At 72.8% G+C, this 55,969-nt stretch carries 54 protein-coding genes, 1 rRNA gene, 2 pseudogenes and 1 riboswitch (1 of these 58 cut by a window edge); of the genes and pseudogenes, 31 read left to right on the top strand and 26 right to left on the bottom strand.

Translation table 11 applies throughout. The features are described 5' to 3' along the window. The 12 genes and pseudogenes from DQ392_RS19770 to DQ392_RS19720 all read right to left on the bottom strand — a co-directional run. Positions 1 to 1,012 carry the 5' portion of an MOSC domain-containing protein gene (locus DQ392_RS19770; RefSeq protein ID WP_114016982.1) on the bottom strand. Its footprint begins 755 nt before the window's first position, so 1,012 of the gene's 1,767 nt are visible here — the first part of the coding sequence; the start codon lies at positions 1,010 to 1,012; its stop codon lies beyond the left edge, outside the window. 146 nt (positions 1,013 to 1,158) lie between these two features. After that, a complete protein-coding gene (locus DQ392_RS19765; RefSeq protein ID WP_114016981.1) occupies positions 1,159 to 2,472 on the bottom strand; it encodes an alpha/beta fold hydrolase in 1,314 nt (437 codons plus the stop codon). Positions 2,473 to 2,565: 93 nt separating this feature from the next. Further along, positions 2,566 to 3,696, bottom strand: coding sequence for an Rv2231c family histidinol phosphate aminotransferase CobC (gene cobC / locus DQ392_RS19760; protein ID WP_114016980.1), 1,131 nt, complete (start codon positions 3,694 to 3,696; stop codon positions 2,566 to 2,568). Then, the gene (locus tag DQ392_RS19755) at positions 3,693 to 4,178 is read right to left on the bottom strand and encodes a cobalamin biosynthesis protein (protein ID WP_245981681.1); all 486 of its coding nucleotides are present in this window, start codon (positions 4,176 to 4,178) and stop codon (positions 3,693 to 3,695) included. Before DQ392_RS19755 ends, cobC begins: the two co-directional genes overlap by 4 nt. Beyond that, entirely contained in the window at positions 4,175 to 5,569 is a 1,395-nt protein-coding gene (locus tag DQ392_RS19750; RefSeq protein WP_114016979.1) for a cobyrinic acid a,c-diamide synthase CobB, read from the bottom strand. The genes DQ392_RS19755 and DQ392_RS19750 overlap by 4 nt, the downstream gene beginning before the upstream one ends. A 31-nt stretch (positions 5,570 to 5,600) precedes the next feature. Then, on the bottom strand, positions 5,601 to 6,209 hold the full coding sequence (cobO, locus tag DQ392_RS19745) for a cob(I)yrinic acid a,c-diamide adenosyltransferase (RefSeq protein ID WP_114016978.1): 609 nt from the start codon (positions 6,207 to 6,209) through the stop codon (positions 5,601 to 5,603). After that, a complete protein-coding gene (locus DQ392_RS19740) occupies positions 6,209 to 8,377 on the bottom strand; it encodes a putative cobaltochelatase (protein ID WP_114016977.1) in 2,169 nt (722 codons plus the stop codon). Before DQ392_RS19740 ends, cobO begins: the two co-directional genes overlap by 1 nt. 174 nt (positions 8,378 to 8,551) lie before the next feature. Further along, positions 8,552 to 10,126, bottom strand: coding sequence for a cobyric acid synthase (locus DQ392_RS19735; RefSeq protein ID WP_114016976.1), 1,575 nt, complete (start codon positions 10,124 to 10,126; stop codon positions 8,552 to 8,554). Continuing rightward, a complete protein-coding gene (locus DQ392_RS35340; protein WP_425470571.1) occupies positions 10,123 to 11,115 on the bottom strand; it encodes a CobD/CbiB family cobalamin biosynthesis protein in 993 nt (330 codons plus the stop codon). Before DQ392_RS35340 ends, DQ392_RS19735 begins: the two co-directional genes overlap by 4 nt. Positions 11,116 to 11,226: 111 nt before the next feature. Beyond that, positions 11,227 to 11,367 (bottom strand): annotated as a pseudogene (locus tag DQ392_RS36230) (cobalamin biosynthesis protein); the annotation flags it as partial. A 208-nt stretch (positions 11,368 to 11,575) separates the two neighbouring features. After that, a riboswitch (cobalamin riboswitch) is annotated at positions 11,576 to 11,696 on the bottom strand. Positions 11,697 to 11,947: 251 nt separating this feature from the next. Next, a complete protein-coding gene (locus tag DQ392_RS19725; protein ID WP_114016975.1) occupies positions 11,948 to 12,160 on the bottom strand; it encodes a hypothetical protein in 213 nt (70 codons plus the stop codon). 66 nt (positions 12,161 to 12,226) lie between these two features. Next, the gene (locus DQ392_RS19720) at positions 12,227 to 13,549 is read right to left on the bottom strand and encodes an inorganic phosphate transporter (RefSeq protein WP_114016974.1); all 1,323 of its coding nucleotides are present in this window, start codon (positions 13,547 to 13,549) and stop codon (positions 12,227 to 12,229) included. Positions 13,550 to 13,836: 287 nt separating this feature from the next. On the opposite strand from DQ392_RS19720, the gene DQ392_RS19715 reads away from it, so the two are divergent. The 5 genes from DQ392_RS19715 (at position 13,837) to DQ392_RS19695 (ending at position 19,857) form a co-directional block, all read left to right on the top strand. After that, positions 13,837 to 14,994 carry an alpha/beta hydrolase family protein gene (locus DQ392_RS19715; protein WP_114016973.1) on the top strand — a complete coding sequence of 386 codons (1,158 nt, stop codon included), beginning with the start codon at positions 13,837 to 13,839 and terminating at the stop codon, positions 14,992 to 14,994. A 269-nt stretch (positions 14,995 to 15,263) separates the two neighbouring features. After that, the gene (locus DQ392_RS19710; protein ID WP_114016972.1) at positions 15,264 to 16,541 is read left to right on the top strand and encodes a hypothetical protein; all 1,278 of its coding nucleotides are present in this window, start codon (positions 15,264 to 15,266) and stop codon (positions 16,539 to 16,541) included. Between the two features lie 211 nt (positions 16,542 to 16,752). Continuing rightward, a complete protein-coding gene (locus tag DQ392_RS19705) occupies positions 16,753 to 18,351 on the top strand; it encodes an ABC-F family ATP-binding cassette domain-containing protein (RefSeq protein WP_114016971.1) in 1,599 nt (532 codons plus the stop codon). A 378-nt stretch (positions 18,352 to 18,729) separates the two neighbouring features. Next, positions 18,730 to 18,957, top strand: coding sequence for a helix-turn-helix domain-containing protein (locus DQ392_RS19700; RefSeq protein WP_181856496.1), 228 nt, complete (start codon positions 18,730 to 18,732; stop codon positions 18,955 to 18,957). Between the two features lie 120 nt (positions 18,958 to 19,077). Next, positions 19,078 to 19,857, top strand: a complete 780-nt coding sequence (locus DQ392_RS19695) for an enoyl-CoA hydratase/isomerase family protein (RefSeq protein ID WP_114016969.1) — start codon at positions 19,078 to 19,080, stop codon at positions 19,855 to 19,857. A gap of 77 nt (positions 19,858 to 19,934) precedes the next feature. On the opposite strand, the gene DQ392_RS19690 is transcribed toward DQ392_RS19695, so the two are convergent. Next, a complete protein-coding gene (locus tag DQ392_RS19690) occupies positions 19,935 to 20,723 on the bottom strand; it encodes a hypothetical protein (RefSeq protein WP_114016968.1) in 789 nt (262 codons plus the stop codon). A 183-nt stretch (positions 20,724 to 20,906) separates the two neighbouring features. On the opposite strand from DQ392_RS19690, the gene DQ392_RS19685 reads away from it, so the two are divergent. Genes DQ392_RS19685 through amaP form a run of 5 tightly spaced genes read left to right on the top strand, consistent with a single transcriptional unit; the run spans position 20,907 to position 23,353 of the window. Continuing rightward, positions 20,907 to 21,425: an Asp23/Gls24 family envelope stress response protein gene (locus tag DQ392_RS19685; protein ID WP_114016967.1), complete on the top strand. Its 519-nt coding sequence runs from the start codon at positions 20,907 to 20,909 to the stop codon at positions 21,423 to 21,425. Positions 21,426 to 21,485: 60 nt separating this feature from the next. Continuing rightward, positions 21,486 to 21,674 carry a hypothetical protein gene (locus tag DQ392_RS19680; protein ID WP_114016966.1) on the top strand — a complete coding sequence of 63 codons (189 nt, stop codon included), beginning with the start codon at positions 21,486 to 21,488 and terminating at the stop codon, positions 21,672 to 21,674. Between the two features lie 4 nt (positions 21,675 to 21,678). Continuing rightward, complete coding sequence (locus DQ392_RS19675) at positions 21,679 to 22,128, top strand: Asp23/Gls24 family envelope stress response protein (protein WP_114017295.1); 450 nt, start codon at positions 21,679 to 21,681, stop codon at positions 22,126 to 22,128. Beyond that, a complete protein-coding gene (locus DQ392_RS19670; protein ID WP_114016965.1) occupies positions 22,125 to 22,739 on the top strand; it encodes a DUF6286 domain-containing protein in 615 nt (204 codons plus the stop codon). Before DQ392_RS19675 ends, DQ392_RS19670 begins: the two co-directional genes overlap by 4 nt. 17 nt (positions 22,740 to 22,756) lie before the next feature. Beyond that, complete coding sequence (gene amaP, locus DQ392_RS19665; RefSeq protein ID WP_114016964.1) at positions 22,757 to 23,353, top strand: alkaline shock response membrane anchor protein AmaP; 597 nt, start codon at positions 22,757 to 22,759, stop codon at positions 23,351 to 23,353. 125 nt (positions 23,354 to 23,478) lie between these two features. Here the strand turns inward: amaP and DQ392_RS19660 are convergent, their stop codons facing one another. The 4 genes from DQ392_RS19660 to DQ392_RS19645 all read right to left on the bottom strand — a co-directional run bounded on the left by DQ392_RS19660 (position 23,479) and on the right by DQ392_RS19645 (position 28,092). After that, on the bottom strand, positions 23,479 to 24,258 hold the full coding sequence (locus tag DQ392_RS19660; RefSeq protein WP_114016963.1) for an SDR family oxidoreductase: 780 nt from the start codon (positions 24,256 to 24,258) through the stop codon (positions 23,479 to 23,481). Between the two features lie 113 nt (positions 24,259 to 24,371). Further along, positions 24,372 to 25,193: an SURF1 family cytochrome oxidase biogenesis protein gene (locus DQ392_RS19655; RefSeq protein WP_114016962.1), complete on the bottom strand. Its 822-nt coding sequence runs from the start codon at positions 25,191 to 25,193 to the stop codon at positions 24,372 to 24,374. 51 nt (positions 25,194 to 25,244) lie between these two features. Beyond that, positions 25,245 to 26,291, bottom strand: a complete 1,047-nt coding sequence (locus tag DQ392_RS19650) for a DEDDh family exonuclease (RefSeq protein ID WP_245981677.1) — start codon at positions 26,289 to 26,291, stop codon at positions 25,245 to 25,247. 256 nt (positions 26,292 to 26,547) lie between these two features. After that, positions 26,548 to 28,092, bottom strand: coding sequence for a S8 family peptidase (locus DQ392_RS19645; protein WP_181856495.1), 1,545 nt, complete (start codon positions 28,090 to 28,092; stop codon positions 26,548 to 26,550). Positions 28,093 to 28,389: 297 nt separating this feature from the next. Between DQ392_RS19645 and DQ392_RS19640 the strand changes: the two are divergent. The 3 genes and pseudogenes from DQ392_RS19640 to moaA form a co-directional block, all read left to right on the top strand. Continuing rightward, positions 28,390 to 28,725 (top strand): annotated as a pseudogene (locus tag DQ392_RS19640) (DUF485 domain-containing protein); the annotation flags it as partial. 125 nt (positions 28,726 to 28,850) lie between these two features. Beyond that, entirely contained in the window at positions 28,851 to 30,497 is a 1,647-nt protein-coding gene (locus DQ392_RS19635) for a solute symporter family protein (RefSeq protein ID WP_181856494.1), read from the top strand. 236 nt (positions 30,498 to 30,733) lie between these two features. Then, positions 30,734 to 31,723, top strand: coding sequence for a GTP 3',8-cyclase MoaA (gene moaA, locus DQ392_RS19630; protein ID WP_114016959.1), 990 nt, complete (start codon positions 30,734 to 30,736; stop codon positions 31,721 to 31,723). 70 nt (positions 31,724 to 31,793) lie between these two features. Here the strand turns inward: moaA and DQ392_RS19625 are convergent, their stop codons facing one another. The 3 genes from DQ392_RS19625 to tyrS form a co-directional block, all read right to left on the bottom strand. Further along, positions 31,794 to 32,048 carry a hypothetical protein gene (locus DQ392_RS19625; protein ID WP_114016958.1) on the bottom strand — a complete coding sequence of 85 codons (255 nt, stop codon included), beginning with the start codon at positions 32,046 to 32,048 and terminating at the stop codon, positions 31,794 to 31,796. A gap of 192 nt (positions 32,049 to 32,240) precedes the next feature. After that, positions 32,241 to 32,621, bottom strand: a complete 381-nt coding sequence (locus DQ392_RS19620; protein ID WP_114017292.1) for a DUF3099 domain-containing protein — start codon at positions 32,619 to 32,621, stop codon at positions 32,241 to 32,243. 229 nt (positions 32,622 to 32,850) lie between these two features. Continuing rightward, a complete protein-coding gene (gene tyrS, locus DQ392_RS19615) occupies positions 32,851 to 34,269 on the bottom strand; it encodes a tyrosine--tRNA ligase (protein ID WP_114016957.1) in 1,419 nt (472 codons plus the stop codon). Between the two features lie 230 nt (positions 34,270 to 34,499). On the opposite strand from tyrS, the gene fabG reads away from it, so the two are divergent. Together fabG and fabI are read left to right on the top strand one after the other, a co-directional pair. After that, complete coding sequence (fabG, locus tag DQ392_RS19610) at positions 34,500 to 35,204, top strand: 3-oxoacyl-[acyl-carrier-protein] reductase (protein ID WP_114016956.1); 705 nt, start codon at positions 34,500 to 34,502, stop codon at positions 35,202 to 35,204. A gap of 4 nt (positions 35,205 to 35,208) precedes the next feature. After that, entirely contained in the window at positions 35,209 to 35,979 is a 771-nt protein-coding gene (fabI, locus tag DQ392_RS19605) for an enoyl-ACP reductase FabI (protein WP_114016955.1), read from the top strand. A gap of 25 nt (positions 35,980 to 36,004) precedes the next feature. On the opposite strand, the gene DQ392_RS19600 is transcribed toward fabI, so the two are convergent. Continuing rightward, positions 36,005 to 36,727, bottom strand: coding sequence for a FadR/GntR family transcriptional regulator (locus tag DQ392_RS19600; RefSeq protein WP_114016954.1), 723 nt, complete (start codon positions 36,725 to 36,727; stop codon positions 36,005 to 36,007). 29 nt (positions 36,728 to 36,756) lie between these two features. Between DQ392_RS19600 and DQ392_RS19595 the strand changes: the two genes are divergently transcribed. The 5 genes from DQ392_RS19595 to DQ392_RS19580 all read left to right on the top strand — a co-directional run bounded on the left by DQ392_RS19595 (position 36,757) and on the right by DQ392_RS19580 (position 40,205). Beyond that, a complete protein-coding gene (locus DQ392_RS19595) occupies positions 36,757 to 38,271 on the top strand; it encodes a CynX/NimT family MFS transporter (protein WP_425470570.1) in 1,515 nt (504 codons plus the stop codon). A 17-nt stretch (positions 38,272 to 38,288) separates the two neighbouring features. Next, positions 38,289 to 38,405, top strand: a complete 117-nt coding sequence (locus tag DQ392_RS35880) for an SGM_5486 family transporter-associated protein (RefSeq protein ID WP_274709432.1) — start codon at positions 38,289 to 38,291, stop codon at positions 38,403 to 38,405. Positions 38,406 to 38,700: 295 nt separating this feature from the next. Beyond that, positions 38,701 to 38,835 (top strand): hypothetical protein, encoded by a 135-nt coding sequence (locus tag DQ392_RS35995; RefSeq protein ID WP_342774962.1) that lies wholly within the window; start codon positions 38,701 to 38,703, stop codon positions 38,833 to 38,835. 147 nt (positions 38,836 to 38,982) lie between these two features. After that, the gene (locus DQ392_RS19585) at positions 38,983 to 39,498 is read left to right on the top strand and encodes a SixA phosphatase family protein (RefSeq protein ID WP_114016953.1); all 516 of its coding nucleotides are present in this window, start codon (positions 38,983 to 38,985) and stop codon (positions 39,496 to 39,498) included. A gap of 233 nt (positions 39,499 to 39,731) precedes the next feature. Next, positions 39,732 to 40,205, top strand: a complete 474-nt coding sequence (locus DQ392_RS19580; RefSeq protein WP_114017289.1) for a carboxymuconolactone decarboxylase family protein — start codon at positions 39,732 to 39,734, stop codon at positions 40,203 to 40,205. A 136-nt stretch (positions 40,206 to 40,341) separates the two neighbouring features. Here the strand turns inward: DQ392_RS19580 and serB are convergent, their stop codons facing one another. Then, positions 40,342 to 41,589: a phosphoserine phosphatase SerB gene (gene serB / locus DQ392_RS19575; protein WP_114016952.1), complete on the bottom strand. Its 1,248-nt coding sequence runs from the start codon at positions 41,587 to 41,589 to the stop codon at positions 40,342 to 40,344. A 316-nt stretch (positions 41,590 to 41,905) separates the two neighbouring features. Here serB and DQ392_RS19570 point away from each other — a divergent pair, with 316 nt between their 5' ends. The 4 genes from DQ392_RS19570 (at position 41,906) to DQ392_RS19555 (ending at position 47,140) form a co-directional block, all read left to right on the top strand. Further along, positions 41,906 to 44,620, top strand: coding sequence for an ABC transporter ATP-binding protein/permease (locus tag DQ392_RS19570; RefSeq protein WP_114016951.1), 2,715 nt, complete (start codon positions 41,906 to 41,908; stop codon positions 44,618 to 44,620). A 166-nt stretch (positions 44,621 to 44,786) separates the two neighbouring features. Then, a complete protein-coding gene (locus DQ392_RS19565; RefSeq protein ID WP_114016950.1) occupies positions 44,787 to 45,989 on the top strand; it encodes a GAF domain-containing sensor histidine kinase in 1,203 nt (400 codons plus the stop codon). Then, complete coding sequence (locus DQ392_RS19560; RefSeq protein WP_114016949.1) at positions 45,982 to 46,620, top strand: response regulator; 639 nt, start codon at positions 45,982 to 45,984, stop codon at positions 46,618 to 46,620. Before DQ392_RS19565 ends, DQ392_RS19560 begins: the two co-directional genes overlap by 8 nt. A 271-nt stretch (positions 46,621 to 46,891) precedes the next feature. Next, on the top strand, positions 46,892 to 47,140 hold the full coding sequence (locus DQ392_RS19555) for a chaplin (RefSeq protein ID WP_114017288.1): 249 nt from the start codon (positions 46,892 to 46,894) through the stop codon (positions 47,138 to 47,140). 45 nt (positions 47,141 to 47,185) lie between these two features. Here DQ392_RS19555 and DQ392_RS19550 read toward each other — a convergent pair whose 3' ends face one another. Further along, a complete protein-coding gene (locus DQ392_RS19550) occupies positions 47,186 to 48,013 on the bottom strand; it encodes a hypothetical protein (protein ID WP_114016948.1) in 828 nt (275 codons plus the stop codon). Between the two features lie 115 nt (positions 48,014 to 48,128). Between DQ392_RS19550 and DQ392_RS19545 the strand changes: the two genes are divergently transcribed. From DQ392_RS19545 to DQ392_RS19530, 4 genes are all read left to right on the top strand, one after another. Continuing rightward, positions 48,129 to 48,920, top strand: coding sequence for an ABC transporter ATP-binding protein (locus tag DQ392_RS19545; RefSeq protein ID WP_114016947.1), 792 nt, complete (start codon positions 48,129 to 48,131; stop codon positions 48,918 to 48,920). A gap of 13 nt (positions 48,921 to 48,933) precedes the next feature. Then, positions 48,934 to 49,365, top strand: a complete 432-nt coding sequence (locus tag DQ392_RS19540) for an NfeD family protein (protein ID WP_114016946.1) — start codon at positions 48,934 to 48,936, stop codon at positions 49,363 to 49,365. Between the two features lie 84 nt (positions 49,366 to 49,449). Continuing rightward, positions 49,450 to 50,427, top strand: a complete 978-nt coding sequence (locus DQ392_RS19535; RefSeq protein WP_114016945.1) for an SPFH domain-containing protein — start codon at positions 49,450 to 49,452, stop codon at positions 50,425 to 50,427. Positions 50,428 to 50,675: 248 nt separating this feature from the next. Then, positions 50,676 to 51,443 (top strand): sulfite exporter TauE/SafE family protein, encoded by a 768-nt coding sequence (locus DQ392_RS19530; RefSeq protein WP_114016944.1) that lies wholly within the window; start codon positions 50,676 to 50,678, stop codon positions 51,441 to 51,443. A 66-nt stretch (positions 51,444 to 51,509) separates the two neighbouring features. On the opposite strand, the gene DQ392_RS19525 is transcribed toward DQ392_RS19530, so the two are convergent. Beyond that, the gene (locus DQ392_RS19525) at positions 51,510 to 52,022 is read right to left on the bottom strand and encodes an HNH endonuclease (RefSeq protein WP_114016943.1); all 513 of its coding nucleotides are present in this window, start codon (positions 52,020 to 52,022) and stop codon (positions 51,510 to 51,512) included. A 612-nt stretch (positions 52,023 to 52,634) separates the two neighbouring features. After that, entirely contained in the window at positions 52,635 to 53,174 is a 540-nt protein-coding gene (locus tag DQ392_RS19520; protein WP_114016942.1) for a YbhB/YbcL family Raf kinase inhibitor-like protein, read from the bottom strand. A 177-nt stretch (positions 53,175 to 53,351) separates the two neighbouring features. Between DQ392_RS19520 and DQ392_RS19515 the strand changes: the two genes are divergently transcribed. Continuing rightward, entirely contained in the window at positions 53,352 to 53,783 is a 432-nt protein-coding gene (locus tag DQ392_RS19515) for a barstar family protein (protein ID WP_114016941.1), read from the top strand. A gap of 93 nt (positions 53,784 to 53,876) precedes the next feature. On the opposite strand, the gene DQ392_RS19510 is transcribed toward DQ392_RS19515, so the two are convergent. Continuing rightward, on the bottom strand, positions 53,877 to 54,659 hold the full coding sequence (locus DQ392_RS19510) for a sporulation protein (RefSeq protein ID WP_114016940.1): 783 nt from the start codon (positions 54,657 to 54,659) through the stop codon (positions 53,877 to 53,879). Between the two features lie 103 nt (positions 54,660 to 54,762). Here DQ392_RS19510 and DQ392_RS19505 point away from each other — a divergent pair, with 103 nt between their 5' ends. Both DQ392_RS19505 and DQ392_RS19495 read left to right on the top strand, forming a co-directional pair. After that, positions 54,763 to 55,458 carry a DNA-3-methyladenine glycosylase gene (locus DQ392_RS19505; protein WP_114016939.1) on the top strand — a complete coding sequence of 232 codons (696 nt, stop codon included), beginning with the start codon at positions 54,763 to 54,765 and terminating at the stop codon, positions 55,456 to 55,458. 421 nt (positions 55,459 to 55,879) lie between these two features. Beyond that, a 16S ribosomal RNA gene (locus DQ392_RS19495) occupies positions 55,880 to 55,969 on the top strand; the annotation flags it as partial.

The following is a 55,969-nucleotide window of genomic DNA, read 5'->3' as shown; positions in this document are numbered from 1 at the left end:
GCAGGTGGGGTGACATCCGCCCGTCCGGCTCGTGCTTGACGGTGATGCGCAGCCGCCCGGCGTCGTGCGCCGAGACGGTGTAGGCGCGCCACAGCGGTCCTTCCGCGGTGTGCGCGGTGACGAGGACGTGCTGGCCGGGCCGTGGCGCGGGACGCTCCTCGGCCAGCGGGTCGGCCAGCCACAGGCTGACCGCGCCGCTCCCGTGCCGCTCACGCTCCTCGACGCGGGCCCGCCGCGGCCACGCCGCGGGCTGCGGTCCGCCGTGCAGGGGGACGGGGCGCCCGGGGGCGAGCAGCACCACGGGGTCGTCCTCGCGTACGGTGCCGGGCTCGACCACGCGGGCGCGCAGTCCGCAGTACAGGTGGCCGAAGCGGGTGGCCAGCTGAGCGGGGACGTTGAGGTCCCGGCGGGCGCGGCCGGGGTCGACGGAGGTCGCAGCGCAGCGGTTGACGGGGTGCAGTACCTCCAGCCGGGCGCCGCCGACGGCGATGCGCGCTCCGGGCAGGTCGAGCTCCGCCCAGGCGGGAAGGTGTGCCAGCCACAGGTTGGCGCGGAACCTGCGCGGGTCCACCGCGTGTCCGCAGGCGTCGGCGAGCGCTTGGACGGAGGCCAGGTTGAGCAGTGAGACGGTGGCCTTGTCGTCCCAGTAGCCGTGCTCGGCGCGGTGCAGCTCCGCGCCGCCGAACCAGTCGGTGCGGGCGACGAGTCCGGGGGCGGGCGGGTCGAGAGGCACGGTGACGCTCTCGTACGTGGGGTGGGTGAGCGTCGCGGTGCCCGCCTCCTCGTCGATCCGCACGCGCCCGTCGGCGGGTCCCGGTGCGGCGACGAGGGCGTGGAAGTGCCGGGTGGAGGCCCAGGCGCCGCCCGCGGGAACGGGACGCCGTGCGAACGCGAACACGCGGTCGCGGGGCACGCCCCCCAGGGCGGTGAGCCGGGCCTGGGGGACGTCGTGGCCGGGGAGCCCCTTGACGGGGTGCCGGACGATACGGGCGATACGGGCGAGTTGCGACAACGGGCTGCACTCCCTGGGAGCAGATCGTGGAGGGACCGGGTGCCCAGCTTCGCCAGTCCGTGCACCCAGGATCCGCCCTCGGGCCCCCGCTCCTCGCCGCGCCCTCGGGCGTGTCGCCCTCCGCCCGTGCCGCTACCCGTACGCCGTCACACCTCGCCCCGCGCCATGCCGATCAGCCGTTCGAGGACCGTGCCCCGGCTGACGCGCAGGGCGTCGTGCTCCCACGCGCTGGTCACCCAGGTGCGGACGTGGGGGACGGCGCGGGCGGTGGCCAGCGAGTGGTCGCGGTCGACGTACATGTCGTCGTGGTAGACGGCCGCGTACACGGGCACCTCGTTGGCCGCCAGCCGCTCCGTGTCGTACAGGTCGGGCCAGTCGCCGCGTTCGGCCAGCAGGTGCGCGGCCTCGGCCAGCGGCACCAGCGCCGGGTCGAGGTCGAACATCCACGGGTAGATCATCTCTCCGGAGAACAGCACGGGCTCGCCGCCCTCCAGCGCGCGCTCCGCGTCGAAGGCGGGGAACTCGCCGCGCAGGCGCTGCGCCGCCCAGCCGGTGCCCTGCGTGCTGACGGAGCGCTGGGCGTAGGCGGCCTCGTGCACCACGGCGAACAGCGGATTCGCCGCCAGGGACACCTGCGCGTACACGCCGGCGAGGAACGCGTCGGACAGCTCTGGGCCGCTCGCGCCGCGGATCCAGGCGCCCTCCAGCAGGTAGTGCAGGACGTGCGAGCCGGAGTGCTGGCCCAGCAGCATGCCCAGGTACTGGAACCGCTGCACCGTCAGCGGGCTCCCGTCCGGCAGCCGCACCTCGTGCTCGGCCAGGTACGCGGCGATCCGCCTGACCGCCTCGACGTCCTGCGGGTAGCGGGCGTAGTGGGCGGCGTTCTTGGCCGCCACGCGCGGATAGGCGGCCCGGTAGACGTCGTCCGCGCTGACGCGCAGCCCCGGCAGTCCGCCCGTCACGAACGCCTCGCGCAGGGCGTGCGGGGCACGCGAGAGGTAGGCCAGGGTGCAAAACCCTCCGAAGCTCTGGCCGAGCGTGGACCAGCGCCCGTCCCCGCCCAGCAGCCGCTCGCGCACCACTTCGGCGTCCCGGACGATCGAGTCGGCCCGGAAGTGCGCCAGGTACGCGGCCTGCTGCTCGGGCGTGCCACGTGCCGCCAGGGACTGACGGTTGGCGGGCGTGGAGCGTCCCGTGCCGCGCTGGTCCAGCAGCAGCACCCGGTAGTGGCGCAGCGCCGCAGCCAGCCAGTCGGCCTGCCCGACAGGGCGCGGCGAACCCGATCCAGGACCGCCCTGGAGGAACAGCAGCCAGGGCAGCTCTTCGCGCTCACGCCCCGCCGCGACGACCTCGCGCGCGTACACCTCGATCTGTTCACCGTCCGGCCGGTCGTGGTCCAGCGGCACGGGAAAGACGTGGTCGGTCAGCACGGTGCCGGGGTGCCGCAGGGTGGCGGGCATTCCAGACCTCCTGGAGTGGGCGGTGGGGTGGCTGCCCCCATTCGATCAGGCGCCGGACGGTGCGGGCACAGGGCGGGTGTTCTCGCCGTCCGCTCAGCGGTCCGCGGGCAGTGACTCCAGCACCTCGCCGAGCGCCGCGGTGAAACGGTCGGTGGTCTCCCGGTCCCGTACCGCCATCCGGAACCATCCGGTGCCCAGACCCGGGAAGGTGTCACCGCGCCGTACCGCGAACCCCAGCTCCCGCAGCCGGGCCCGCACGGTCGCGGCCCGCGGGTGGCCGACCAGCAGGAACGGGCCCCGCGGGTCCGGCGTGGCCTCGCGGACGCCCGCGCTGCGCAGCGTGGCCAGCCGCTGGAGAAGGTGCGCACGGTCCCGCGTGAACCGGTGCGCCGCCGCCTCCGCCTCGGCCAGCGCCTCGGGTGCGCTGCACGCCTGCGCGGCCGTCAGCGCGGGCGCCGAGACGGGCCACAGGGGCTGGTGGTGTGCCAGTGCCCGCACGGTGTCCGGGTCGCTGAGCGCGTAGCCGACCCGCAGCCCGGCCAGCCCCCAGGTCTTGGTGAGGCTGCGCAGCACGACCGTACGGCCCGGCAACTCGTCCAGCAGCGGTACGAGCGACGCGCGCTCGCCGGGCACCGCGTCGACGAACGCCTCGTCGACGACCAGCGTGCGCCCTGTGCGGGCGAGGCGCGCCAGGCCGGCAGCGGGGTGCAGCACGGAGGTCGGGTTGGTGGGGTTGCCGACGACCACCAGGTCGGCCTCTTCGGGGACGTCCCCGGGCTCCAGCCGGAAGGCGCGCTCGGGGCGTAGCAGCACCCGCCGTACCTGGTGCCCCGCGTCCCGCAGCGCGGCCTCGGGCTCGGTGAACTGCGGGTGCACCACCACCGGGCGGAGCGCGGTCAGGGCGCGGGCCAGCAGGACGAACGCCTCTGCCGCGCCGGCCGTCAGCAGCACCTGTTCCTCCGCCAGCCCGTGCCGCGCGGCCACCGCGCGGCGTGCGGGTCCGCTGTCCGGGTAGGCGGCGAGAGAGTCCAGCGAGGCGGCCAGCCGCTCTTTCAGCCAGGCCGGGGGAGTGCCGGTACGGACGTTGACGGCGAGGTCGGTCAAAGCGGCGCCCGCGCCCCGCACTTCGGCGTCACCGTGGTGGCGCAGCGTGGCGGCGCAGGGCCCCGGGGCCTGCGCTCCGCGGCCCGGTGCGCCGTGCGCGGCGGTCCCGTGGGTGGTCATCGGCCCCTCCCCGGTACGGCGATCGCCGCGAGCGCGGCGGTGGCCCGCGCGGGGCCGCCGCCCTCAGGGCGTGCCAGCGTCTTGGGCACCAGCAGCACGGGGGCGCCGCCCCCGACGTGGGAGCCGTCGCCACCGCCCGCGGCCAGCAGCGCCGCCGCCTCGGCGACGGAGGGGGTGCCGACGGCCGCACGGGAGAAGTCCGAGGGGTGCGGCACCCGGACGCGGGCCAGGGCGAGCGCGTCGTAGGCGAGCAGCGGCAGCCCCGCCCGGCGGGCGGCGGCCAGCAGCCCGGGTTCCTCCGCGCGGGCCTGCACGGTCGCCAGCGCCGCCACGTCACTCTCCGTCAGCCCCGCGGCGGCCAGGACGCCCCGCACCAGGTCCAGCACCTCTTCGGCCGCCACGCCCGCGCAGGTGCCCACGCCGAGGGTGAGGAGCCTCGGTCCCGCGCCGTCGGCGCCCCGGGGCGGTCCCAGCGGGTTCACGCGGCGCTCCGGGCTTCCTGGTGCCGCGCGCAGGCGGCCGTGAACCGGCTCGCCGTGCCGGGCGAGGACGCCCAGTGCACGTGCAGGTAGGAGGCGTGCACGGGGCCCTGCACGAAGCCTTCGGTGCGCCGCTTCGGCCGCACCAGCCCCCAGGCGGGCACCGGCCCCGCGCCGGGCGTCAGCTCGGTGCGGTGGAACTCGTGGCCGCGTACCCGGGTGCCCGCCTGGGCGAGGGCGCTGTCGGCGACGGCGACCGCCTCGCGGTAGCCCAGCGTGAGGCGTTCCGCCATTCGTCCCCGCGCGTCGAGCACCCCGCACATGGGTGTGCCGTCCAGTTCCCGCGCCAGGTACAGCAGTCCGGCGCACTCGGCCGCGACAGGGCCCTCGAAGGCCGCGATCTGCTCGCGCAGGGGTCGATTTTCGGACAACTCAGGTGCGTACACCTCGGGGAAGCCGCCGCCGATGACGAGGCCCGCCGTCCCGTCCGGCAGCGCCTCGTCGCGCAGCGGGTCGAAGCCGACGACCTCGGCGCCCGCGGCGCGCAACAGCTCCGCGTGCTCGGCGTAGGAGAACGTGAACGCCTCGCCGCTCGCCACGGCGATCCTGGGCGCACCGGAGGCCGGCTCAGCCCCCGCTTCGCGCGCCGGCTCCGCGCCCGCTTCGCGCGCCGGGTCCCAGGCCGCTTCCGGCAGCGTCGGCGCCTGCCGTGCCAGGGCGAGCAGCGCGTCCAGGTCGCAGCCCTCGCGCACCCGCCGGGCGAGCGCCGCCACCGACTCCACGGCCTCCGTGCGCCGCTCGGCCACCGGCACCAGGCCCAGATGGCGGGAGGGCGCCCGCACCACCTTCGTGCGGCGCAGCACGCCCAGCACGGGCACCCCCGTACCCTCCAGCGCCTCTTTGAGCAGCTCCTCGTGGCGGTCGGATCCCACCTTGTTGAGCACCACGCCCGCGACCCGCACCCTCGGGTCCCAGGAGGCGAAGCCGTGCACCAGCGCGGCGACCGACCTGGACTGCGAGGAGGCGTCCACCACGAGCACGACCGGCGCCCGCAGCAGCTTGGCCACGTGTGCCGTCGAGGCCAGCTCGCCCTGCCCGGCGGCACCGTCGTAGAGGCCCATCACGCCCTCGACGACGGCCAGGTCGGCCCCCGCCGCACCGTGTGCGAACAGCGGGGCGATCCGCTCGGGGCCGCACAGGTAGGCGTCCAGGTTGCGTCCCGCCCGGCCGGTCGCCAGCGCGTGGTAGCCCGGATCGATGTAGTCGGGGCCGACCTTGTGCGGCGAGACGGTCAGGCCGCGTGCGGCGAAGGCGGCCATCAGCCCGGTCGCCACCGTCGTCTTGCCGCTGCCCGAGGACGGCGCCGCGATCACCAGCCGCGGCGTGCGGATCACGCGGCGTCCCCTGCCGCACCCTGCGCGGCGGTCACCATTCGATGCCCTTCTGGCCCTTCTGGCCGGCGTCCATCGGGTGCTTCACCTTCGAGAAGTCGGTCACCAGGTCCGCCGCGTCGACCAGCTCCCGCGGCGCGTTCCGGCCCGTGACGACGACGTGCTGGGTACCGGGGCGGTCCCGCAGGACGGACACCACCTCGTGCACGTCCACCCAGCCCCAGTGCATCGGGTAGGCGAACTCGTCCAGCACCAGCATCCTGTACGTCTCGGCGGCCAGATCGCGCTTGACCTGCTCCCAGCCCTCGCGGGCGGCGGCCTCGCTGCTCATCTCGCCGTCGGCGACGTTGCGCTGGATCCACGACCAGCCCTCGCCCATCTTGTGCCACGTCACGCTGCCGCCCTCGCCCGTCTCACCGAGCACCTTGAGCGCACGCTCCTCGCCGACCTTCCACTTGGCCGACTTCACGAACTGGAACACCCCGAGGGGCCATCCCTGGTTCCACGCCCGCAGCGCCAGCCCGAAAGCGGCCGTCGACTTGCCCTTGCCGGTCCCCGTGTGCACCGCGACCAGCGGCCGGTTGCGGCGCTGACGCGTGGTGAGACCGTCAGCGGGTACGACACTCGGCTGTCCCTTCGGCATTACGCGGCCCTCCGTGCGTTCCTGGAATCCCTGGCGTCCGTGGTGTGGCGGACGAGTTCGGCCACCGAGTCCGCGCGCAACGCGTCCAGCGTGACCGACTCGCCGCCCAGTTGGGCGGCCAGCTGGGCCGCCAGCCCCAGCCGTACGTGTCCGGCCTCGCAGTCCACGACCACCGAGGCGATGCCGTCAGCCGCCAGCGCCCCCGCCGCCTGCCGGGTGCGCACCAGCGGCTCGGGGCCGCCCGTCGCCCTCCCGTCGGTGACGGTCACCAGCAGCGGGCGCCGCGCCGGGTCCCGCAGCCGCTCCACGCGCAGCACCTCACGTGCCCGCAGGAGGCCGGCCGCCAGCGGCGTGCGGCCCCCGGTCGGCAGCGACTCGAGACGGGCGGCGGCCGCGTCCACGGACGACGTCGGCGGCAGTGCCACCTCCGCGTCCTGTCGCCGGAACGTCACCAGGCCGACCTTGTCGCGGCGCTGGTAGGCGTCCAGCAGCAGCGACAGGACCGCGCCCTTGACCGCGCTCATCCGCTGCCGCGCCGCCATCGAGCCCGACGCGTCCACCACGAACAGCACCAGGTTGCCCTCGCGGCCCTCCCGCACCGCTTCCCGCAGGTCGTCGCGGCGCACCACCAGGCCGCTTCCGCTGCGCCCCCGCGCGCGCTGGTACGGCGCCGCCGCCTGCACGGTGGCCGCCAGGTGCAGCTTGCCGAGCGCGCCGTGGGGGCGGCGCGCCCCCGTGGTGCGGCCGTGTGCCGTACGGGCACGTGAGCGCCGCCCGGCCGCGCCCTCACCGAGCCCTGGGACGGTCAAAACGCGCGCCTTGAACGGCTCACCCGTCTCAGCTGTGGGCTGCTGCGCGGCGGCCTGGGCCCGCGGATCGGGCTCCCCGCAGTCCCCGCCTGCGGGCTGTCCTGACGGCGACCCGTCGGCCTGCTGCGGGGCAGCGGCCTCCTCGGGGCCGGCCGTCCCGCGCTCGGCCCCCTCGTGCGCGTCGTCCCGTGCGTCGTCCTGCGGAGCGTCGTGGGGGTGGGACTGCGGGGGGATGCCGCCGCCGGGGCCGCCCTCGGGCCCCCCGTCGCCGCCGTCGTCCGGTGCTCCGTTCCCGGGCCCGTCGCCCTCAGGCCCTTCGGGCCCGGGACCGTCGTCCTCGGGGGCGTTCTCCTCCAGCGTCCGGTCCAGCTTCTCCTCGTCCAGCCCCGGCGCGTCGAAGGGGTTGCGCCTGCGCCGGTGCGGGAGAGCCAGCAGCGCGGCCTGCCGTACGTCCGTCTGCTCCACCTCCCCGCGCCCCGCCCACGCCGCCAGCGCGGTCGCCGTGCGGGCCATCACCAGATCGGCACGCATGCCGTCCACCTCGAACGCCGCGCAGGTCGCGGCGATCTGCCGCAGCGCGGCGTCCCCGAGGCGCACCTTCGGCAGCAGCGCGCGGGCCGCCACGATGCGCTCGCGCAGCAGCCGCTCCTCGTCGGCCCAGCGCGCCGCGAACCCCTCGGGGCCGGCGTCGTAGGCCAGCCGGCGCCGTACGACCTCCACCCGCTCGTCCGGCTCGCGCGAGGCCGCCACCTCCACCGTCAGCCCGAACCTGTCGAGAAGCTGGGGGCGCAGCTCACCCTCCTCGGGGTTCATCGTGCCCACCAGCAGGAAGCGGGACGCGTGCCGTACGGAGACGCCCTCGCGCTCCACGTAGGAGGCGCCCATCGCGGCGGCGTCGAGCAGCAGGTCGACCAGGTGGTCGTGGAGGAGGTTGACCTCGTCCACGTACAGCACGCCCCGGTGCGCGTCCGCCAGCAGCCCCGGCTCGAACGCCTTCACGCCCTCCGACAGCGCCCGCTCGATGTCGAGCGCGCCCACCAGCCGGTCCTCCGAGGCGCCGACCGGGAGCTCCACCATCCGCGCCGGGCGGGCCTCGGCCGCGTCCGGGTCGGTGCCCGCGTGCGGGCCGTCGGGGCAGTCCGGGTCGGGTGCGGCGGGGTCGCAGGAGAAGCGGCAGCCGGGCACGACCCGCACGTCGGGCAGCAGCGCCGAGACGGCCCTGACGGCCGTGCTCTTCGCCGTGCCTTTCTCGCCGCGCACCAGGACGCCGCCAATGGCAGGGGAGACGGCGTTGAGCAGGAGGGAAAGCTGCAAGTCGGCTTGGCCGACGAGGGCTGTGAAGGGATAGGGGGGCGTCACGCGGTCACTCCTTCGAGTGGCTTGGATCGAACAGGTCGGGCTCACGGGCAGGCAACCGCGAGTGTGGAGCTCCTGCTCCTCGCCGTCGCGGGGGTGATCCGGGCACCGCGAACTCGAGAGCGGTTCGGGCACTGTGCTCCCCACCGATGTGGGGGTTCCAAGACCGCGGAGCCTTCACTGCGGCGCTCCCGGCGGCACGAACGGCAGCGGTCCTTCCGGCACTCCGTCCTCGACGAGGCGCAGCAGCGCCGCCGTGTCGGCGTGCTCCTCGATCAGATCGCCCAGCCGGTCGAGCTGTTCCTCGCGCAGGGCGGCGAACCGGGTGTCGGGCGCGGGCTCGAAGGCGCGGCCCGCGTCGGCGGCGACCCGGCGCAGGAAGGCGCGGCGGAAGCCGTCCGACTCCAGCGAACCGTGCCAGTGGGTGCCCCACACGGACCCCACCCGGCACCCGTCCAGCTCCTCGCCGCCCGCCGAGCTCAGGAAGCCCTCACCGCCGTGCACGTCGGCCACCCCGTGGTGGATCTCGTAGCCCTCCACCGGCTCGCCCAGCGCCGTGCCGTGCGGACGCGCGAGGGTCTTGCCGTGGGCGAACCGCACCCGTACGGGCAGCAGTCCGAGCCCGTCGACCAGCCCTGCGCGCGACTCGACCTCGTCCTCGATCTGCTCGCCGAGCAGCTGGTAGCCGCCGCAGATGCCCAGCACAGGGCGTCCCTCGGCGGCCCGCCGCGCCACCGCGCCGGCCAGGCCGCGCTCGCGCAGCCACTCCAGCGCCCTGACCGTCCCGCGCGTGCCCGGTACGACGACCAGGTCGGCGTCGGCCAGCTCCTCGGGGCGGTCGCAGAAGCGCACCACCACACCCGGCTCGGCCGCCAGCGCGTCCACGTCGGTGAAGTTCGACATCAGCGGCACCGCGAGCACCGCGACCCGCAGCACGTCGGCACCGTGCGGAGCCGCGACGGAGGACTCGCGCACAGCGCCCCGCAGGGAGACCCGCAGGCCGTCCTCCTCGTCGATGCCCAGACCGTGCCGGAACGGCAGCACCCCGAGCGTCGGCCGTCCCGTCAGCCCGCGCAGCATCTCCAGGCCCGGCTCGAGCAGCGTCACGTCGCCGCGGAACTTGTTCACCAGGTAGCCGGCGACCAGCTCCTGGTCCTCCGGGGCCAGCAGCGCCGTCGTGCCGAACAGGGAGGCGAAGACGCCGCCCCTGTCGATGTCGCCGACCACCACGACCGGCAGCCTGCACGCCCGCGCCAGGCCCATGTTGACGATGTCGCTGCGCCGCAGGTTGATCTCCGCGGGGCTGCCCGCGCCCTCGCAGACGACCGCGTCGTGGGTGCGCCGCAGCTCCTCCAGGCAGCCCGCCACCGTCTCCAGCAGCTCCTCGCGCCGCCCGAACCGCACACCCTGGGATGTGCCGGTGTGCCGGCCGAAGTAGCCCTGCGCGGACATCTCACCCACCGGCCTGCCCAGCAGCACCACTTGACTGGTGCGGTCGCTGCCCGGCTTCAGCAGCACCGGGTTCATCAGCGCGCTCGGCTCCGTGCGGGCCGCCGCCGCCTGCATGGCCTGCGCCCGGCCGATCTCGGCGCCGTCGAGCGTGACGTAGGAGTTCAGCGACATGTTCTGCGCCTTGAACGGCGCCACGCGCAGCCCCTTGCGGGCCAGCCAGCGGCAGATGCCCGCCGTCACCACGCTCTTGCCCGCGTCCGAGGTCGTCCCCGCGACCAGCAGTCCGCCTCCGCCGCTCACCGTGCGCCTCCCGCGCTCCCGGCACCCCGAGGGCGCCGCGTCGTCCCACCCACCGCACCTCGTACCGCGCCTCGGGCCGCGCCGACCGCGCAGCAGACCGCCAGCGCCAGCACGCCGACGCGGCGGGACAACCGCACCGCCCGCTCGATGTCAGCCGTCCGCACCTGGCGGCCGGGCCCGTTCAAGGCCGGGCGGTGCTCGACGCGTCCGCCGTAGGAGAGCGTCCCGCCGAGCCGCACGCCGAGCGCCCCGGCGAACGACGCCTCGACGGGCCCCGCGTTGGGGCTCGGATGCCGGTGCGCGTCCGACCGCCACGCCCGCAGGGCGCCGCACGGGTCGGGCCCGGCCACGGCGGCCAGTACGGCGGTCAGCCGCGCCCCCGGCCAGCCCGCGGCGTCGTCCAGCCGGGCGGCGGCCCAGCCGAACCTGCGGTGGCGCGGCGAGCGGTGACCGACCATCGCGTCCAGTGTGTTGACCGCCCGGAAACCCAGCATCCCCGGCACACCTGCCAGCGCGCCCCACACCAGGGCGCCGACCACGGCGTCCGAGGTGTTCTCCGCGACGGACTCGACCACCGCACGGGCCACGCCCCGCGCGTCGAGCCCCAGCGGATCGCGGCCGCACAGCGCGGGCAGCCGCTCGCGGGCCAGCTCCAGATCACCGGCCTCCAGCGCCGCGGCCACGGCGCGCGCCTCGCGCGTGAGGGACGTACCACCGAGGACGGCCCACGTGGCGGCGGCGGTCACCGCCACCGCGGACACCTGCGAACATCCCGCCGCCCGCGCCCGCTTGCGCACGCCGCGCTTCGCGAGCGCCCGTATGCCCCGGCTCGCGAGCGTGCCCGTGCCGGGCCTGGCGAGTGCGTCCGTGCCGGGCCTGGCGAGTGCGTCCGTGCCGGGCCTGGCGAGTGCGTCCGTGCCCGGCTTCGTGAGCGGGCCTGCGCCCGGCTTCGTGAGCGCGCCTGCGCCCCGCTTGGCGAACGCCCGTATGCCCCGCGCCACGAACTCCGTGCCGGGCGCTGGGTCCTCGCCCGTGGCGGCGCGCCACGCGCCCTCGGCGCGCCGCGGGCCACCGTCGGCTGCGGTGATCCCCGCAGCCGTGCTCGCGGCGCGTCCCACCGCGATCGCGCCGCCCGCGCACAGTGCCACGTACAGCGCTCCCACGCCGCGGTCGTCGCGCCACATCCGACGCTCCAACGCGCCCGCGGCCCGGCCGAAGGCGGCGACAGGGTGGCCGCGCCGCGGATCGCCCAGCAGCGCGTCCGCGGCGAATCCGGCGACGGCGCCACCGGCCTGGACGCCCACGGTCCGCTTCACGCGACAGGCCCGGCGCACACATCCACGACGACGGAGGGGGCGGCCCCGCGGGGGGCGAATACGGCAGCGCAGCCACGCATGGCGGTGTCCTCACTCAGGGTCCTCGCCCTGGCTCGACTCGACCGGCGGCGAGAGTCTCCTGGCTCCCGGATCCGCGCCACCCCGCCTTCCAGCCCGCAAGGGGCCGTGGCGTCGCTGGGATGGCGCTCCCCGGTGACAGTGGCGGGACCGCGCCGGATTCGCACCGGCTTCCTCTCCATGCCGCCGTTTGGGCACCGGCAGTCCACCACGCCAGAATGACCCCGTCAACTCGCCCTTGACCTGCGACGGGAGAGTGTGTGATCCCCCACGCCCACGCCGTCGGCCCGCCGCTGGCGCCGGGGCGGCGCGCGCGACGAAGAGCGCCCCCGGGCGGTTCCCGGGGGCGTTCGGAGCGGGTCGGTGGGTCGGGGCTCTGAGGCGGGTCGAGGCGGATCGGCGTGGGGCGGAGGGGACCGGGCGGGAGTTACGCCGCGATCAGGTAGATGCCGTACGCCACCGCCGCCAGGCACAGCGCGTAGCAGGCGTACGCGCCGGTGCGGGCGAGCGCGGTGGGCCCGTCGCCGCTGGTGCGCGGGGAGTTGGTGACGATGCCGAGGGTGAAGACGCCGACGAGTCCGACGGTCGCCACCAGGCTGACGCCGAAGACCTGGCCGAGCGCGGCCCAGTCGATGTTCATGCGGTCACTCTTTCTGGCTGGAGGCCCGCTCCGCGGGCCCGGGAGGGGCTGCCATGGCCGAGGGGCTCAGGGGATGCTGCCCGCGGAGGCGGGGCGGCTCGGGGCGGCGGCGGGATCACCGGGGAACTGCTCGCCCGCGTCCTGCCGCGAGACGGCCGGCGCGGTGGATGCCGCGCCCACGCCCGCCGGGGCCGGGGGAGGGGAGACGGCGCGCACGGCGGTGGTGACCACCCCCGCGGGCTCCGGCTCGGGAGACGGCGCCGGCATGGCGGCCTCCCTCGCGGGCTCGACCTCGTTGACGTTGGTGTGGTCCACCGGCGTGCGCCGGGAGCGGACCCAGATGGCGCCGCAGATCGCCAGTGTGAGGACGGCGACCGCCGCCACACCCCAGTCGCCCTGGCCGGCCAGCAGCGCGGCGCCCGCCGCGACGAGCCCCGCCGCCGGGAGGGTGAGCGCCCAGCCGACGACCATGCGGCCCGCCGTGCCCCAGCGGACCACGCCGCCCTTGCGGCCGAGTCCCGAGCCCATCACGGCGCCGGAGCACACGTGGGTGGTCGAGAGGGAGAAGCCGATGTGCGAGGAGGCCAGGATGGTGGCCGCCGCGCTCGTCTGGGCGGCGAAGCCCTGCGGGGGCTGGATGTCGGTGATGCCCTTGCCCATGGTGCGGATGATGCGCCAGCCGCCCAGGTAGGTGCCCAGCGCGATGGCCATGCCCGCCGAGGTGATGACCCACACGGGCGGGTTCGCGCCGGGGGCCAGTGCGCCGCCGGTGACCAGCGCGAGGGTGATCACGCCCATGGTCTTCTGCGCGTCGTTGGTGCCGTGCGCCAGGGAGACCAGCGCGGCGGAGGTGATCTGCCCGGCGCGGTAGCCCTTGGCGGTCCGCCCCTCGTCGGCGTCGCGGGCGAGGCGGTAGGTCACCCGGGTGGCGCACACGGAGGCGACGCCGGCGACCAGCGGCGCGGCGAGCGCGGGGATGAGCACCTTCATGACGACGACGTCGCCGTTGACCGCACCCGTGCCGACCGCCGCGACCGTCGCACCGAGCAGACCGCCCATCAGCGCGTGGGAGGAGCTGGAGGGGAGTCCGGCGAGCCAGGTCAGCAGGTTCCAGATGATCGCGCCCACCAGCCCGGCGAAGATCACTTCGGGCTTGATGCCGGAACCTTCATCGATGATTCCCGAGGAGATGGTCTTGGCCACCTCGACGGACAAGAACGCGCCGAGGAGGTTGAGGACCGCGGACATGGCCACCGCCGCGCGGGGAGCCAGGGCCCCGGTGGAGATGGTGGTGGCCATGGCGTTGGCCGTGTCGTGGAAGCCGTTCGTGAAGTCGAACACCAAGGCCGTGACGATCACGATCCCGATGAGAAGCGTGATGTGTTCCATTCACCAGGCACAATCAGTTCGAGGGGCAGTAACGCCGTGAACGTAAGGACGGCGAATGAACAGAAGGTGAACTGGGGCGGGCGTCGAGGTGTCACCCCCTGACGACAATTGTGTGTTCCAGGTCACACCGTGTTCCGGGCGGGTCGGTCAGCGCAACGCGACACCCCGGCCACGGCCCTGGCAGCACCGACCGCACCCCCACGGACACCCGCCGTTACCCGCACGGACGTCACCCTCCCGGCCCGTCCCACTGGTTTGACCGCGCGCCTCGCGTCAACCTGAAGAGGATGCGTCTGCGAACCGCGGCACTGGCCGCGACCACCGTGCTCGGCACCGGCGCGGCCGCTCTGGCGGCCGGACGGTACGCCGCCGATGTCGCGCTGCGCCCCGTGCGTGCCCGCGGGGAAGCCGCCGGCAAGACCACCGCCGGGTTCGAGGGCACCAGGCTGACCGTACAGTCGCACGACGACGGCCGGATCGCCGTCACCCGCTCGCTGGCCGCCGGGCTCCCGGGAATCTACGGCCTGACCGGCCGTGGCGCCCACGCCGTCGTCGGCCCCGTCATGGAGGACGAGACGGCCGCGCGGTCCAGGCCGCACACGGTGGTACGGGAGCTGCGACGGGTCAGCCGGGGCCGGCTCAGCACCGGCGCGACCGTCCGCCTCACCCCGCAGGTGCACGTCGGCGACCCCGGGGAGGCGCTGGGCCTGGAGTACACCGACGTGCGGATCCCGGGCGAACTCGGCGAACTGCCCGCCTGGTTCGTCCCCGGCGCCCGCGGCAGCTGGGTCATCACCGTGCACGGCCTGGGCGCCACCCGTGAACACCCCATGACGCTGTTCCCCTTCTACGTGAGCCGGCGGATGCCGGTGCTCGACATCGGCTACCGCGGCGATCCCGGCGCGCCCCCCTGTCCCGACGGCATCGGCCACCTGGGCAACTCCGAATGGCGGGACCTGGACGCGGCGATCCGCTACGCCGTCGAGCACGGGGCCGGGCGGGTGATCCTGCACGGCTGGTCGAGCGGGGCCACGATGGCGCTGCACGCCGCCGCGCACTCCCCTCTGCGCGACCGTGTCGCGGGACTCGTCCTGGACTCACCCGTCCTGGACTGGCAGCACACCGTCCGCGCGCTGGCGTCCTCGCACGGCACCCCCAAGGCGCTGCTGCCACTGGTCGTGCGCGCCGTCCAGGGCCGGGCCGGGCTGCCGGAGGACCGGGAGGCGCCGCTGGTGGATCCGGCCAAGCTGACCGTGCCGACACTGCTGCTGCACGGCCCCGCCGACACCGTCGCCCCCTGGGAGGGCTCCCGCGAGCTCGCGGCCCGCCGCGAGCGGCTCGTCTCCCTGCACCGCATCCCGCACGCCCCGCACGCGGCGATGTGGAACGCCGACCCCCACGGGTACGAGGAGAAGCTGCGCCGCTTCCTGACACCCTTCATGTGAGCACTCCGACCGGGCGGGGAGACGTCTGAGAGGGCGTCACGCCGAGGCCCCCTCAAGGAGTCGCCGTGTGCGGCAAGACGGCGCCGGGCGACCGGATATGGCACCCCAGGTTTGGGTTTCCCGGGAACAGCGTGAAGACTGCTCCTGTGACGACGTCCCGTACTCCGCGAGACAACCGGCTCCGCCTCGTCCCCCGACAGCCCGTCGCAGCCGCCCGGCGCACGGTGACGACCAGGCGCGCCGCCCGGACGCCCCGGCCTCCGGACGGCATGCTCCCCCGCGACCAGCTCGCCCGGCACGCCCGTGCCTCCCTCGCCGACGCCGTCCGGGTCGCGCACTGGGCCGCCGGCGCGGGTACGTCGCCGCACGCGGGCGACGGAGGACTCCACCGGGCCGCGGACGAGCTGCGCATGACCGTCGGGCAGGTGCGCGCCCACTGGGGGAGGGCCAAGCTGGCCGGGCTGATCGAACTGCACGGGGACACCGCGCGCGCCGGTTGGCGGCTGCGCGCCTGGGACCGGGACGACAGCGCGGTACTGCGCGGCTGGGTCGCCCTCTTCGACGCCTGGTCGCTGGCCCACCCCGCGCCGCTGCCGCACGAACAGACGCTGGTGGCGGAGGTCGTCGAGGCGGTGCCCCAGTTCCTGTCCGTCATGCACCTGTCCGGCGGGCCCGTCACCTTCGCGCTGCTGCACGACCTGCTGGGGCGGCGCATCGCCGAACTGCGGGCCGAACGGGACGCCGGCACACACGCCGCGAGCCGCGCCGTCGTCGGCGTGGCACTGCCCGGCCTGCTCGACTGGGCGCTCGACGGCCTCTCCGCCGTCGGCGCCCTCACCCGCTGCGCCGACGAGGAGCCGGGCGATCAGTCCGTACTCCGCCAGGGCTCGGCCGTGCTCACCCCGCTGGGGACCTGGGCGGTATGGACCAAGCTGGAGCAGATCTGCGTCGCGGCCCAGAGCCCGGCGGGCAACATCGAGCAGTCCGCGGAGGAGATGCTCCGGGGCTGCGCGCGGATGACCCCGGGCCCCGCCCGCGACGAGTACCGCGCCTGGCTGGCCGCACGCCCCACCTCGCACGCCGTCACCGAACTGCTGGAGGCCGCGCGCGGCGAGGACGCGCTCATCAGAGGGCTCGCCTTCGAGGCGCTGCGGGTGGTGGGCGCACCGGCCGAGGAGGCCGTGCAGGAGGTCGCGGACGAGCCCACGCTGCGCCCCTACGCGCTGCTGTGGCTGGCCGAGCAGGCCGGTACCGACCCCGAGGACCTGGCGGGCGGCGCCCCCGGTGTGCTCACCCGCGAGGAGGCGACCTGGCTGTGGGTGGACACCGCTGCCGCCGTCACCGACCACGGTGAGGAACAGCTGCTGGTCGACCACCTGGGAACGGCCGTACAGGGTTCGGTGCCCGGACTGCTGGAGGAGGTGCGGGCCACGGGCCACCCGCGCACCGTGCAGGTCCTCGTGGCCCTGGCGGCCGCGCACCCCGACCCCGCCCTCGCCAAGGCCGTGCGCCGCGCCGCCTTCCAGGTGCACACCGGCGGGGAGTGAGACGCCCGGTCCGCGCGGGCCGGGCGGCCGGGCCGCACCGCCCCACGGCCGGTTCCGGCCGGGCCGGGCCGCCGGTCCCGAAACCGGTTTGCGCTCCGCCGGTAGACTGGCCTCATGCCTCATCTCCTCGTGCATTAGGCGTGCGTACGCCGTCTCCGCTTCCGCACCGCATCCGTACGCACGTCCCTTAAGCCCTGCCTTGGAGTAACCAGTGATCACCGCTACCGGTCTCGAGCTGCGCGCCGGCGCCCGCATCCTCATCGAGTCGGCCACCTTCCGCGTCGCCAAGGGCGACCGCATCGGCCTGGTGGGCCGCAACGGCGCGGGCAAGACCACGCTCACCAAGTGCCTGGCGGGTGAGGGCACCCCCGCCGCCGGCAGCGTCACCTCGTCCGGCGAGGTCGGCTACCTCCCGCAGGACCCGCGCACCGGCGACCTCGACGTGCTGGCGCGTGACCGCATCCTCTCCGCGCGCGATCTCGATCAGGTGATCCGCAAGATGCAGGAGAACGAGCAGCGCATCGCCACGGGACAGGGCGCCACCCGCGAGAAGGCGATGAAGAAGTACGAGCGTCTGGAGACGGAGTTCCTCACCAAGGGCGGCTACGCGGCCGAGGCGGAGGCCGCCACCATCGCCGCGAGCCTCGGCCTGCCCGACCGGGTGCTGGGCCAGCCGCTGCACACCCTCTCCGGCGGTCAGCGGCGCCGCGTCGAGCTGGCCAGGATTCTCTTCTCCGACGCCGACGTGCTGCTGCTCGACGAGCCGACCAACCACCTGGACGCGGACTCCATCGCGTGGCTGCGCGACTTCCTCAAGACCTACCGCGGCGGCCTCGTCGTCATCTCCCACGACGTCGACCTGATGGAGACGGTTGTCAACAAGGTGTTCTACCTGGACGCCAACCGTTCGACCATCGACATCTACAACATGAGCTGGAAGCAGTACCAGACCCAGCGCGAGGACGACGAGAAGCGGCGGCGCCGGGAGCGGGCCAACGCGGAGAAGAAGGCCTCGGCCCTCAACTCCCAGGCGGACAAGATGCGCGCCAAGGCCACCAAGGCCGTCGCGGCGAAGAACATGGCACGCCGCGCGGAGAAGCTGCTGGCGGGTCTCGAGGCGGAGCGCCAGGACGACAAGGTCGCCAAGCTGCGCTTCCCCGACCCGGCGCCGTGCGGCCGTACGCCGCTGATGGCGGAGGACCTGTCGAAGTCCTACGGCTCGCTGGAGATCTTCGCCGGCGTGGACCTGGCCATCGACAAGGGCTCCCGCGTGGTCATCCTGGGTCTCAACGGCGCGGGCAAGACGACGCTGCTGCGGCTGCTCGGGGGCATCGAGGACCCGGACACCGGCAAGGTCGTCCCCGGACACGGGCTCAAGCTGGGCTACTACGCGCAGGAGCACGAGACACTGGACCCGGACCGCACGGTCCTGGAGAACATGCGCTCGTCCGCGCCCGACATGGACCTGGTCGCCATCCGCAAGACGCTGGGCTCCTTCCTCTTCTCGGGCGACGACGTCGACAAGCCCGCCAGGGTGCTCTCCGGCGGTGAGAAGACCCGGCTGGCGCTGGCCACGCTGGTGGTCTCCTCGGCCAATGTGCTGCTGCTCGACGAGCCGACCAACAACCTCGACCCGGCCAGCCGGGAGGAGATCCTCGGCGCGCTGCACACCTTCACCGGCGCCGTCGTGCTGGTCACCCACGACGAGGGCGCCGTCGCGGCTCTCCAGCCGGAGCGGATCATCATGCTCCCGGACGGCGTGGAGGACCTGTGGAACGAGGAGTACGCCGACCTCGTCGCCCTCGCCTGATCCCTCCCGGCACCCACCCCTCTCCTTGATCCAGCCCCTTATGGATCATTCGGCCGACGGTTGATCCTTCATCTGAGTGAGGGCGGCTCGTACCCCCGGCGCGGCCTCGCACCGGGAGCGCGCCTCCGTGGCAGGGGCGGCCCTGGTGTGTGCGCTCCCCGCCCCGAGCGCCGCTGACCTGCCGGTTCCCGGTGACGGACGGCTCCGCAACGCGGTTGCACGTGCATCTGCATGGGGCCGGAATCTCCTCCTCCCGGACATTCGTGCCGTGCACAAGCTCCCTGGCACTCGACGAAGACCTTGCCGAATGGGTGGCCAGATGTGGGAGGAGGGGTGATCATGAGAGTCACAGAGCGCACTTCCCATGAGGAGGCACGGGTGGCCGAGACTCTGAAGAAGGGCAGCCGGGTGACCGGCGCCGCGCGCGAAAAGCTCGCGGCAGACCTCAAGAGAAAGTACGACGCCGGGGCCAGCATCAGGTCGCTGGCGGAGGAGACGGGCCGTTCCTACGGGTTCGTGCACCGGATGCTCAGCGAGTCCGGCGTGACCCTGCGTGGCCGCGGCGGTGCGACACGGGGCAAGAAGGCCTCCTCGTCCTCGTCCTGAGCGGTCCGGTGAGAGGGACCTCGTCCGCCGGCGGATGCCCGCCGGCGAGGCTTTCGAGCGTCCACTCCGGTGGTTACTCTTCGGTTGACCAAACTGCCGAGTAACCACCGGAGGACCTCGATGACCCTGCTCGACAAGGACGGCGTGCACGTCACCGCCGACGGCGAGGTGGCCACGGTCACCCTCGCCAACCCGGCCAAGCGCAACGCGCAGACGCCCGCGACCTGGCGGGCACTGGCCGAGGCGGGCCGCATACTGCCCGGAGCGGTCAGGGTCGTCGTCCTGCGCGGCGAGGGCCCGTCGTTCTCCGCCGGGCTCGACCGCGCCGCGTTCGAGCCCGAGGGCATCGAGGGCGAACTCTCCTTCCTGCGACTGGCACGCGGTTCCGACGAGGAGCTGGATGCGGCCGTCGCCGAGTTCCAGCACGCCTTCACCTGGTGGCGCCGCCCCGACGTGGTGAGCATCGCCGCCGTCCAGGGGCACGCCATCGGCGCGGGCTTCCAGCTGGCGCTCGCCTGCGACCTGCGGGTGTGCGCGGACGACGTGCGGTTCGCGATGCGCGAGACCAGCCTCGGCCTGGTCCCCGACCTGGCCGGCACCCACCCGCTGGTGGGCCTGGTCGGCTACGCCCGCGCTCTGGAGATCTGCGCCACGGGACGCTTCGTGCAGGCCGACGAGGCCGAACGGGTGGGTCTGGCCAACCTCGTCGTCGGCCAGGGGCAGTTGGAGGACGCCGTCGCCGACCTGACCGCGGCGCTGCTCGCCGCCCCGCGCGACGCCGTGGTGGAGACCAAGGCGCTCCTCGCCGGTGCCTCCGCACGCACGTACGACGAGCAGCGCGCCGCCGAGCGCGCCGCGCAGTCGCGCCGCCTGCGCGACCTGGCCGGGCTGGGCGACTGAACGGAGCCCGGCCCGGCGCGGCACACCTGGCCGACGGGCTCACACCCGGCCGTCCGACTCGCACCCGGCCGTCCGGCTCACACCCGGTCGATGGCGGTGATCAGCACCGCGACGGTCGCCTGCCCACCGCCGCCACCGTCGTCGGCGAGCGCGGCGCGCGCCGCGTCCCGCGCGGCACGGGCCGTATCCAGGGCCCGGCGGGTGGGGGAGAGGGCGAGCTGGAGCAGGACGTGACGGCCCCCGCCCCGGTCCCCGCCCGTCTCCGTGACGTCGACGGCGTGGGGCGCCGGTCCCGCGGCAACCCGGGAGAGGGCCGGGCCGACGACCGGCGCGAGCCGGGTGACGCCGTCCACCGCGAGCACGGCCCGCGCGAGGTGTCCCGCGTCGTCGTGCGCGCCCCCTTCCCTGCCGTGTGAGTCCCCACGCGGCCCGGCCGTGCGGGAGGAGTCCCCGGCGGTATCCGCCTCGTCTTCCGCGGCGCTGCCCAGCAGCTCCGTCACCCGCAGGTCCACCGTCTCCAGCAGGAGCCCCAGGTCCCGTTCGGCGGCGCTCAGCAGCGCGTCCCGTACGGCGTCGGCGGCGTCCTGCACCGGGCGGCTCCCCGTGACGGCCAGGTCGGCGGTGAGCGCGAGCGGACCGGGACGCAGCGCACTGGGCGGCGGCGGTACGGCGGGCTCGGACGTCCTGGCCGGGTCGGCGAGCTCGATCCGTGCCCCGCTCAGCCGGCCTCCCCGCACCGGGCGCAGCAGCACCCCGACTGCCGCCTCCTCCGCCACCCAGGCCCCGTCCTCGGCGCGGCCCAGCGGCAGGAGCCGCCCCAGACCGAGCTGTTGCCTGACCACCTGGGTGAGTTTCTCCGTCGCCATGTCCTCACGTCCTCTCTCCGCGCCAAGAGCGTTCCGCCCGCGGGCCCGCCGGGCGGGCTTCGAGCGCGTCAGTCACCCGGTCGGCCGGGTGGGGCCCGGCGTGCCGAGCGGAGGGGGGCTCCCGCGCTTACCGTGAGGTGCGGAGCGGCAGGCCGCTCCGAACCTCCGAAAGGGGCGCAGGAGATGTCCGAGAGCAGCACGTCCAACCGCTCCGAGAACCGCACGTCCGGCGGGGCCTCCGGCGAGCAGGGCGGCGGCGGGAGCGACCCGGCACGGCGCGGCCCCGGCGGCGGCCCCGCGGGGTCCAGGGGCCGCACGACCATCGCCGACGGGGTGGTCCAGAAGATCGCGGGCATGGCGGCGCGCGACGTCGTCGGCGTGCACGCCATGGGCGGCGGCGTGGCCCGCACGTTCGGAGCCGTCCGCGACCGGGTGCCCGGAGGCGGGCAGTCGTCGTCCGTCACGCGCGGCGTCAAGGCCGAGGTCGGCGAGGTGCAGACCGCCCTCGATCTGGAGATCGTCATCGAGTACGGCGTCTCGATCTCCGACGTGGCGCGCTCCGTCCGTGAGAACGTCGTCTCAGCGGTCGAGCGCATGACGGGCCTCGAGGTCGTCGAGGTCAACATCGCGGTCAGCGACGTCAAGCTGCCCGACGAGGAGGACGACGACGACAACGACCAGGACCGGCCCCGGTTGCAGTAGACCCGTGTCGGGTGATGGCGCGCCGCGCGCTTGGCCGCGGTGCCGAGCGAAGGAGCGCAGATGAGCATGGCCCTTGTCGGCCTGATCGCCGGCCTGGCGCTGGGCTTCGCCGGATACTTCGGCGGATTCGGGGCTTTCCTGCTGGTGGCGGCGCTTGGCGCCGTGGGTTTCCTGGTGGGCAGGTTCGTCGACGGAGACCTGGACGCGGGGGACTTCTTCCGCGGCCGTGACGACGAACGCCGCAGGTGACCTCATGACCGACGGGCAGGTTCCCGTGGCCGGGCGGCTCCCGCGCAGCGAGCGCGTCGGTGCGGCGGAGCGGGGCGCGACCCGGATCGCCGACCGGGTCGTCGCCAAGGTCGCGGCACAGGCGGCGCGGGAGGCGCTGCGCGCCCACACGGACAACAAGACGCCGGGCCGGAACTCGGGCGGAGGACCGGCCGCGGACCCCGGTCGGCTGCCGGTGGTCGGGCGGCCGGTCCGCCGTACCTCGGTCACGGTCCGCGAGCGGACGGCGAGGGTGCGGATGGCGCTGGAGCTGCGCTACCCCTCCGACCTGGGGGCCCAGTGCGGCGCGGTCAGGCGCCGCGTCGTCGCGCGCGTACGGGAACTGGTCGGCATGGAGGTGCCGGACGTGGCGCTGGAGATCGACAGGCTGCACTCCGTCCATCTGAAGGGCGACGGCTCGGGGAGGGTGACGTGAGCCGGCAGGGTGTGGTGGCCCGGGAAGACGACGCGGCCGGGGAAGGCGCCGGTGGCGGCCACCGGCGGCAGGGCAAGGCGGGCCGGTTCTGGTCGACGCGCCGGGCACCGGGCGGCATCACGGCGCTGCTGCTGCTCGCCGGGATCGGGTTCCTGCTCTACGACGTGGCCTCGGTGCGGGCCGGCAGGCCGGGCATGGCCTGGCGGCGCACCCTCACCGACGAGTTGGCGACCCGCCGCCTGGACGACGTCTTCGTGATGGCGGGCGCGGCGGCGGCCGCCGCACTGGGGCTGTGGCTGCTCGTGCTGGCGCTCACCCCCGGCAAGCGGTCCCTGCTGACGATGCGGCCCGACACCCCGCAGGTGCGCGCCGGACTCGAACGCTCCGCGGCGGCGCTGGTGCTGCGGGACCGGGCGATGGAGGTGCCGGGCGTGCGGGGGGCCCGCGTCACGGTGCGGCGCCGCAAGGTCCGCGCCAGGGCGCAGGCCCACTTCAGGGACCTGGACGAGGTGCGCACCGATCTCGAAGGCGCGCTGCGCGACGGCGTGGAACAGCTCGGCCTGGCCCGCAGGCCACGCCTGTCCGTCCGCGTACGACGACCCGGCAAGTGACAGGGAGACGAGAGGCCATGCTGCGGACCGTCAACCGGGTGCTGACCGCGCTGAGCGGACTGGTGCTGCTCGCGCTGGGGCTCGCCGTGCTCTTCGCCGCCGCCGGACTGCCGCACCGGTGGGGCGTCTCCATGCCGTCCGACTGGCCGTGGACGCGCCCGGGAGACGTGCTGCTGACGGACGCCGACCGCACCAGGTGGCGCGACGAGGGCTGGTGGTGGCCCGTGGTCATCGCCGTACTGGCCGTGCTGGTGCTCCTGACCCTGTGGTGGCTGCTCGCACAGCTGCGGCGGCGCCGGCAGAGCGAGGCGCTGATCGACAGCGGGGACGGTGAGGGCGCGGCGCTGCGCGGCCGCGCCCTGGAGGACGTCATCGCCGCCGAGGCGGAGGCCCAGCCGGGGGTGGACCGGGCCCGCGTCACGCTCACCGGGCGGCGGGACCGGCTGCGGGCCCGCGTCGGGCTCGTCCTCGCCGCGCACGCCAGGCCAGGACCTGTGGTGCACCAGCTGCGGCACGAGGCGATCCGGCACGCGGTGGACTCGGCAGGTCTCGACACCCTCCCGGCGGAGGTCCGGCTGCGGACGGCACGGCACCGGGCTGAACGCGTCAGCTGACGCGGGTCCGAACGTCGGCGCGGGACCGAACGCCGACGCGGGCCCGAACGCCGGCGCGCGCCCGAAGACCGCCGGGACCGCCCCACGCCGCTCCGAAACCGGGTCGGGGGTCGGCGCGGAAACGGTCAGAAGCCGTGCAGCGCCCCGCCGTCGACGGGCAGCATGATCCCGGACAGGTAGGAGGCGGCGGGGGAGAGCACGAAGGCGGCGGTGCGGCCGAACTCCTCCGGCGTGCCGTAGCGGCGCAGTGGGATGGCCGCCTCGTTGCGTTCCCTGGCCGCGTCCCCGTCGCCGGAGAGCGAGTCGAGGTACTGCAACCGCTCGGTGCCGATCCGCCCCGGCATCAGGCCCAGCACCCGGATACCGCGCGGGCCCAGCTCGTTCGCGAGTGTCTTGGCGAAGCCGGCCAGCCCGGGGCGCAGCCCGTTGGAGAGGGTGAGGCCCGGGATCGGCTCGTGCACGGAGCCGGAGAGGACGAAGCCGATCACGCCGCCCTCGCCCAGCTCGCCCGCCGCCGCGCGGGCGAGCCGTACGGCGCCGAGGAAGACGCTGTCGAAGGCGCTGCGCCACTGCTCGTCCGTCAGCTCGTCCGCGGCGATGCCCGCCGGCGGGCCGCCGACGCTGACGAGGAGGCCGTCGAACCGTCCGAAGCGTTCGCGAGCCGCCGCGATCACCCGGGCGGGGGTCTCGGGGTCGGTGTTGTCCGCCTCGACGCCCAGCGCCCTGCCCTCCGCTCCCGATGCCTCGACGCCGAGCCGGGCCGCCGCCTCCTCGGCGGACTTCTGGGACCTGCCGGTCACCACGACCCGGGCCCCCTCGGCGAGCAGCTGTGCCGCGGTGGCGAAGCCGAGGCCCCGGGTGCCGCCGGTGATGACGTAGACGCGCTCTGAAAGTCCAAGATCCATGCAACGCAGTCTGCCTGACGCCCGCCGGCGGGAGACGGCCAGCCCCGGAGAGCTTCTTGGAGAACTCGGAGAGCTTTTTGGAGAAGCTGTGCGTGGAGCGCTGTGCGCCCGCCTTACGGCGCGACCTTCTCAGGTTCCCTGGCGGCGTCCTCCGCGGCCCCCGTGCCCGGCCCTGACTCCTTCGCCCCCCGGTCCTTCGCCTCCCTGCGGACCAGAATCACCCACCCCACGGGGACGGCGCCGGTGAACAGCCACCACTGCACCGCGTACGCCATGTGGGGGCCGATGCCGCTGTGGTCGGGCTCCGGCAGCACCTCGGGCTGCTTGCCGCCGGGCTCGGGCGAGGTCTTCATCAGCTGGATGAAGCCGCCGGCCAGGGGGCGGCCCACCTCGTCGGCCTGCTTCCCGCTGTTGATCAGCATGACCTGGCGGTCCGGCAGCCCCTTGGTGTCCTTGATGCCGCTGGCCTCGGTCGTCTCGTCGGGCATCATCCGCCCGGTGACCGTGACCTTGCCCTTCGGGGCCTCCGGAACCTTCGGGAAGGACGTCAGATCGCCCTCGGACCTGATCCAGCCCCGGTTGACGAGGATCGCCGAGCCGTCCTCGCGTACCAGCGGGGTGACCACGAAGTAGCCGATGGTGTCGCCGTCGGAGGCGGTGCGGTGCCGCACGACGACCTCGTGCCGGGTGTCGTAGGTTCCGCGGGCGGTCACCGTGCGGAACTTCTCGTCGTCGGCGGGCTCTCGGCCCACGCCCGTCAGCCGCCCGGCCGGTACGGTCGGCGCAGCCAGGCTCGCGGCGACCTCTTCGTTGCGCGCGACCCGGCTCTCGTGGCGGTGCAGCTGCCAGAAGCCCAGCTTGATCATGGTGGGGATCAGCACGAGGCCGAGCAGGGTGAGGATCACCCACTGCCGGGACAACAGGAAGCGGTACACGCCTACTGACGGTACCCCTCGGGCCGCCGTCCTCCCGCGTGGACCCCGGCTTCAGCCCTCCGGCGCGGGCGCCACGTCCTGGAGCAGCTGGGTGAAGGCGGCCTCGTCGATGACGGGTGTGCCGAAGGCGCGGGCCTTGGAGATCTTCGAGGTGGCCGCTTCGGGGTCGTTGGTGACCAGCAGGCTGGTCAGCCGGGAGACGCTGGTGGCGATGTGCAGGCCGGCCTCGATCGCGCGGTCCTCCAGCAGCTCCCGGTCCACCGACGTGTCGCCCGAGACGGCCACCCGCATCCCCTGCACCAGCCGGCCCCCCGGCTCGTACCGCCCCGGATTGGGGTAGGGGCACGCGGGGCGTTTGCGTGAGGGGCGCCAGGTGCCGTATCCGCGGGCGTGGGCGCCGTATCCGCCGCCCGCGCCGCGCCCGGAGCGCGGCACCACCGAGTCGGACCACTCGCTCAGCGGTGTGCACGCCAGCAGGGGGAGCCGCACCTGGTGGCTGGCCGCCAGATGGAGGCTGGGCCGGAAGACTTCGGCCAGCACGCGTGCGTCGTCCAGCGCGTGGTGGGCCCGCTGCTGGACGACGCCGTAGTGCGCGGCGAGGGACTCCAGCTTGTGGTTGGGCAGGGGGAGGGACAGCTCCTTGGAGAGGGCGATGGTGCACAGCCGCTGTCGCACCGGGGCCTCGCGGCGGGCGCGTGCGTACTCCCTGGAGATCATCGACCAGTCGAAGATGGCGTTGTGCGCGACCAGGACGCGGTCGGCCAGCCGGGCGGCGAACTCTTCGGCGATGTCGGCGAACAGGGGCGCGTCGGCCAGCGCCTCGGCGGTGAGTCCGTGGATCCAGGTGGGCCCCGGGTCGCGTTGCGGGTTGACGGGGGTGTACCAGTGGTCCTCGATCTCGCCCCGCGCGTCCAGGCGGTAGACGGCCGCCGACACGATCCGGTCGTCGCGCGCCAGGCCCGTCGTCTCGACGTCCACCACCGCGTAGCCGTCCGGGTAGGCGGACGGCCAAAGCTGCGGTGGCGGGGCGTCGGCGGCGGGTTGTGCGGGGATGCGCTCGGACATCCCCTCGGTGCGTGCCGTCTGGTCTTCGAGCATGGTCACAGAGAATACGGGGCGGTACTGACAGCGCCTTCAACCGCGCCCCCGGGAGACCGGCGGTGGCCGTCCGTACCGTGCGCGAACCGCCCGAACTCCCGTCCTGCGAAGGTGAGTCGGCGCACCCCGCCGAAAAGCGGCGCGCGAAGGGACCGGCGACGGAAGGGGCCGGGCCGCTCGATCCGCGGTCCGGCCCCTCACCTCACGTCACCTCATGCCGTGCCGTGAACCGGGCACGCGGCCCGGGCGGCGGGCGTCACTTCGTGACGGCCGCCAGCGCGTCCACGAGCCCGTGCCCGTAGAAGCTGTTGTTGCCCCGCACACCGGTGCACTTGGCCGCGTAGGTGCCCTTGCCGTCCGGGTCGTAGGACTCCTCGGGGCAGGGCTGGGTCTGCGCCTGCGCCTTCAGCAGCCAGGAGATCTCCTGCGCACTGGACTTGGGGTGGGTGCTCTTGAGGAGCGCCGCCACGCCCGCCACCTGCGGGCCCGCCATCGAGGTGCCCTGGAGGTAGGCGTAGTCGCCGTTCGGCATCGTGGACAGCACGCCGCCGTCCTTGGCCGGCTCGTCCGGTGTCTGGAACGAGCGGTCACCGCCGGGGGCGGCCACGTCGATCTCGTCCCGGCCGTAGTTGGAGTAGTACGACTTCAGGTTCTCCGGGCCCGTGGCCGAGACCGAGGTCGCGCTGGGCAGCATCGAGGGCACGTCCGGGCAGGCGGCCGGGTCGACGGTGCGCTCGACGGGGGTGCTGTCGTTCGGGCTGGTGTCGTCCACGATCTCGCTCGCGGCCAGGTCGTGCGAGGAGTTGCCCGCGGAGCTGACGGTGGTGACGCCCTTGCGCTGGGCGTAGTCGGCGGCGCGCCGCACCGCGTCGGCGATGGCCTGCTGGTCGGCCTGGTCGTCGCAGTTGTAGAGCCACGGGTCGACGTAGTAGCTGTTGTTGGTGACCTCGATGCCGTGGTCGGCGGCGAAGACCATGGCGCAGACGACGGCCTCGCTGTAGAACAGCGACGTCTCCGGCTCGCTCACCTTGATGGCCGAGACCTTCACGCCGGGTGCGGTGCCCGCGATGCCCACGCCGTTGCGGTCGGCGGCGATGATGCCCGCCACGTGGGTGCCGTGGTAGTCCTCGTCGGGGTTGTACGGGCGCCAGGCGCCGCGCGAGGTGTCGGCCTTGCCGCCGACGCAGTTCGCGGACTGCTTGGCGGAGAAGTTGGCCTTCAGGTCCGGGTGCGTGTCGTCGACGCCGGTGTCGATGACGCCGACGGTGACCTTGCGGCTGCCCTCGTCGACCTCGGCGGCCTTGTCGGCCTTGATGGCCCGCTTGTCCCACTGCAGGGACTCCAGGGGCTCCTGGTTCTTCGCCTCGGCCTTCTTCGCGAGCGTGGACGCCTTCTTGGGCTCCTTGACGAAGACGGGCTTGCCCACCTCCGTGGTGGTCGCGGCCTTCAGCGGGGCTGTGCGGGTGGCACCGGCCGAGTCGACTCCGTCGACCTCGCGCAGCGTCTCGCCGAACTGGGGGTTGGTGGAGTGCGCGACGACGACGCCGATCTTCTTGTACGTCGCGACGACCTTGCCGTCAGCCTTGCGTATCTCCCTCTTGACACGTTCGACGGTACCGCGGTCGGTATCCGTGTTGACGACGTAGCTGAGCTTCTCGCCCGCCTTCGCCTTGGGGGCGGCGGTGGAGTCGGTGTCCTGCGCGTTCGCCGCCGCGGCGCCCGCCAGGCCCAAGGAGGCGGTCAGCACCAGTCCCAGCGGCACCGCGAGAGCGCGTCGCCGTCTGGAAGGTCTCGAATGCATGGGGTCTCCGTGTCGTCTGAAGTTGTCCACAGACGACGGAAGTTATCCCTGAGAGGCGGGTAACTGCAATGGATTGATGGAGAAAGTCCGAAGGCTGTGCGAAGCCGTGATCGTTTCTCTCCGATCTCTCACCGACCCCCTGTCGCCCAGCCGGGGCGCGCTCTACGATGCGCACCCGTGTGCCTGCTGAGACATGAGTCACACTCTGCCGTTTTTACCGTTCCTCTGTTCCCTTTTGCCTTTCCGCGACCCGCCCCTCGCGTTCCGACCGTCCCTCCCAGTCCTCCTGGAGTCATCGTGGACACCGCACCGCAGCACGCGCATTCCGGCCCACCAGGCGGCCGGGACTACACGGACGTGCAGCACAGCGCCGAGTTCTCCGAACTGCGCCGCGGCTACCGCTCGTTCGTCTTCCCGCTCACCGTCGCGTTCATCGTCTGGTACCTGCTCTACGTCCTGCTCTCCAATTACGCCGGCGGGTTCATGGGCACGAAGGTCGTCGGCAACGTCAACGTGGCGTTCGTCTTCGGCCTGGCCCAGTTCCTCACCACGTTCCTGATCGCCTGGTGGTACTCGCGCTTCGCCGCCGCCAAGCTCGACCCCAAGGCCGAGGCGCTCAAGACCCGGCTGGAGGCGGAGAACCTCCAGCAGGCCGCCAACGCCGCGGGCGCCGCACGGGCGGAGAGCGGGACCATCGGCCACCAGGCCGACCCGCGGGACGAGGACAAGGGCGAACTCGCCGGTCAGGAGGACGACGCATGAGCGCCACCCACGCGATCGCGGCACCCGCCGCGCAGCTGGCCGCCGGGGGCGCCAGCGCACACCGGCCGCTGATCATCACGCTCTTCTCGGTCTTCGTCGTCATCACCCTCGCCGTCACCGTGTGGGCGGGCCGGCGCACCAAGGACGCCACCGACTTCTACGCGGGCGGACGGCAGTTCAGCGGCTTCCAGAACGGGCTCGCCATCTCCGGCGACTACATGTCCGCCGCGTCCTTCCTCGGCATCGCCGGAGCCATCGCGCTGTCCGGGTACGACGGGTTCCTGTACTCCATCGGCTTCCTCGTCGCCTGGCTGGTCGCCCTGCTGCTGGTGGCCGAGCCGCTGCGCAACTCCGGGCGCTACACCATGGGCGACGTCCTGGCCTACCGGATGCGCCAGCGCCCCGTACGCACCGCGGCAGGCGTCTCCACGATCATCGTCTCGATCTTCTACCTGCTCGCCCAGATGGTCGGCGCGGGCGCGCTCGTCGCGCTGCTGCTGGGCATCACGGGGGAGGCCGGCAAGAACCTGATCGTCGTGTTCGTCGGCGTCGTCATGATCCTCTACGTCACGATCGGCGGCATGAAGGGCACCACCTGGGTGCAGATGATCAAGGCCTGCCTGCTGATCGGCGGCACCGTGATCATCACGTTCCTCGTCTTCCACAAGTTCAACTACAACCTCTCCTCCCTCCTCGGCGCGGCGGCCGAGAACAGCGGAAAGGGCGCGGCCTTCCTCGAACCGGGCCTGAAGTACGGCGCCACGGCCACCTCGAAGATCGACTTCATCTCGCTCGGCATCGCACTCGTCCTCGGCACCGCGGGACTGCCGCACATCCTCATCCGCTTCTACACCGTGCCCACGGCCAAGGCCGCCCGGAAGTCCGTCAACTGGGCCATCGGCATCATCGGCGTCTTCTACCTGATGACCATCGCGCTCGGCTTCGGCGCCGCCGCACTGCTCAGCCCTAAGACCATCACCGACTCCAACGCGGCCGGCAACACCGCCGCGCCCCTCCTGGCGCAGGAGATCGGCGGCGGCGCCGACTCCACCGGCGGCGCCGTGCTGCTCGCGATGATCTCCGCCGTCGCGTTCGCCACCATCCTGGCCGTCGTCGCCGGGCTCACCCTGGCCTCCTCGTCCTCGTTCGCGCACGACCTGTACGCGAACGTGATCCGCAAGGGCAAGGCCACCGAGAAGGAGGAGGTCAAGGCCGCGCGCGTGTCCGCCGTCATCATCGGCGCCGTCGCCATCGGCCTGGGCATCTTCGCCGGCAAGCTCAACGTCGCGGGTCTCGTCGCCCTCGCCTTCGCCGTCGCCGCCTCCGCGAACCTGCCCACCCTGCTCTACAGCCTCTTCTGGAAGCGCTTCACCACGACCGGGGCGCTCTGGTCGATCTACGGCGGGCTGATCTCGTCCGTGCTGCTGGTCTTCTTCTCGCCGGTCGTCACCGGCAAGGAGACCTCCATGTTCCCGGACGTGGACTTCGCCTGGTTCCCCCTGGAGAACCCCGGACTCATCTCCATCCCGCTCGGATTCCTCCTGGGATGGGTCGGCTCCCTCTTCTCGAAGGACGAGGGGGCCGGCGGTGCCAAGTACGCGGAGCTGGAGGTGCGGTCCATGACGGGTGTCGGCGCCCACTGACGGGGAGCCGGCAGCGCGCCGGCAGGGCACTGCCGGCCCACCGGCAGGCGGGCTGCCAGCGCGCCCGCAGGGGGCTCCGCCCTCTCCCCGGACCCGTCGGCACCTCGCCGGCGGGGCGTCGGGGAGGGCGGAGCCCCCTGGCGTGTGCGAGGCCCGCCAGACGCACACCCTGGCAGGTGCGAGGCGCCGGGAGTTGAAGCTGTCGGATCGCACAAACGTGACTTACGCTGCGAAGTATGCTGCTCGACACCTACGGCCGCACCGCCACCGACCTCCGCGTCTCGCTGACCGACCGCTGCAACCTGCGCTGTACGTACTGCATGCCGGAGGAGGGCCTCCAGTGGCTCGCGAAGCCCGAGCTGCTCACCGACGACGAGATCGTCCGTCTGGTCCGCGTCGCCACCGCTCAGCTGGGCGTCACCCAGGTCCGCTTCACGGGCGGCGAGCCCCTGCTGCGCCCCGGTCTGGCGGGTATCGTGGCGCGCTGCGCCGAGCTGGAGCAGCGCCCCCGGATGTCGCTGACGACCAACGGCATCGGCCTGGAGCGCACCGCGGCGGCGCTGCGCGAGGCGGGTCTCGACCGGGTCAACGTCTCGCTGGACACGCTCGACCCCGACACCTTCCAGCGGATGACCCGGCGTAAGCGCCACGCGGACGTACTGCGGGGTCTGGCCGCCGCCCGTGCGGCGGGTCTGACGCCGGTGAAGGTCAACGCGGTGCTGATGCCAGGGCTGAACGACGGGGAGGCCCCCGACCTGCTGGCCTGGGCGCTGGAGGAGGGCTACGAGCTGCGCTTCATCGAGCAGATGCCGCTGGACCCCCAGCACGGCTGGCAGCGCGAGGGCATGATCACCGCGGGGGACATCCTGGCCGCGCTGCGGACCCGTTTCACCCTCACCCCCGAGGGTGAGGACGCGCGCGGTTCGGCCCCGGCGGAGCGCTGGCTGGTGGACGGAGGGCCGCAGCGGGTCGGCGTCATCGCCTCGGTCACCCGGCCCTTCTGCCGCGCCTGCGACCGTACGCGGCTGACCGCCGACGGCCAGGTGCGTACGTGTCTGTTCGCGACGGAGGAGTCGGACCTGCGAGGCGCGCTGCGCGGGGGAGCGAGCGACGCCGAGGTGGCCGAACTGTGGCGGAAGGCGATGTGGGGCAAGAAGGCGGGCGCCGGCATCGACGACCCCTCGTTCGTGCAGCCGCAGCGCCCGATGTCCGCCATCGGAGGCTAGGAGTCCGGCACACGCGTTGCCGAGGGGGCGCCGGGGACCGGCGCCCCGGCGCCTGAAGGGGCGCCGTGGTCTAGGACCGCTGTTCGCCGTCGGTCGGCTCCCATTCGCTGAGCGCCACGGTGTCCTTGAGGAAGCCGCGTACGCCGAGGAACTTCGCCAGGTACTCGCGGTGTTCCTCGCAGGCCAGCCAGGTCTTGCGCCGTTCGGGCGTGTGCAGCTTGGGGTTGTTCCAGGCGAGCACCCATACGGCCGCCGCGCGGCAGCCTTTCGCGGAGCAGATCGGGGTGTCGGGCCCGTCGGCTGAGGGGGAGGCGGAAGGGATCACGCGTCCATCTTCCACCACGGCCCGGACATTAAGCGACGCCGGGCAGCCACGGGGGGAGCCGCCCGGCGTCGGTCCATCGCTCCGACGGGGGATGCGGAGCGCACAAGAAGTATGGCATGCGGGGGCGGTCGCAGTGCACCGGAACCGCAAGATTGATCTGAGGTTTTCCTGAGCTTCGCGTCCGGCGCGGCCTCAACTGCGTTTGTCGGCGCTCTCGTTCGCCGCCTGTCCGGCCTCGTCCGAAGGGGCGTTTCCCTCCGCTTTGGTCACGTGCGAGCCCTCCAGTACGTGGTGCTGGGGCTCGGGCACGAACGTGGACGGCGCCGAAGGCGCGTTCTCCCGTCCGGCGTTGGCGATCACCACCGCCACGTAGGGGAGCACCCCGCCGAGGACCAGCGCCACGATGGCCAGCGGCCGTTCCACGTCCCACAGCAGCACGGCGGCGAGCACGGCGACCGTGCGCAACAGCATCGAGATCACATAGCGGCGCTGTCTTCCGCGCACGTCCTCCTGGAGACCTGTCCGGGCCCCGGTGATCCGGAACACCTCAGCCTGGTGCTGCTTCCGCATCAGTCCCACCACCTGCTCACCTACCGTTCTCCGCGGCCGTACCGGGAGATCCGGATATGTCCACGGTACGCCCCGGATGCGTCAGGAACGAGACCGGGGCGTGGGGCCCGGACGACCGGTCGCCCTACGACGAACGAGGTGCGGAGGACTCGACGGTGCACGGAGAGCGACCGGGCGGAGCCGGCCCCTGACGGGCACGGCCCGGGCAGGCGCGTGGCCCGCCCGGGCGGAATCAGAGCCCCCGGACCTCGGCGACCTTGCGGCCTGCCTTGAGGTACACCGCGTCGGCCGCGCCGTCCCCGCTCGCCGACACCGCCTCCCGGACGACGTCCCCCAGCGGCCGCAGCGCTTCCGCCTCCGGCAGCACGACGGCCTGCTGCTCTCGCCCGTCCCTCTCGACGATGAGCCGCAGCCCGTTCTGCTTGGCGATCCGGCGGGCCGCCGACGCGCTCGGGGTGAACCCGAGCACCTTGGTGAGCACCGCGGCGATGCCCTCCGCGCCGTGTTCGGCGACCTCGACGAAGGGCAGCGCCCCGGCGTCGGCGAAGGACTTCTTGGAGAACTGGGCGACGAAGTGGGCGCGGGCCGCCATGGCCGCCGCGATGCCGTGCAGCGCCGAGACGACCTCGCCCGCCAGGATCTTCTTCAGATCCATCGGGTGCAGCGTGCCCGCCTCGATGCGCGCGGTGGCCTGCTCGATCTCCGGGTCCGTCCACTCCGTCCAGGCCCGCAGGTAGGGCACCATCAGCCGGTCGGGGATCGACATGATCTTGCCGAACACCTCGTCGGGGGTGCTGCCCAGCCCGACGTAGTTGCCCTTGGACTTGGACATCTTGGCGCCGGAGCCGTCGGTGCCCTCGACCAGCGGCATGGTGACCACCAGCTGCGGCTGCTGGTGGTGCGCCTCCATCACCCGGCGGCCCATCTGGAGGTTCAGCAGCTGGTCGACGCCGCCGAGCTCCACGTCGCAGGCCAGCTCGACGGAGTCGAGGGCCTGGGCGACCGGGTAGAGCAGCTCCGACATCGTCAGGCCCGAGCCCTCCGAGAGCCGGTTGCGGAAGTCCTCGCGCTGGAGCAGCGAGGAGACCGGCACCTGCGCCAGGAGTCCGAGCAGCTGAGGCAGCGTGTAGGGGGCGAGCCAGCGGCTGTTGTGGGCGAAGCGCACCTTCTCGAAGTCGAAGAAGGGGCGGACCTGCTCCTGGTAGCCGGACAGGTTCCGCTCGATGTCCTCGTCGGTCAGCGGCGGGCGCTCGGCCGTGCGGCCCGAGGGGTCGCCGATCTTGGCCGTGAAGTCGCCGATGATCAGTGTGACGTCGTGGCCCATCCGCTGGAAGCGGCTCAGCACGATGACCGGCACCGCGTGGCCCAGGTGCACGTCGGCCGCCGTCGGGTCGATGCCCAGCTTGACGTGCAGGCCCCTGCCCTGTGCCGCGCGCTCCTCGATCCGCTCGGCGAGCTTGTCGACCGAGGGCAGCAGCTCCACGGAGCGCGCCCCGATCAGCTCCGCCTGCTCCTTGCCCGTCAGGTCGCTCAGGTCCAGATAGCGCCGGGCCCCGGTCTCCGCGAGCAGCTGCTCGACGTGGGTGTCGGAGGTGAGGTCCTGGGCCAGCAGCTCACTGGCGCGCTGTACGGAGTCGCCGAGGCGTGTCACGTCACTGTCCTGGTGGTGGTTGCTGAAAACGGTCAGGCGAAGTCTATGCGCCGCCGCAGGTGCGCGTGCCCGCGGCCGCCGGCGCGGGCGGCGGTTTCTGTAGGGACTCCACAGGTCGCTGTCGGTGCCCCTGTCCGTGCCCGCGTGCTCGCCGAGCACCGTCGCCGGATAGGTTCTGTCTGCGACAGACCGTGTTGGACAGCGACAGCAGCAGAAAGGGTGGTCACACCGTGAGCCGCTCAGTGCTCGTGACCGGAGGGAACCGCGGCATCGGCCTCGCCATCGCGCGTGCCTTCGCCGAGGGCGGCGACAACGTCGCCGTCACCTACCGCTCCGGAGAGCCGCCCGAGGGCTTCCTCGGCGTCAAGTGCGACATCACCGAGCCGGAGCAGGTGGAGCAGGCGTACAAGGAGATCGAGGAGAAGCAGGGACCGGTCGAGGTCCTGGTCGCCAACGCGGGCGTCACCCGCGATCAGCTGCTGCTGCGGATGTCGGAGGAGGACTTCACCTCCGTCCTCGACACCAACCTCACCGGCGCGTTCCGGGTGGTCAAGCGGGCCTCCCGGGGCATGCTGCGCGCCCGTAAGGGCCGTATCGTGCTGATCTCCTCGGTCGTCGGCCTGATGGGGCAGGCCGGGCAGGTCAACTACGCCGCATCCAAGGCGGGTCTGGTGGGCTTCGCCCGCTCGCTCTCCCGCGAGCTGGGCTCCCGCAACATCACCTGCAACGTCGTCGCTCCCGGGTTCGTGGACACCGACATGACCCGCGCGCTGAGCGACGAGCAGCGAGCCGATTTCGTCAAGCAGGTACCGCTGGGCCGTTACGCCGAACCGGCCGAGGTCGCCTCCTCGGTGCGCTTCCTGGCGTCCGACGAGGCCGCGTACATCACCGGAGCCGTCATTCCCGTCGACGGCGGATTGGGCATGGGTCACTGAAACAATGAGCGGAATCCTGGCGGGCAAGCGCATCCTTGTCACCGGCGTCATCACCGACGGGTCGATCGCCTTCCACGCGGCGAAGGTCGCCCAGGAGCAGGGCGCGGAGGTCCTCCTCACCGGTTTCGGCCGGCTCTCCCTGGTGGAGCGGATCGCCAAGCGGCTGCCCGAGGCCGTGCCCGTGATCGAGCTGGACGTCGGCAACCAGGAGCACCTGGACGGGCTCGCTGACAAGATCCGCGAGCACTGGGGCGAGGACGCGCGGGTGGACGGCATCGTCCACTCGATCGCCTTCGGCCCGCAGGGCGCCTTCGACTTCCTCGGCGCCGCCTGGGAGGACGTCAGCACGGCCGTGCACATCTCGGCGTACTCCCTCAAGTCGCTCACCATGGCCTGCCTGCCGCTGATGCACGAGGGCAGCTCGGTCGTCGGCCTCACGTTCGACGCGCAGATCGCCTGGCCGAAGTACGACTGGATGGGCGTGGCCAAGGCGGCTCTGGAGTCCACCAACCGCTACCTCGCGCGCGACCTGGGCCCCAAGGGCATCCGCTGCAACCTCGTCTCGGCCGGGCCCATCAAGTCCATGGCGGCCAAGTCCATCCCGGGCTTCGAGGAACTGGCCGACGTGTGGAACCACCGCGCGCCCATCGGCTGGGAGCTGTCGGACCCGGAGCCGGCCGGACGCGGTGTCGCCGCCCTGCTGTCGGACTTCTTCCCGCGGACCACCGGCGAGATCGTGCACGTCGACGGAGGGGTGCACATGATGGGGGCCTGACCCCCTCTCCGGGGCCGCGGGGGTGCTACAGCGCCCCGCGGCTCCACTCCGCCGTGTGGGAGGCCGCCTCGTGGGAGGCGGCCTCCGCGTCCTGTGCGCGGATGGCTTCCAGCAGCCGTGAGTGGTCCATGTAGCCCTCGGGGCGCAGCGTCTTGCCCACGTCGTGCCGCAGGAAGGCGCGCAGCACCTCGGCGAGGTCCGCGTACAGCGCGGTGAAGACCTCGTTGTGCGAGGCCGCGACGACGCCCATGTGCAGGCTCTGATCCGTGTCGATGAAGCGTTCGACCTCGCCCGACTCCCACGCCGCCTCCCGGCGGGCCAGCAGCCCGTCGAGCTGCGCCAGGTCCGCGTCCGTGCGCCGCCGCGCCGCCAGCCTGGCGCCCGCCGTCTCCAGTGCGGAGCGCAGCTCGGCCACGTTTCGCAAGTCGGTTCCCGCGAAGCGCCGGTGCATCACGCCCGCCAGCTCGCTGGTGGCCAGCACGTAGGTGCCCGAGCCCTGCCTGATGTCGAGCAGGCCGTTGTGGGCGAGGGCCCGTACCGCCTCGCGCACGGTGTTGCGGGCCACGCCCAGCTGCTCGACCAGCTCCGGCTCGGTCGGGATGCGGCTGCCCACGGGCCACTGTCCCGAGGTGATCTGCTGGCGCAGCGTGGCGATCACCTGGTCGGCCAGCGGCGCTCGCTGGGGCGCGGACAGCGGGGGAGCCGAGCCGCGGGACGGGGACGGGGGAAGCGATTGGCCGCGATTCATCCCATGATTCTATGATGGGCCTCATGGCCATGGCAGACGACGACCGCAGGAATCCCCCGCACGAGCCCGACCACGGACCCGCCACCACCGGCGTACGCGAGCGTCCCGACGCGGCACGCACCGCCGACGCCCCGGCGCCGCCCCCCGACCCCGGCGGCTCCGCTCCCGTGGCGTCCCGCTGGATGCTCCGGCTCGTCGCCGTCGGGCTCGTCATCGCGGCGCTCAACCTGCGTCCCGCCATCTCCGGGCTCGGCCCGCTCCTGGAGGAGATCCGCGACGCGCTGCACATGAACGGCGCCGTCGCCGGGCTGCTCACCTCCGTACCGCCGCTCTGCTTCGCGATCTTCGGCGGCCTCGCGCCCCGGCTGGCCCGCCGCCGCGGTCCGGCCGCGGTCGTGCTGGCCGGCATGGTCGCGGTCACCCTCGGGCTCGCGCTGCGGCCTTTCGCCGGCGGCACCGGTACGTTCCTCGCGGCCACGGCGCTCGCCCTGGCGGGTATCGCGGTGAGCAACGTGCTGATGCCGGTCGTCGTCAAGCACTGGTTCCCCGACCGCGTCGGCTCCATGACGGGGCTGTACTCCATGGCGCTGTCCATGGGGACATCGGCGGCCGCCGCCGTCACCGTGCCGCTGACGGACGCCCTCGGCGGCAGCTGGCGCGCCGGGCTGGGCGCCTGGGCGGTGCTCGGCGCCCTCGCCGTCATTCCGTGGCTCCTGATCACCCGTGACCGTTCGGCCCGGGGCCCCGAGCCGCGGGCCGAACAGGAAGCCGTCCCCGAGGAGACCGTCGAGGGGGAAGCGCGCCGGGAGGCCGAGGCGCGCCGGGAGGCCGAGGAGCGTCGCGAGGGCGAGGGGCGTGCGCGCCGCAGCGCGGGGCGCGCGTCGAAGGCCGAGGCGCCGCCCGCTGCCGGACGCCGCCCCGCGAGCGAGGCCGGCACCGGAGCCCCCGCGGGGAAGGCGCCCGCGCTGCGCATCGCCAAGTCGCCCACCGCCTGGTGGCTCGGCGTCTTCTTCGGGCTCCAGGCCTCCGCCGCCTACATCACGATGGGGTGGCTGCCGCAGATCTTCCGCGACGCCGGGGTCTCCGCCTCCGCCGCCGGTGCCATGCTCGCGGTGACGATGGGCATGGGCATCCCCCTCTCCTTCGTCCTGCCGAAGATGGCCGCCCGGATGCGGCACCAGGGCCCGCTGGTGCTGGCCCTCGGTGTCTGCGGCCTGATCGCGTACGCGGGCCTGTGGCTGGCCCCCGCCTCGGGGGCGTGGGTGTGGTCGCTGGTCCTCGGCGTCTCCAACTGCGCGTTCCCGCTGGCGCTCACCATGATCGGTATGCGGTCGCGGTCCAGCGCGGGCGTGGTCAAGCTCTCCGCCTTCGCGCAGAGCACCGGCTACCTGCTCTCCATACCGGGACCGCTGCTGGTCGGCTCCCTGCACGATCTGAGCGGCGACTGGCGGATGCCCCTGGTACTGATGGCGGTGCTGATGGTCGCGCAGATGGCCTCGGGGCTGCTGGCGGGCAGGGACCGCGTCATCGAGGACGGACGCTGAGTGGGACACTGGCACACATGCCAGTCCTCGAACCGCATCCCCCCAAACCGCAGAAGAAGCTGCTGATGATCTTCGGCGCGATGATCGCCGTCACGGTCGTCATCGGGGTCATCGCCAGCATCGCCTCGCCCTGACCCGGGGCCCGGGTCAGGGGCCCGGCCCAGGCCCACCGTGCCGATGTCGGGCTTTCGCCGAGCAGGGGTGTACCCAGCCCCCCATCCCCTAGGGGGCTGGCTTCAGGGGTAACTGGGTGGCTCACCGGATGGGGCGGCCCCCCGAAGCTCCGTACCGTCGCAGCACAGCGACGGAACGCGGCAGAGGAACCCGGAGGCGAGCCCCATGACGGCCCCCGCGCACGGCATGACAGACGGAAGCCGGACGCGCCCATCAGCGCGTGCCGTACAGACGAGGCTGCCGTGGTGGGGGGCCGTGCTCCCGGCGCTCGGCTTCGCGCTGCTGCTCGTCCTGCTGGTCGGCGCCGGGCGGGCGGACGCCGCCGAACAGACCGCGGACAGCCCCCTGGTCTCCTTCCTCGTCCACCTGTGGAGCAGCCTGCCCGGCTGACCCGTGGCCGGTCAGCCGCGGCCCGCACGGTGCTCCACAGGTGCGGTGGAACGTCCAGTGGGATGTCATCACCGTCCGTCACCCACCCCGGGACGAACCGTCCAACACCATGCGCCCGGCACCGCGTTTCGTGCGAAGCTGGGAAACATGAGCGTCGATGTGCCCCGCAAGATCGTCCTTCTCCGGCACGCCAAGGCGGACTGGCCCCAGGTGGCGGACCACGAGCGGCCCCTCGCCGAGCGCGGCCGCCTGGACGCCCCCGCGGCGGGCGAGTGGCTCGCCGGTCAGGGCATCACCCCGCAACTGACCCTCTGCTCGACGGCGACCCGCACGCGCGAGACGTGGAAACTGGTCGTCTCCCACCTTCCGCAGCGCCCCAAAACGGTCTACGAGGAGCGGCTGTACGACGCGCCGCCCGGGGCGATCATCGAGGTCGCGAACGAAGTCGCCGACGAGGTGCGGGACTTGCTGATTATCGGCCACAACCCGGGCATGCAGTCCGTCGCCGACGTACTCGCCGGGAGCGCCGACCACGACGCGCAGGAGCGGATGGCGCGCGGGTTTCCCACGGCGGCCGTCGCCGTCCTGCGGTTCACCGGCTCCTGGAAGTCCCTGGAGGCGGGCGGCGCGGAGCTCACCCACTTCTGGTCCCCGCACGAGTGAGCCGCGACTGAACCCCTTCTGCCGGCCGTCCCCGCCGCCGTGGCACTCCGTCGAGTGCCGCGGCGCGCCCGTCCGCCTACGGGCCGGTTCCGGCGGCGAACGAGCCCGTCTCCAGTTCCTGTTCGACCGCTCCGCTCTTCTTTGTGGCGCACGTCACACCAGCTCGTGTCACACTGGGCCGAGACGCCTCGTCAAAGGTGTGTAACCGTCGGCACGACGCAGTGGAGCACCTCATGGAAGCACGCCTGAACCCCTTCGCCAGCCCGGTCCTCAGCAAGGTCTTCAAGCACTTCATCGCCGCCAACAAGGTGGTCGCGGACTCGACGCTGCCCGCCGCCACGCAGGAACTGGTGAAACTGCGCGCCAGCCAGATCAACGGCTGCGGCTTCTGCGCCGACATGCACTTCAAGGACGCCGTGCACGCCGGAGAGTCCGCTGAGCGCCTCAACATGGTCGCCGCCTGGCGGGAGGCCACGGTGTTCACCGAGGCCGAGCGCGCGGCGCTGGAGCTGGCCGAGGAGGCCACCCGCGTCGCCGACGCGGCCGGCGGGGTCACCGACGAGGTCTGGGCCAACGCCGCCAAGCACTACGACGAGGAGCAGCTGGCCGCGCTGGTGGGGGTCATCTCCGTCATCAACGCCTTCAACCGCGGCAACGTCATGCTCCGGATGCCGGCCGGCGACTACCAGCCCGGCCAGTTCGGCTGACACCGGCAGCGCCTTCCGAGGAGGAACGGTGAGCACCGCGGCGGGCCGGGGGAACCCTCCGGGCCCGCTGCGGCGCGCCACGGGTGAGGCCCGCCCGTCGCAGGGCCTACGGGTGAGGTCCGCCCGTCGCATCGCTCTAGGCGAGGTCTTCGCCGGCTCCCTCGACGAGGCCGTCAGCGGCCTCGACCTCTTCCCGGGTGACGCCCAGCAGGTAGAGCACGGTGTCCAGGAAGGGGACGTTCACCGCCGTGTGGACCTTCTCCTGCACCAGCGGCTTGGCGTTGAAGGCGACGCCGAGACCGGCCGCGTTGAGCATGTCCAGATCGTTGGCGCCGTCACCGATGGCGACCGTCTGCGCCAGCGGAAGGCCCGCCTCGGCGGCGAAGCGGCGCAGCAGCCGCGCCTTGCCCGCGCGGTCGACGATCTCGCCGGTGACCCGGCCCGTCAGTCTGCCGTCGACGATCTCCAGGGTGTTGGCGGCGGCGAAGTCGAGGCCCAGCTCCTCCCGGAGCGCGTCCGTGACCTGGGTGAAGCCGCCCGAGACGACGCCCACCTGGTAGCCGAGCCGCTTGAGCGTACGGACCAGGGTGCGCGCGCCCGGCGTCAGCCGCACCCGCTCGCGCACCTTGTCCACGACCGACGCGTCCAGCCCGGCCAGCAGCGCCACCCGCGCGTGCAGGGACTGCTCGAAGTCCAGCTCCCCCCGCATGGCCCTGGTCGTCACCTCGGCGACCTCCGTCTCGCACCCCGCGTGGGCGGCGAACAGCTCGATCACCTCGTCCTGGATGAGGGTGGAGTCCACGTCCATGACGACCAGCCGCTGGGCCCTGCGCTGGAGCCCGGAGGCGACGACGGCGACGTCGATGCCGTACTTCTTCGCCTCCAGCGCCAGCGAGGTGCGCAGCAGTGACGTCTGCGCCCCCGAGACGTCGAACTCCACGGCCAGTACCGGGTATTTGGCGAGCCGGAAGATACGGTCGATGTTGCCGCCCGTGGAGGTGATGCTGGCCGCTATGGCGGCGGTCGACTCCGAGGTCAGCGGGTGGCCCAGCACCGTGACGTGCGAGCGGCCCGTGCCGCGCGGCCGGTTGTCACCCGTACCGGAGATGATCTCGGCTTCCATGCCCATCGACTCGGCCCAGCTGTGCACCGTGGCGCGCAGCTCGCCCTCCGTGCCGGTCCCTGCCGACGGGGCGGTCACCAGTGCGCACAGCGTGATCCTCCCGCGCGTGACCAGTTGCTCGATGTCGACGACCTCGACGGCGAAGGCCGCCAGGGTGTCGAAGAGCCCGGCGGTGATACCGGGCCGGTCCTTGCCGAAGATCTTGACGAGGAGGGTCGGGGTGTCGGCGTACGACGGAGGCGTGGCCACATCTGCGCTCATGGTCCTGCCACAGTACCGCCGCGCCGCGGGGCACCCCGCCCCGGCCCGGCCCGGTCGCCCGCCGCTGTCGCACCTGCCAGGGCGCCCGACCGCACCCGTCATGCGGCTTGTCCGTATCAGTCGGGATCGGTGCCGATCCGCCCCGCATCGACGGCCAGGACCCTTTCTCCCCCACAGCCCGCGGACCGAATGGTCACAGCCTGGTCCCTGTCCCCGGCCCGGCTTCCTGTCGGAGGGCCGCGCCTGAAATAGTTCCCCACGATGTTCGCCATCCCTAGACTCCCTCTCGGCAGGGGGTACCTCGGGGGACAACTTTGTGGGGCATGGAGTGCCGGAACTCGTACTGGAATTGAACGGACAGACCTGGACGCTCGACCCGTCCAGGGCGTACACCCTCGGCCGCGATCCGCAGGGGGATGTCGCGATCGACGACGCCAGGGTCTCCTGGCGACACGCCACGGTGCGCTGGGGAGGGCGTGCCTGGGTCATTGAGGACCACGGCAGCACCAACGGCACGTACGTGCAGGGGCGTCGGCTCCAGCAGTTGGAGCTCGCCCCCGGCATGAGCGTCCACCTGGGCAACGCCAGCGACGGGCCGAAGCTCACTTTCTCCGCGGGCGCGGGCGGGCAGGCCACGGGCGGCGGCATGTACGCGCAGGGAGCGGCTGCGGGCCGGCAGCCGGGTGCGGCCCAGGCGGCGGCCGCGCACAGCGCCCCGACGCAGCAGCCGGGCATCGTGCCCGGCGGCCAGGGACCGGGCTGGGGCCGGCAGCCCCAGCAGCCGCACCCGGGCTGGCAGCAGCAGGCGCCCCAGATGCCGCAGCAGATGCAGCAGGCGCCGCAGATGGCCCAGCAGGGTTACGCGCAGCAGGCACCCCCGCAGCAGTACCCCCAGCAGCACATGCCGCAGCAGCACATGCCGCAGCAGGGTGCCCCCGTGCCGCACGGTGCCCCAGGCCCGCAGGGGATGGGCCCGCAGGGGAGCGGTCCCGCCACGGGCGGCCAGACCGGCGGCGGGGATCGCAGCCCGACGACGTTCCACCAGCTCTCCCTCGGCCGGGTGATGCGCATCGGCCGTGCGCTGGAGAACGACCTGGTCGTCTCCGACCTCCAGGTCTCCCGGCACCACGCCGAGTTCCACGCCTCACCCGACGGACGCGCCGAGATCCGCGACCTGGGCAGCCACAACGGCACCTACGTCAACGGTCAGCCGATGCCCAAGTCCGGGACGGTGACGATCACCCCCCAGGACATCGTCGGCATCGGCCACTCCACCTTCCGGCTGGTCGGCGACCGGCTGGAGGAGTTCGTCGACACCGGTGACGTCTCCTTCTCCGCCCGGCACCTGACCGTGAAGGTCGACGGCGGCAAGGTCATCCTCAACAACGTCACCTTCGGCGTCCCGGAGAAGTCGCTCATAGGCGTCATCGGTCCCTCCGGGTCCGGCAAGTCGACGCTGCTGCGCGCACTGACCGGGTACCGGCCGGCCGACGCGGGTGAGGTCCTCTACGACAACCGCAACCTCTACAAGCAGTTCGCCGAGCTGCGGCAGCGCATCGGCCTCGTCCCCCAGGACGACATCCTCCACAAGGAGCTGAAGGTCCGCACCGCGCTGCGCTACGCGGCCAAGCTCCGCTTCCCCGGTGACGTCGCCGAGGCCGAACGCAACGCCCGGGTCGAGGAGGTGCTGGCCGAGCTCAAGCTCGACATCCACGCCGACAAGCGCGTCACCTCCCTCTCCGGCGGCCAGCGCAAGCGCGTCTCGGTCGCTCTGGAGCTGCTCACCAAGCCGTCGCTGATCTTCTTGGACGAGCCGACCTCTGGCCTCGACCCGGGCATGGACCGCGACGTCATGCAGCTGCTGCGCGGCCTGGCCGACGACGGCCGCACGGTACTGGTCGTCACCCACTCGGTGGCCGAACTCGGCCTGTGCGACAAGCTGCTGGTGATGGCGCCCGGCGGCGGTGTGGCCTACTTCGGCCCGCCCGAGGAGGCGCTGAACTTCTTCGGCTACGACTCGTGGGCCGACGTCTTCTCCGCCTTCGAGAACTACCGCGACTACGACTGGATGGGCCGCTGGCAGGGCTCCCAGCACTACCAGATGTACGCGGCCGACATCGACCAGCAGTCGCCGCAGGACCCCTACGCCGCGCAGCAGCAGGCGATGCAGCCGCAACGCCTGCAGAAACCGCAGAGCTGGGGCAGTCAGCTGTGGACGCTGATGAGACGCTACATCTCGGTGATCGTCTCGGACCGCTCCTTCCTCGTGCTGTCCTTCGTCACCCCGCTGATCCTCGGCTTCGTCAGCACACTGATGCCGTCCGACTACGGGCTGACGGCACCGGCGGGCAAGACCAACGGCGACGCGGGGCCGATCCTGCTCATCCTCGCCATCGGCGCCTGCTTCTCCGGCGCGGCCAACTCGGTGCGTGAGCTGATCAAGGAACGCGTCATCTACGAACGCGAACGGGCCACAGGACTCTCCCGCTCGGCGTACCTGATGTCGAAGGTCATCGTGCTGGGCGTCGTCGCCGCCATCCAGGGCCTGCTCATGTGCGTCGTCGGCTTCTTCCCGCGCGACCTGCCCGAAGAGGGCCTGCTGATCACCAACCCGGCCCTCGAGATGGCCCTGGTCATGATCGCGCTCGGCGCCACCTCGATGATGTTCGGCCTGATCATCTCCTCGCTGGTGAAGACCTCCGAGAAGACGATGATCCTGCTCGTGCTCTTCGCGGTCGTCCAGGTCGTCTTCACCGGAGTGCTCTTCAAGCTGTTCGACAGCCCGGGCGTCGAGCAGTTCGCCTGGCTGATGCCGTCCCGGTGGGCCATCGCGGGCCTGGGCACCACGGTCGAGCTCGGCCGCCTGATGCCGCAGGACAAGAAGGACCCCACCAACACCGACCCGCTGTGGGACCACTCCCTGGACCAGTGGGCGATGGACGTCGGCATCCTCGTCGTGATGGGCATCCTCTGCTACTTCGTGGTCATCCGCCTGCTCCGCCGTCACGAGCCGGAGATCATGCGCAAGTGAGACATGCGGCACGTCCGCACAGCGCGTGAGGGGGGCACCTGTGGAGGGTGCCCCCCTCACGCGCTGTCCTGACGGACCGGGACCCTGGACCTAGGACCACCGGTCGGCCACGCCCCTGGCCGCGGTCCGATCCCCCGGGACCCCTCCCGCGAGTACGGTGGTCCGCATGGTCCCCCGTTCCGGGCTCGCCGCGGTCAGCGCGGCACTGCTCGCCATGAACCGCAGGCTGGAGGTGCGCGACGTCCTCCAGACGATCGTCGCCTCCGCCCGCGACCTGCTCGACGCCGAGTACGCGGCCCTCGGCGTCCCCGACGACCACGGCGGCTTCGCGCAGTTCGTCGTCGCAGGGGTCAGCGACGAGCAGTGGAAGGCCATCGGCCCGCTGCCCCGTCAGCACGGCATCCTCGCCGCGATGCTGCACGACGCCACCCCGCAGCGCCTCGCCGACGTCCGCAAGCACCCCCGCTTCGGCGGCTGGCCCTCGGCGCACCCGATGATGGCCGACTTCCTCGGCATGCCCATCGCCGACGGCGAGCAGGTGCTCGGCGCACTCTTCCTCGCGAACAAGCGCTGCCTCGCGAACGAGCGCGACTCCGCCGACGAGCGCGGCGGCGCCCGGACGGGGCGAAGGCGTCCCGCTTCCCAGGAGCGGCCCTGCGCCTTCACCGAGGACGACGAGGAGCTGCTGCGCCTGCTCGCCCAGCACGCGGCGCTCGCCCTCACCAACGCGCGCCTCTACGAGCGCAGCCGCGAGCTGACCATCGCCCAGGAGCGCTCCCGCATCGGTCACGAGCTGCACGACGCCGTCGCCCAGAAACTCTTCTCGTTGCGGCTGACGGCCCAGGCCGCCACCGCGCTGGTCGACCGCGACCCCGCCCGTGCCAAGGCGGAGCTGCACGAGGTCGCGCGGCTGTCCGGGGAGGCGGCCGACGAGCTGCGCGCCGCCGTCGTGGAGCTGCGCCCCGCCGCGCTCGACGAGGACGGGCTGGTGGCGACCCTGCGCACCCAGGCGCAGGTCCTCGACCGTGCGCACAGCGCCCGCGTCGACTTCGCGTGCGACGGCGTCAGGGCGCTGCCCTCCGCACAGGAGGAAGCGCTGCTGCGCGTCGCCCAGGAAGCACTGCACAACGCCCTGCGGCACGCGGACCCCGCACACGTCCGTGTCGCTCTCGCCCGCCGGGGGCCTGCCGTCGTCCTCACCGTCACCGACGACGGCGCCGGCTTCGACCCGGCGGCGGTCCGTTCGGCGGGACGGCACCTCGGACTCGTCTCGATGCGCGACAGGGCCTCCGGCGTCGGCGGCGCGCTGAGCGTTCACTCGGAGCCCGGCAAGGGCACCGTCGTCTCCATGGAGGTGCCAGGTGGCTGACCGGATCCGGGTCCTGCTCGTCGACGACCACCAGGTCGTACGGCGAGGGCTGCGCACGTTCCTGGAGGTGCAGGACGACATCGAGGTCGTGGGGGAGGCCTCGGACGGCGACGAGGGTGTCGCCCGCGCCGAGGAGCTGCGCCCCGACGTCGTCCTGATGGACGTCAAGATGCCCGGCACCGACGGCGTCGAGGCCCTGCGGCTGCTGCGGGAGCGCGGCAACCCGGCCAGGGTGCTGATCGTCACCAGCTTCACCGAACAGCGCACGGTCGTGCCTGCCCTGCGGGCGGGCGCCGCCGGATACGTCTACAAGGACGTCGACCCCGAGGCGCTGGCGGGCGCCATCCGGTCGGTGCACGCGGGGCACGTGCTGCTCCAGCCCGAGGTCGCCGGCGCGCTGCTCACCGACGACCAGAACGGCGGCGCGGGTCGCGGCCCCGCACTCACCGAGCGGGAACGCGAGGTGCTGGGACTGATAGCGGACGGCCGCTCCAACCGTGAGATCGCGCGGGCCCTCGTGCTGTCGGAGAAGACGGTCAAGACACACGTCTCCAACATCCTGATGAAGCTGGACGTGGCCGACCGCACCCAGGCCGCCCTGTGGGCGGTCCGCCACGGGGTGACGGGGTGACGGGGTGACGGGGTGACGGGGTGACGGGGTGGGTCTGTTGGGCCGTCACCGGTTGAGGGGGTGACGCGCCGACCGACCGCGCCGGTGCGCGTCACGGAGAGCCAGAGGATTCGCCCGTCCGTTCGCTTGGGCCCGGTGATTCATACCGTCGTGTGGTCGTCATCTTTTCTGCGTATCCCCACCGGCGGGTGCCCGTTCTCCCTGGTGTGCCCGCGGCGCCCCGTCCGCGGTGCGATCAGCTGATTCCCAGGGAGAACACCCCATGAGCTCCATGAACACCGCCAAGAAGGCCGCCCTCGTCATCGCCGCGGCCGGTGTCGCCGCCGGTGCCTGCGCCGGATCCGCCTTCGCCACCGGGCACCACGCCGACGCCAGTGGCGCGGCCACCAACTCGCCCGGCGTCGGCTCCGGCAACATCGTCCAGGCCCCGATCCACGTTCCCGCGAACGTCTCGGGCAACTCCGTGAACGTCGTCGGCGTCCTCAACCCCGTCTTCGGCAACCACGCCGTCAACCACTGAGGCGCCGCGCCGGAAGGGCGGGTCCGGGGCCGGGGCCCCGGAGCCTCAGGGCCGCCCGCCCTCCCGGCGCCGCTCCAGCTCCTCCGCGTACGCGTTGTACGCGGCCACCTGCGCCCGCCGCGCCGTACGCTCCACAGGACGCAGCGCCTCCGCCCGCGCCGCGATCGCCGACGCGCTCAGCGCCCCGCCGTGCTCACGCCCTGCACCCCCGCCGCCGTACGCGATCGTCACCAGCGCCCCCACCCGCTGGGCCAGCTCCAGCACCCGCACCGCACGCGGCGGATAGCCCGGAGCCAGCAGCTGCCTGCCCGCCTCCAGCCGCGCGCGGTACGCCTCGAGCGCCGCGTCCGCGACCGGCCCAGAACCCGCCACGTCCAGCCGGGTGAGCACCTCGGTGGCCTCCCGCAACGCCTCAGCCAGCTCCCGCTCGGCCTCCGCGAGGGAGGGCACGTCGGCGGGCGGCGCCTCGCGCACCGGCAGGCACTCCCACACCACCTCGGTGTGCACGTCCCCCGGATCCGCCGCCTCAGGCCCCGCCTCGTGCACCGCGGGGACCAGGCCCAGCGCGGCGCCGTGCACCAGCACCGCCTCCTCGGCCGCCACCGCCCGCGCGTTGAACTCCGGCGGCCCGCTCAGTCCCAGCGGGTGTCCCGGCACCGGCAGCGCCACCCGCAGACCGACCGCGCCCAGCGACCGCAGCCGGCCCAGCGCCAGCGTCAGCCCCACCGGTGCGCCCTCCTCGTCCGGCAGCGCCACACGGTGCAGGGCATCGCCCTCAACGATGCGCTCGGCGGCCTCGTCAGGCGAGACGAGACCGGCGAAGAGCGCGTTTCCCCAGGCGGCCAGCCGCCCGGAACGAGGTTCAGTGAGCATGGACCCAGCCTAGGGAAGCCTAGGGAGAGGCTTTCGCACACGGTGGCGTAGGTTTTCTCCTGGGGAATGTGCCCACAGGCACTCAAACGCGACTGCAATAGGAGACAACGCGCTCATGAGCGAAGTACTGGAGCTGGTGGACGTATCCGTGGTCCGCGACGGACGCGCTCTGGTGGAAGACGTCTCCTGGTCGGTCAAGGAGGGCGAGCGCTGGGTCATCCTCGGTCCCAACGGAGCGGGCAAGACCACCCTGCTCAACATCGCCTCCAGCTACCTCTTCCCGACCTCGGGCTCCGCCCGCATCCTGGGCGAACAGCTCGGCAGCGTCGACGTGTTCGAGCTGCGCCCGCGCGTCGGCATGGCCAGCATCGCGATGGCCGAAAAACTTCCCCGCCGCCAAACCGTGCTGGAGACCGTGCTCACCGCCGCCTACGGCATGACGGCGCACTGGCAGGAGAACTACGAGAAGGTCGACGAGGACCGCGCCCGAGCCTTCCTCGACCGCCTGGGCATGTCCGAGTACCTCGACCGCAGGTTCGGCACCCTCTCCGAGGGCGAGCGCAAGCGCACCATGATCGCCCGCGCCATGATGACCGACCCCGAACTGCTGCTCCTCGACGAGCCCGCCGCCGGGCTCGACCTGGGCGGGCGCGAAGACCTCGTCCGCCGCCTCGGACGGCTCGCGCGCGACTCCTACGCCCCCTCCATGCTGATGGTCACCCACCACGTCGAGGAGATCCCGCCCGGCTTCACCCACGCGCTGATGATCCGCCAGGGCCGGGTGCTGGCCGCGGGCCCGCTGGAGACGGAACTGACCTCCCGTAACCTCTCGCTGTGCTTCGGCCTCCCGCTCGTCGTCGAGACACAGAACGGCCGTTGGACCGCTCAGGGCCTGCCGCTGCGCTGAGCTCGCGCCTACCATGGGACCTGTGGATGCATGGGTTTGGTGGCTGGTGGCCGCCGCAGCGCTGGGAATCCCGCTCATCATCACGGCCATGCCCGAGTTCGGCATGCTCGCGGTGGGCGCGGTCGCGGCCGCGGGAACGGCCGGGCTCGGTGGGGGTGCCGTCCCCCAGGTCGTGGTCTTCGCCGTCGTGTCGGTGGCCCTGATCCTGGTCGTACGGCCGCTCGCGCGCCGCTCCCGTGCCGAACGGCCCGCGCTGGCCAGCGGCGTGGAGGCGCTCAAGGGCCGGCAGGCCGTGGTGCTGGAGCAGGTCGACGGGCGCAGCGGCCGCATCAAGCTCGCAGGCGAGATCTGGTCGGCCCGCGCGCTCGACGCGTCGACGACCCACGAGCCGGGCAGTGAGGTGGATGTGGTCGAGATCGACGGAGCCACCGCCGTCGTGATGTGATGGCGTGAGCAACCGCACAGCGAGCGGCAGTTGCACGAGCGGCACGTACACAAGAGGCGATAACAAGATGCAGGGGGCAAGGCCGTGGACGCCATCATCATCGTCCTGATCATCCTGGTGGTGCTCGTCTGTATCGCGCTCATCAAGACGATCCAGGTGATCCCACAGGCCAGCGCCGCGATCGTGGAGCGCTTCGGACGCTACACCCGCACCCTGAACGCGGGCCTCAACATCGTCGTCCCCTTCATCGACACGGTCCGCAACCGCGTCGACCTCCGTGAGCAGGTCGTGCCCTTCCCCCCGCAGCCGGTGATCACCCAGGACAACCTCGTGGTGAACATCGACACCGTCATCTACTACCAGGTCACCGACGCCAGGGCCGCCACCTACGAGGTCGCCAGCTACATCCAGGCGATCGAGCAGCTCACCGTCACCACGCTGCGCAACATCATCGGCGGCATGGACCTGGAGCGCACCCTCACCTCCCGCGAGGAGATCAACGCAGCACTGCGCGGCGTCCTCGACGAGGCCACGGGCAAGTGGGGCATCCGCGTCAACCGCGTCGAACTCAAGGCCATCGAGCCGCCGACCTCCATCCAGGACTCGATGGAGAAGCAGATGCGCGCCGACCGTGACAAGCGCGCCGCGATCCTCCAGGCCGAGGGTGTCCGCCAGTCGGCGATCCTCACCGCCGAAGGCGAGAAGCAGTCGGCCATCCTGCGCGCCGAAGGTGAGTCCCGCTCCGCCGCGCTCCGCGCCGAAGGTGAGGCGCAGGCCATTCGCACGGTGTTCGAGTCGATCCACGCGGGAGACCCGGACCAGAAGCTGCTCTCCTACCAGTACCTCCAGATGCTGCCGAAGATCGCCGAGGGCGACGCCAACAAGCTCTGGATCGTGCCGAGCGAGATCGGCGACGCGCTCAAGGGCCTCGGCGGCGCCCTCGACAACTTCCGCCCCGACAGCGGAGGCGGCAACGGCGGCAGCCGCGGCGGCGTCCCCAGCCAGATGACCCCGCCGGCCGTCACCAAGCCCCCGCGCGAGCAGCCCCCGCTCGACTCCTGAGCGGCCCCGGGCGCCGCCCTGAGCGGCCACGGAGCCCGAAGGACCCGCGGCGGACCGGGCGGCGACGGGCGGCGGCTCGGCTCCCGCCGCCGGCCCACCACCCGGAACCGCGTCGTCCGGCAGCCGCGTCGCCCGGGCACCGCTTCGTCGGGGAACCGCTTCGTCCGGAAGCCGGACGCGGCACACGCGCGCACCCGCCCCTCGGGCATGATCAGTGCCACTGACACCGATCACCGGAGGGGCTTCGCGTGACCATATGGGAGGCAGTCGCCGTCTGCGCCGCGGGGATCGCCGCCGGCGGCATCAACACCGTCGTCGGCTCCGGCACCCTCATCACCTTCCCCGTCCTGCTCGCCGTCGGCCTGCCGCCGGTGACCGCCAACGTCTCCAACACCATCGGTCTGGTCCCCGGCTCCGTCAGCGGAGCCATCGGATACCGCAGGGAGCTGCGCGGCCAGCGCAGCCGCGTCCTGCGGCTCGGCGGCGTCGCCCTCCTCGGCGGGCTGACCGGCGCGATCCTGCTGCTCACCCTTCCCAGCAGCGCCTTCGACATGATCGTCCCGGTGCTGATCGCGGTCGCGCTCGTCCTCGTCGTCTTCCAGCCCCGGCTGGCGGCCGCCGTCCGCCGCCGGCGCGAACGCAAGGACAGCGCGGGACACCCGCACGGCGGCATCCCGCTCCAGAGCGGCATCCTCGTCGCCAGCGCCTACGGCGGATACTTCGGCGCCGCCCAGGGCGTCATCTACGTGGCGCTGATGGGGCTGCTGCTCAACGACGACCTCCAGCGCATCAACGCCGTCAAGAACGTCCTCGGAGCCGTCGTCAACGGCGTCGCAGCCGTCTTCTTCGTCTTCGTCGCCGACGTCGACTGGACGGCCGTCCTGCTGATCGCACTCGGATCCGCAGCCGGGGGCCAGCTCGGCGCCCGCATCGGACGCAAGCTGGCCCCCGGGGTGCTCCGCGGCGTCATCGTCGCCGTCGGCCTGGTCGCCATCGTTCAGCTGGTACTGGACTGATCCGAGGGGCCGCCGCGGCCGGCGACGTCCCTTCCGCCGCCCGCGGGTCCGGGCGGCGCAGGGACCTCACGCCGTTGCCGCCGGCACGCTCAGCCACTCGGGGAGCGTGTCACCCTCCCCGAGCCCCAGCGCCAGCAGCAGGGAGTCCGCGGGCGTCGGCTCGAACGGCTTCACCAGCAGCCGCATACCCGCCTGCGCGGGCGTACGGTCCGCCTTCCTGTGATTGTCCGCGGCACACGCGGCGACCGTGTTCAGCCACGTGTCCCCGCCCCCGTGCGACCGCGGGACGACGTGGTCCACCGTCGTCGCCCGGCGCCCGCAGTACGCACACCTGTGCCGGTCCCGCACCAGCACGCCCCGGCGCGACCACGACGCCCGTTGTCGGAACGGCACTCTCACGAACCTGCGCAGCCTGATCACCTGCGGCACCGGTATGTCCAGCTGCGCCGCGCGCACCCTCAGCCCGGGATGCGACTGCTCGACGACGGCCTTCTCCCGCATCACGAGCACCACGGCGCGCCGCAGCGACACCGTCGACAGTGGCTCGAAGCTCGCGTTGAGCACCAACGTCTCCCGCATCCCGCCCGCCTCCCCTTGGACCCCCTCGGATCCCTCGGTCTTTTCCGATTTCGGCGACTTCTCCGGCTTCCTCCGCCTTCACCCCGTGCGCACCCGCGCCAGGGTGGCTCCACTGTGCCGCTGTCCCCGCAGGCCGACAACGCAATTTCTGCCCGCTGTACGACGCATGAAGGGCGCGGGAACTCCAGGTCACAGAGGAAAGGGAGGCCCGGTGCGGGCCGAACGGGCGGCCGGGCAGCGGGGGAGGGGCCGCCCGGGAGAAGCAGGCGCCCCGGAGAGAAGGGAGCGTCAGGGAAAGGGGCGCCATGAAGGGAGTCATGAAGGGCGTCATGCAGAAGGGGGCGTGTCCGCGGTGACGCGGGTGACCGGTGAGGGGCGTCGGAGGCAGCCGGCGCGGCCGTCCGACCCCCGGCCGGACTCCGGCGGACGGCGGCGTCGATGAGCGCCTGCCGTCCCCGCTCGCGGTGGCGTACCGCGCCACGGTGCCGACTGCCCGGATACACGTTGCGCCGCGCACGAGGCGCGGCGCAACGGAATTCTTCCGGCCGGCCGTCCGGAAGCCGGTCTCCCGGGGAGCCGGTCAGCCGAGCGGCCGGGCAGTCGGTGAGCCCGTCAGCCCTCCGCAGGGATCTCGTACTCGCCGATGACGTTCCCCCGCGCCAGCGTGTGGAAGCGCAGGTTGAACCCGACGAAGGCGGGCGTCGCACCGGCGTCGGGACCGAGCTTCTCCGCGTCCACGGCGTAGACGGTGAACACGTAGCGGTGCGGCCCGTCCCCGGGCGGCGGCGCGGCCCCGCCGAAGTCCCGCGTCCCGAAGTCGTTGCGCACGTGCACGGCCCCCTCGGGGAGCCCCGGCATCTCACCCGTGCCGGCACCCGCGGGCAGCTCGGTCACCGAGGCCGGGATGTCGAAGACGGACCAGTGCCAGAAACCGCTGCCGGTCGGCGCGTCCGGGTCGAAGCACGTCACGGCGTAGCTCTTCGTCCCCTCCGGGGCGCCCTCCCAGCGCAGGTGCGGAGAGGTGTTCCCCTCCGCGTACACCTGTGCGGAACCCAGATGGCCGCCGTCCGCCAGATCGTCGCTCACCACACGAATCGACGGCACCGGGGGGTGGAAGTCATGGGGGAGCGGGCGCCGTTGCTGGTCGGTCACGTCGGAACCTCCTCGTCACGCGAATCGCTGTACCGGCCAGCCTAACGATCGAGGCAGCCTCTCTTTGCCACCATGTCCAGGGTGCGAGAGCGCGCCCCGTACACCCCGGCCCCACGCCCGCAGCCGCGGGCGCCTTCGAGCGAGTGCCCACGACGAGACCCGAAGCGGTGGTATGAGATGACCAGCCCCGTGGAACTGCCCGAGCTGCCCCAGGCGGACCTTCCCGGCCTCTTCGACGCCTCGGTGCCCCCCGGCGTCTACCGGTTCCCCTCCGTGGGCCCCGACGCCCTCATGCAGGCGGACGCAGCCGGCTGGTTCGACGCGGTCGTGGACCTGACCGGCGTCGGCAACAAAGCCGACTTCATGGAGCGTTGCGCCACCGGACTGGAACTCCCCGCCTACTTCGGCCGCAACTGGGACGCCCTCGCCGACCTCCTCACCGACCTGTCCTGGTGGGGCGAGACCCGCGGCTACCTGTTCCTGGCCACCGGCTGGACGGAGTTCGAAGCCGCCGACCCCGAGGACGCGGCAGCCGCCGCTGAGGTCTTCACCGCCGCCGTCGGCTTCTGGGCGGTACGCGAGACCCCGCTCAGCATCCTGCTGGGCTGAGCGGGGCCGCGGTGCGCCGCAGCCGGCGCCCGGCTGGGAGAGCCGAGCGGGGCCGAGAGGGAGAGCCGAGCGGGCCGTACCGCCCCGGCCGCGTCAGAACCAGTTGCGCTTCCCGCCGACCTCGGCCAGCCACTGGTTGAGGTACCCGGCCCAGTCCGTCTGCTGGTAGGTGTCGAAGTCCACGGGGAACGCGCGGAAGGTGTCGCTGCCCTCCGAGAACAGCCCCGGCTTCTTGTCCATCTCCAGCACCACGTCCATCCCGCGCGAGTCCGCGACGAAGGACAGCTCGACCTGGTTGAGCCCCCGGTACTGCTGCGGCGCGTGGAACTCGATCTCCTGGTAGAAGGGCAGCCGCTGCCGCGTGTTGCGGATGTGCCCCTTCTCCATGTCCGCCGACTTGAAGCGGAAACCCAGCTGCCCGAACGCGTCCAGAATCGCCTGCTGCGCGGGCAGCGGGTGGATCTCCACCGGGTCCAGGTCGGTCGAGTCCACGGCCCGCGCGATCGCCAGCTCCGTGCACACCCCGAGCTGCATGCCCCGCAGCTGCTGCCCCAGGAACGTGGTGACCGGCGTCTCCCACGGAACCTCGAGGCTGAAGGGCACCACGTGCGAAGCGCCCTCGTGCAGGGTCAGCTGGCCACCGAGCTGCTGGGTGCCGAACTCGATGTTCTGATGCGTCTCGCCGTCGTTCGTCTCCACCTCGACCCGGGCCTGAAGACCCACGGACAGCGCCTGGATCTCCTGCTCGACGGAGCCGCCCTCGATCCGCACCTCACCCTGGACCACGCCCCCGGGCACGGCGTGCGGCTCGTGCAGCACCGTATCGACGGACGCGCTGCCCATACCCATGCTCGCGAACAGCTTCTTGAAGCCCATCCCTCGTCCTCCCCATCCGGCTTCCCGGCGGAAGCGCGGCCAGTTCTCGTGTCACGGCGCTCGCGCGCCGCTCCTCCATGCGGTTCTTGTACGCTCGGAGGGCATGATCGCAGGCCGAGACAGCAACCCCGGCACGACCGGCGACCACCCGTACCTCCCCCGAACCTTCTTCGACCGTCCTGTCCTGGATGTCGCCCCAGAGCTCCTCGGCGGCGTCCTGGTACGCACGACGCCGTGGGGGCGCATGCAGTTGCGCATCACGGAGGTCGAGGCATACGCGGGTGAGGCCGACCCCGGCTCCCACGCCTACCGGGGCAGGACCGAACGCAACGCCTCGATGTTCGGCCCCCCAGGCCACGCGTACGTCTACTTCATCTACGGCATGTGGTACAGCCTCAACCTCGTCTGCGGCCCCGAGGGACATGCAGGCGGTGTTCTGATCCGCGCGGGTGAGGTACTCGAAGGGGTGGACCAGGCCAGACACCGCCGGCCCAAGGCCCGCAAGGACGCGGAGCTCGCCAAGGGCCCCGCCCGTCTCGCCACGGCACTGGCCGTGGACCGCGAGCTCAACGGCGCCGACGTGTGCTCCCACGACGCCACCGCGCCGCTGAGCGTTCTCGCCGGGGAGCCGAGTGACGCCGACGCGGTATGCAGCGGCCCCCGCACCGGAGTCGGCGGAGAGGGCGCCCACCACCCCTGGCGCTTCTGGCTCGACGACGATCCGACGGTCAGCCCGTACCGCCCGCACAAACCACGGCACCGCCGACCGGCGCTTGACGCGGCCCGCCCGACCACCTAACGTAGACCGAGCCGCTGAAGACGGGACGGCTTGCCACGGGCTTCTAGCCAGTGAGAGCGCCCCCGTACGAGCAGCGGCATATCACTACCCAGGAACGTATACCCCTTCGCCGGGGTCGCTTTCGGCACGCCGAAAACGATTCGGAAAGACTCGATTATGAGTCTCGGGGAGAACGAGCTAAAGTAGTGAACACCGAAAGGGCAAACGTCCGGAGAAACCGGTGAGACGGTTTTGAAGGAAGCGTCCGTTCCTTGAGAACTCAACAGCGTGCCAAAAGTCAACGCCAGATATGTTGATACCCCGACCTGCCGGGTTGTTCCGGTGGGTTGAGGTTCCTTTGGAATACACAACAGCGAGGACGCTGTGAGCCGGGGGATTATTCCTCTCCTGGTTCCGCTCTTCCTGTGGATGGTTTGAAGCATTCACGGAGAGTTTGATCCTGGCTCAGGACGAACGCTGGCGGCGTGCTTAACACATGCAAGTCGAACGATGAACCCGCTTCGGTGGGGGA

It is taken from the genome of Streptomyces reniochalinae (assembly GCF_003323735.1).
Lineage (GTDB): Bacteria > Actinomycetota > Actinomycetes > Streptomycetales > Streptomycetaceae > Streptomyces > Streptomyces reniochalinae.
The sequence above is the reverse complement of the archived record's forward strand: the minus strand, read 5'-3'. Positions and strand labels throughout refer to the sequence as shown.

Coding starts and splice junctions, on each gene's coding strand:
- DQ392_RS19660 (WP_114016963.1), bottom strand. CDS start 24,258: ATGGATCTTGGACTTTCAGAGCGCGTCTACGTCATCACCGGCGGCACC.
- amaP (WP_114016964.1), top strand. CDS start 22,757: ATGCTGCGGACCGTCAACCGGGTGCTGACCGCGCTGAGCGGACTGGTG.
- DQ392_RS19550 (WP_114016948.1), bottom strand. CDS start 48,013: ATGCTCACTGAACCTCGTTCCGGGCGGCTGGCCGCCTGGGGAAACGCG.
- serB (WP_114016952.1), bottom strand. CDS start 41,589: ATGAGCGCAGATGTGGCCACGCCTCCGTCGTACGCCGACACCCCGACC.
- DQ392_RS19580 (WP_114017289.1), top strand. CDS start 39,732: ATGGAAGCACGCCTGAACCCCTTCGCCAGCCCGGTCCTCAGCAAGGTC.
- DQ392_RS19720 (WP_114016974.1), bottom strand. CDS start 13,549: ATGGAACACATCACGCTTCTCATCGGGATCGTGATCGTCACGGCCTTG.
- DQ392_RS19645 (WP_181856495.1), bottom strand. CDS start 28,092: ATGCATTCGAGACCTTCCAGACGGCGACGCGCTCTCGCGGTGCCGCTG.
- DQ392_RS19555 (WP_114017288.1), top strand. CDS start 46,892: ATGAACACCGCCAAGAAGGCCGCCCTCGTCATCGCCGCGGCCGGTGTC.
- DQ392_RS19710 (WP_114016972.1), top strand. CDS start 15,264: ATGCTCCCCCGCGACCAGCTCGCCCGGCACGCCCGTGCCTCCCTCGCC.
- DQ392_RS19680 (WP_114016966.1), top strand. CDS start 21,486: ATGAGCATGGCCCTTGTCGGCCTGATCGCCGGCCTGGCGCTGGGCTTC.
- DQ392_RS19595 (WP_425470570.1), top strand. CDS start 36,757: ATGGCAGACGACGACCGCAGGAATCCCCCGCACGAGCCCGACCACGGA.
- DQ392_RS19685 (WP_114016967.1), top strand. CDS start 20,907: ATGTCCGAGAGCAGCACGTCCAACCGCTCCGAGAACCGCACGTCCGGC.
- DQ392_RS19545 (WP_114016947.1), top strand. CDS start 48,129: ATGAGCGAAGTACTGGAGCTGGTGGACGTATCCGTGGTCCGCGACGGA.
- moaA (WP_114016959.1), top strand. CDS start 30,734: ATGCTGCTCGACACCTACGGCCGCACCGCCACCGACCTCCGCGTCTCG.
- DQ392_RS19600 (WP_114016954.1), bottom strand. CDS start 36,727: ATGAATCGCGGCCAATCGCTTCCCCCGTCCCCGTCCCGCGGCTCGGCT.
- DQ392_RS19725 (WP_114016975.1), bottom strand. CDS start 12,160: ATGAACATCGACTGGGCCGCGCTCGGCCAGGTCTTCGGCGTCAGCCTG.
- DQ392_RS19505 (WP_114016939.1), top strand. CDS start 54,763: ATGATCGCAGGCCGAGACAGCAACCCCGGCACGACCGGCGACCACCCG.
- DQ392_RS19650 (WP_245981677.1), bottom strand. CDS start 26,291: ATGCTCGAAGACCAGACGGCACGCACCGAGGGGATGTCCGAGCGCATC.
- DQ392_RS19540 (WP_114016946.1), top strand. CDS start 48,934: ATGGGACCTGTGGATGCATGGGTTTGGTGGCTGGTGGCCGCCGCAGCG.
- DQ392_RS19715 (WP_114016973.1), top strand. CDS start 13,837: ATGCGTCTGCGAACCGCGGCACTGGCCGCGACCACCGTGCTCGGCACC.
- DQ392_RS35880 (WP_274709432.1), top strand. CDS start 38,289: ATGCCAGTCCTCGAACCGCATCCCCCCAAACCGCAGAAGAAGCTGCTG.
- DQ392_RS19675 (WP_114017295.1), top strand. CDS start 21,679: ATGACCGACGGGCAGGTTCCCGTGGCCGGGCGGCTCCCGCGCAGCGAG.
- fabI (WP_114016955.1), top strand. CDS start 35,209: ATGAGCGGAATCCTGGCGGGCAAGCGCATCCTTGTCACCGGCGTCATC.
- DQ392_RS19510 (WP_114016940.1), bottom strand. CDS start 54,659: ATGGGCTTCAAGAAGCTGTTCGCGAGCATGGGTATGGGCAGCGCGTCC.
- DQ392_RS19635 (WP_181856494.1), top strand. CDS start 28,851: ATGAGCGCCACCCACGCGATCGCGGCACCCGCCGCGCAGCTGGCCGCC.
- cobO (WP_114016978.1), bottom strand. CDS start 6,209: ATGCCGAAGGGACAGCCGAGTGTCGTACCCGCTGACGGTCTCACCACG.
- DQ392_RS19515 (WP_114016941.1), top strand. CDS start 53,352: ATGACCAGCCCCGTGGAACTGCCCGAGCTGCCCCAGGCGGACCTTCCC.
- DQ392_RS19565 (WP_114016950.1), top strand. CDS start 44,787: ATGGTCCCCCGTTCCGGGCTCGCCGCGGTCAGCGCGGCACTGCTCGCC.
- DQ392_RS19695 (WP_114016969.1), top strand. CDS start 19,078: ATGACCCTGCTCGACAAGGACGGCGTGCACGTCACCGCCGACGGCGAG.
- DQ392_RS19690 (WP_114016968.1), bottom strand. CDS start 20,723: ATGGCGACGGAGAAACTCACCCAGGTGGTCAGGCAACAGCTCGGTCTG.
- DQ392_RS19525 (WP_114016943.1), bottom strand. CDS start 52,022: ATGCGGGAGACGTTGGTGCTCAACGCGAGCTTCGAGCCACTGTCGACG.
- cobC (WP_114016980.1), bottom strand. CDS start 3,696: ATGACCACCCACGGGACCGCCGCGCACGGCGCACCGGGCCGCGGAGCG.
- DQ392_RS19585 (WP_114016953.1), top strand. CDS start 38,983: ATGAGCGTCGATGTGCCCCGCAAGATCGTCCTTCTCCGGCACGCCAAG.
- DQ392_RS19765 (WP_114016981.1), bottom strand. CDS start 2,472: ATGCCCGCCACCCTGCGGCACCCCGGCACCGTGCTGACCGACCACGTC.